The organism is Agromyces laixinhei (genome assembly GCF_006337065.1).
GTDB classification, from domain to species: domain Bacteria; phylum Actinomycetota; class Actinomycetes; order Actinomycetales; family Microbacteriaceae; genus Agromyces; species Agromyces laixinhei.
On sequence record NZ_CP040872.1, the window covers coordinates 1,699,458 to 1,757,128 of the forward strand.

50 protein-coding genes and 2 tRNA genes (2 of these 52 cut by a window edge) are annotated in these 57,671 nt (G+C 69.1%); 40 read left to right on the top strand and 12 right to left on the bottom strand.

The genetic code is table 11. The annotated features are described in order from the left end of the window. The 8 genes from FHG54_RS07990 to serA all read left to right on the top strand — a co-directional run. Window positions 1-955, top strand: the 3' portion of a protein-coding gene (locus tag FHG54_RS07990) for an acetolactate synthase large subunit (protein ID WP_139416803.1). It extends 854 nt beyond the left edge of the window; only the last 955 of its 1,809 coding nucleotides appear in the window; its start codon lies beyond the left edge, outside the window; its stop codon occupies window positions 953-955. 2 nt (window positions 956-957) lie between these two features. Next, on the top strand, window positions 958-1,467 hold the full coding sequence (gene ilvN / locus FHG54_RS07995) for an acetolactate synthase small subunit (RefSeq protein ID WP_139416804.1): 510 nt from the start codon (window positions 958-960) through the stop codon (window positions 1,465-1,467). 69 nt (window positions 1,468-1,536) lie between these two features. Then, window positions 1,537-2,565: a ketol-acid reductoisomerase gene (gene ilvC, locus FHG54_RS08000; RefSeq protein ID WP_139416805.1), complete on the top strand. Its 1,029-nt coding sequence runs from the start codon at window positions 1,537-1,539 to the stop codon at window positions 2,563-2,565. Window positions 2,566-2,753: 188 nt separating this feature from the next. Beyond that, window positions 2,754-3,494: a copper homeostasis protein CutC gene (locus tag FHG54_RS08005; RefSeq protein ID WP_139416806.1), complete on the top strand. Its 741-nt coding sequence runs from the start codon at window positions 2,754-2,756 to the stop codon at window positions 3,492-3,494. Further along, window positions 3,491-4,531, top strand: coding sequence for a hypothetical protein (locus FHG54_RS08010; protein WP_139416807.1), 1,041 nt, complete (start codon window positions 3,491-3,493; stop codon window positions 4,529-4,531). The genes FHG54_RS08005 and FHG54_RS08010 overlap by 4 nt, the downstream gene beginning before the upstream one ends. 26 nt (window positions 4,532-4,557) lie before the next feature. Beyond that, entirely contained in the window at window positions 4,558-5,034 is a 477-nt protein-coding gene (locus tag FHG54_RS08015; protein ID WP_139416808.1) for a DNA polymerase III subunit gamma/tau, read from the top strand. A gap of 1 nt (window position 5,035) precedes the next feature. After that, on the top strand, window positions 5,036-5,425 hold the full coding sequence (locus tag FHG54_RS08020; protein WP_139416809.1) for a hypothetical protein: 390 nt from the start codon (window positions 5,036-5,038) through the stop codon (window positions 5,423-5,425). Window positions 5,426-5,560: 135 nt separating this feature from the next. Beyond that, the gene (serA, locus tag FHG54_RS08025; protein ID WP_139416810.1) at window positions 5,561-7,150 is read left to right on the top strand and encodes a phosphoglycerate dehydrogenase; all 1,590 of its coding nucleotides are present in this window, start codon (window positions 5,561-5,563) and stop codon (window positions 7,148-7,150) included. A gap of 8 nt (window positions 7,151-7,158) precedes the next feature. Here serA and FHG54_RS08030 read toward each other — a convergent pair whose 3' ends face one another. Next, window positions 7,159-7,722: a TetR/AcrR family transcriptional regulator gene (locus FHG54_RS08030; protein WP_139416811.1), complete on the bottom strand. Its 564-nt coding sequence runs from the start codon at window positions 7,720-7,722 to the stop codon at window positions 7,159-7,161. A gap of 189 nt (window positions 7,723-7,911) precedes the next feature. Between FHG54_RS08030 and FHG54_RS08035 the strand changes: the two genes are divergently transcribed. Further along, window positions 7,912-9,462: an MFS transporter gene (locus FHG54_RS08035; RefSeq protein ID WP_139418358.1), complete on the top strand. Its 1,551-nt coding sequence runs from the start codon at window positions 7,912-7,914 to the stop codon at window positions 9,460-9,462. A gap of 47 nt (window positions 9,463-9,509) precedes the next feature. Here FHG54_RS08035 and FHG54_RS08040 read toward each other — a convergent pair whose 3' ends face one another. Further along, window positions 9,510-9,758, bottom strand: coding sequence for a DUF6458 family protein (locus FHG54_RS08040; protein ID WP_139416812.1), 249 nt, complete (start codon window positions 9,756-9,758; stop codon window positions 9,510-9,512). 377 nt (window positions 9,759-10,135) lie between these two features. On the opposite strand from FHG54_RS08040, the gene FHG54_RS08045 reads away from it, so the two are divergent. Then, complete coding sequence (locus tag FHG54_RS08045) at window positions 10,136-11,200, top strand: 3-isopropylmalate dehydrogenase (protein WP_139416813.1); 1,065 nt, start codon at window positions 10,136-10,138, stop codon at window positions 11,198-11,200. 25 nt (window positions 11,201-11,225) lie between these two features. Next, window positions 11,226-12,341, top strand: a complete 1,116-nt coding sequence (locus tag FHG54_RS08050) for a branched-chain amino acid aminotransferase (protein ID WP_139416814.1) — start codon at window positions 11,226-11,228, stop codon at window positions 12,339-12,341. A 183-nt stretch (window positions 12,342-12,524) separates the two neighbouring features. On the opposite strand, the gene FHG54_RS08055 is transcribed toward FHG54_RS08050, so the two are convergent. Further along, window positions 12,525-13,091 carry a dihydrofolate reductase family protein gene (locus FHG54_RS08055; protein ID WP_139416815.1) on the bottom strand — a complete coding sequence of 189 codons (567 nt, stop codon included), beginning with the start codon at window positions 13,089-13,091 and terminating at the stop codon, window positions 12,525-12,527. A gap of 241 nt (window positions 13,092-13,332) precedes the next feature. On the opposite strand from FHG54_RS08055, the gene FHG54_RS08060 reads away from it, so the two are divergent. Beyond that, entirely contained in the window at window positions 13,333-14,604 is a 1,272-nt protein-coding gene (locus FHG54_RS08060) for an HNH endonuclease signature motif containing protein (protein WP_168197146.1), read from the top strand. Here FHG54_RS08060 and FHG54_RS08065 read toward each other — a convergent pair. After that, a complete protein-coding gene (locus FHG54_RS08065; protein ID WP_139416817.1) occupies window positions 14,580-15,008 on the bottom strand; it encodes a RidA family protein in 429 nt (142 codons plus the stop codon). The two genes, FHG54_RS08060 and FHG54_RS08065, sit on opposite strands and share 25 nt — an antisense overlap. 90 nt (window positions 15,009-15,098) lie before the next feature. Here FHG54_RS08065 and FHG54_RS08070 point away from each other — a divergent pair, with 90 nt between their 5' ends. Continuing rightward, window positions 15,099-15,869: a fumarylacetoacetate hydrolase family protein gene (locus FHG54_RS08070; RefSeq protein WP_139416818.1), complete on the top strand. Its 771-nt coding sequence runs from the start codon at window positions 15,099-15,101 to the stop codon at window positions 15,867-15,869. 22 nt (window positions 15,870-15,891) lie between these two features. On the opposite strand, the gene FHG54_RS08075 is transcribed toward FHG54_RS08070, so the two are convergent. Both FHG54_RS08075 and FHG54_RS08080 read right to left on the bottom strand, forming a co-directional pair. Continuing rightward, the gene (locus FHG54_RS08075) at window positions 15,892-16,374 is read right to left on the bottom strand and encodes a hypothetical protein (protein ID WP_139416819.1); all 483 of its coding nucleotides are present in this window, start codon (window positions 16,372-16,374) and stop codon (window positions 15,892-15,894) included. Continuing rightward, on the bottom strand, window positions 16,371-16,823 hold the full coding sequence (locus FHG54_RS08080; protein WP_139416820.1) for a cupin domain-containing protein: 453 nt from the start codon (window positions 16,821-16,823) through the stop codon (window positions 16,371-16,373). The genes FHG54_RS08075 and FHG54_RS08080 overlap by 4 nt, the downstream gene beginning before the upstream one ends. A 107-nt stretch (window positions 16,824-16,930) precedes the next feature. Between FHG54_RS08080 and FHG54_RS08085 the strand changes: the two genes are divergently transcribed. Both FHG54_RS08085 and FHG54_RS08090 read left to right on the top strand, forming a co-directional pair. Beyond that, the gene (locus tag FHG54_RS08085) at window positions 16,931-17,410 is read left to right on the top strand and encodes a group III truncated hemoglobin (protein ID WP_139416821.1); all 480 of its coding nucleotides are present in this window, start codon (window positions 16,931-16,933) and stop codon (window positions 17,408-17,410) included. Beyond that, window positions 17,391-18,098 (top strand): helix-turn-helix transcriptional regulator, encoded by a 708-nt coding sequence (locus tag FHG54_RS08090; protein WP_139416822.1) that lies wholly within the window; start codon window positions 17,391-17,393, stop codon window positions 18,096-18,098. The genes FHG54_RS08085 and FHG54_RS08090 overlap by 20 nt, the downstream gene beginning before the upstream one ends. Here the strand turns inward: FHG54_RS08090 and FHG54_RS08095 are convergent. Next, window positions 18,082-19,146, bottom strand: coding sequence for an aminotransferase class V-fold PLP-dependent enzyme (locus FHG54_RS08095; protein ID WP_139416823.1), 1,065 nt, complete (start codon window positions 19,144-19,146; stop codon window positions 18,082-18,084). The genes FHG54_RS08090 and FHG54_RS08095 overlap by 17 nt on opposite strands. 81 nt (window positions 19,147-19,227) lie before the next feature. Between FHG54_RS08095 and FHG54_RS08100 the strand changes: the two genes are divergently transcribed. From FHG54_RS08100 to FHG54_RS08110, 3 genes are all read left to right on the top strand, one after another. Next, complete coding sequence (locus FHG54_RS08100) at window positions 19,228-20,187, top strand: LysR family transcriptional regulator (RefSeq protein WP_139416824.1); 960 nt, start codon at window positions 19,228-19,230, stop codon at window positions 20,185-20,187. A gap of 11 nt (window positions 20,188-20,198) precedes the next feature. Next, window positions 20,199-21,713 (top strand): glutamate--tRNA ligase, encoded by a 1,515-nt coding sequence (gltX, locus tag FHG54_RS08105; RefSeq protein WP_139416825.1) that lies wholly within the window; start codon window positions 20,199-20,201, stop codon window positions 21,711-21,713. A gap of 91 nt (window positions 21,714-21,804) precedes the next feature. Next, window positions 21,805-21,876: transfer RNA gene (locus tag FHG54_RS08110), tRNA-Gln, on the top strand. A gap of 132 nt (window positions 21,877-22,008) precedes the next feature. Here the strand turns inward: FHG54_RS08110 and FHG54_RS08115 are convergent. Further along, window positions 22,009-22,557, bottom strand: coding sequence for a DUF488 domain-containing protein (locus FHG54_RS08115; protein WP_233437730.1), 549 nt, complete (start codon window positions 22,555-22,557; stop codon window positions 22,009-22,011). A gap of 211 nt (window positions 22,558-22,768) precedes the next feature. Here FHG54_RS08115 and FHG54_RS08120 point away from each other — a divergent pair, with 211 nt between their 5' ends. Further along, on the top strand, window positions 22,769-25,066 hold the full coding sequence (locus tag FHG54_RS08120) for a transglycosylase domain-containing protein (RefSeq protein WP_168197147.1): 2,298 nt from the start codon (window positions 22,769-22,771) through the stop codon (window positions 25,064-25,066). An 18-nt stretch (window positions 25,067-25,084) separates the two neighbouring features. Here FHG54_RS08120 and FHG54_RS08125 read toward each other — a convergent pair whose 3' ends face one another. Beyond that, window positions 25,085-26,437 carry a hypothetical protein gene (locus FHG54_RS08125; protein WP_168197148.1) on the bottom strand — a complete coding sequence of 451 codons (1,353 nt, stop codon included), beginning with the start codon at window positions 26,435-26,437 and terminating at the stop codon, window positions 25,085-25,087. 370 nt (window positions 26,438-26,807) lie between these two features. Between FHG54_RS08125 and FHG54_RS08130 the strand changes: the two genes are divergently transcribed. Continuing rightward, window positions 26,808-28,274, top strand: coding sequence for a serine hydrolase domain-containing protein (locus FHG54_RS08130; protein WP_168197149.1), 1,467 nt, complete (start codon window positions 26,808-26,810; stop codon window positions 28,272-28,274). 16 nt (window positions 28,275-28,290) lie between these two features. Here the strand turns inward: FHG54_RS08130 and FHG54_RS08135 are convergent, their stop codons facing one another. After that, window positions 28,291-28,926 (bottom strand): MBL fold metallo-hydrolase, encoded by a 636-nt coding sequence (locus tag FHG54_RS08135; protein ID WP_139416829.1) that lies wholly within the window; start codon window positions 28,924-28,926, stop codon window positions 28,291-28,293. A gap of 60 nt (window positions 28,927-28,986) precedes the next feature. On the opposite strand from FHG54_RS08135, the gene FHG54_RS08140 reads away from it, so the two are divergent. The 20 genes from FHG54_RS08140 to FHG54_RS08235 all read left to right on the top strand — a co-directional run bounded on the left by FHG54_RS08140 (window position 28,987) and on the right by FHG54_RS08235 (window position 56,348). Continuing rightward, window positions 28,987-29,889: a diacylglycerol/lipid kinase family protein gene (locus tag FHG54_RS08140; RefSeq protein ID WP_139416830.1), complete on the top strand. Its 903-nt coding sequence runs from the start codon at window positions 28,987-28,989 to the stop codon at window positions 29,887-29,889. A gap of 110 nt (window positions 29,890-29,999) precedes the next feature. Next, window positions 30,000-30,072, top strand: a tRNA-Glu gene (locus FHG54_RS08145). Between the two features lie 264 nt (window positions 30,073-30,336). After that, window positions 30,337-31,371, top strand: a complete 1,035-nt coding sequence (locus FHG54_RS08150) for a TerC family protein (protein ID WP_139416831.1) — start codon at window positions 30,337-30,339, stop codon at window positions 31,369-31,371. Window positions 31,372-31,425: 54 nt separating this feature from the next. Continuing rightward, entirely contained in the window at window positions 31,426-32,685 is a 1,260-nt protein-coding gene (locus tag FHG54_RS08155; RefSeq protein ID WP_139416832.1) for an MFS transporter, read from the top strand. Further along, the gene (locus FHG54_RS08160) at window positions 32,682-34,478 is read left to right on the top strand and encodes a sulfatase (RefSeq protein WP_139416833.1); all 1,797 of its coding nucleotides are present in this window, start codon (window positions 32,682-32,684) and stop codon (window positions 34,476-34,478) included. Before FHG54_RS08155 ends, FHG54_RS08160 begins: the two co-directional genes overlap by 4 nt. A gap of 128 nt (window positions 34,479-34,606) precedes the next feature. Then, complete coding sequence (locus tag FHG54_RS08165; protein ID WP_232331270.1) at window positions 34,607-35,500, top strand: PP2C family protein-serine/threonine phosphatase; 894 nt, start codon at window positions 34,607-34,609, stop codon at window positions 35,498-35,500. Beyond that, the gene (locus FHG54_RS08170; protein WP_139416835.1) at window positions 35,481-36,626 is read left to right on the top strand and encodes an FHA domain-containing protein; all 1,146 of its coding nucleotides are present in this window, start codon (window positions 35,481-35,483) and stop codon (window positions 36,624-36,626) included. The genes FHG54_RS08165 and FHG54_RS08170 overlap by 20 nt, the downstream gene beginning before the upstream one ends. Beyond that, on the top strand, window positions 36,626-38,323 hold the full coding sequence (locus tag FHG54_RS08175) for a serine/threonine-protein kinase (protein WP_139416836.1): 1,698 nt from the start codon (window positions 36,626-36,628) through the stop codon (window positions 38,321-38,323). The genes FHG54_RS08170 and FHG54_RS08175 overlap by 1 nt, the downstream gene beginning before the upstream one ends. After that, window positions 38,320-39,063 (top strand): hypothetical protein, encoded by a 744-nt coding sequence (locus FHG54_RS08180; protein ID WP_139416837.1) that lies wholly within the window; start codon window positions 38,320-38,322, stop codon window positions 39,061-39,063. Before FHG54_RS08175 ends, FHG54_RS08180 begins: the two co-directional genes overlap by 4 nt. Before the next feature lie 139 nt (window positions 39,064-39,202). Beyond that, window positions 39,203-44,494: an Ig-like domain-containing protein gene (locus FHG54_RS08185; RefSeq protein ID WP_139416838.1), complete on the top strand. Its 5,292-nt coding sequence runs from the start codon at window positions 39,203-39,205 to the stop codon at window positions 44,492-44,494. Between the two features lie 4 nt (window positions 44,495-44,498). Next, complete coding sequence (locus FHG54_RS08190; protein WP_198169705.1) at window positions 44,499-45,467, top strand: AAA family ATPase; 969 nt, start codon at window positions 44,499-44,501, stop codon at window positions 45,465-45,467. A gap of 385 nt (window positions 45,468-45,852) precedes the next feature. Beyond that, on the top strand, window positions 45,853-46,779 hold the full coding sequence (locus FHG54_RS08195; protein ID WP_139416839.1) for a DUF58 domain-containing protein: 927 nt from the start codon (window positions 45,853-45,855) through the stop codon (window positions 46,777-46,779). Next, window positions 46,776-49,271, top strand: coding sequence for a transglutaminase TgpA family protein (locus FHG54_RS08200; protein ID WP_139416840.1), 2,496 nt, complete (start codon window positions 46,776-46,778; stop codon window positions 49,269-49,271). The genes FHG54_RS08195 and FHG54_RS08200 overlap by 4 nt, the downstream gene beginning before the upstream one ends. A 22-nt stretch (window positions 49,272-49,293) precedes the next feature. Continuing rightward, on the top strand, window positions 49,294-49,797 hold the full coding sequence (locus FHG54_RS08205) for an FHA domain-containing protein (RefSeq protein WP_139416841.1): 504 nt from the start codon (window positions 49,294-49,296) through the stop codon (window positions 49,795-49,797). A gap of 164 nt (window positions 49,798-49,961) precedes the next feature. After that, entirely contained in the window at window positions 49,962-51,440 is a 1,479-nt protein-coding gene (gene leuC, locus FHG54_RS08210) for a 3-isopropylmalate dehydratase large subunit (RefSeq protein ID WP_232333624.1), read from the top strand. A 1-nt stretch (window position 51,441) separates the two neighbouring features. Further along, complete coding sequence (gene leuD, locus FHG54_RS08215) at window positions 51,442-52,062, top strand: 3-isopropylmalate dehydratase small subunit (RefSeq protein ID WP_139416842.1); 621 nt, start codon at window positions 51,442-51,444, stop codon at window positions 52,060-52,062. Continuing rightward, complete coding sequence (murA, locus tag FHG54_RS08220) at window positions 52,059-53,429, top strand: UDP-N-acetylglucosamine 1-carboxyvinyltransferase (RefSeq protein ID WP_139416843.1); 1,371 nt, start codon at window positions 52,059-52,061, stop codon at window positions 53,427-53,429. Before leuD ends, murA begins: the two co-directional genes overlap by 4 nt. Before the next feature lie 7 nt (window positions 53,430-53,436). Continuing rightward, window positions 53,437-54,213, top strand: coding sequence for a lysophospholipid acyltransferase family protein (locus FHG54_RS08225; RefSeq protein ID WP_232331272.1), 777 nt, complete (start codon window positions 53,437-53,439; stop codon window positions 54,211-54,213). Then, the gene (locus FHG54_RS08230) at window positions 54,203-55,342 is read left to right on the top strand and encodes an NAD(P)H-dependent glycerol-3-phosphate dehydrogenase (RefSeq protein WP_232331273.1); all 1,140 of its coding nucleotides are present in this window, start codon (window positions 54,203-54,205) and stop codon (window positions 55,340-55,342) included. Before FHG54_RS08225 ends, FHG54_RS08230 begins: the two co-directional genes overlap by 11 nt. Continuing rightward, window positions 55,242-56,348: a D-alanine--D-alanine ligase family protein gene (locus FHG54_RS08235; RefSeq protein WP_139416844.1), complete on the top strand. Its 1,107-nt coding sequence runs from the start codon at window positions 55,242-55,244 to the stop codon at window positions 56,346-56,348. Before FHG54_RS08230 ends, FHG54_RS08235 begins: the two co-directional genes overlap by 101 nt. On the opposite strand, the gene FHG54_RS08240 is transcribed toward FHG54_RS08235, so the two are convergent. Both FHG54_RS08240 and FHG54_RS08245 read right to left on the bottom strand, forming a co-directional pair. After that, window positions 56,345-56,857, bottom strand: a complete 513-nt coding sequence (locus FHG54_RS08240) for a DUF3515 domain-containing protein (RefSeq protein WP_139416845.1) — start codon at window positions 56,855-56,857, stop codon at window positions 56,345-56,347. The two genes, FHG54_RS08235 and FHG54_RS08240, sit on opposite strands and share 4 nt — an antisense overlap. A 26-nt stretch (window positions 56,858-56,883) precedes the next feature. After that, window positions 56,884-57,671, bottom strand: partial view of an amidase gene (locus FHG54_RS08245; RefSeq protein WP_198169704.1) — the 3' portion only. It continues 640 nt past the right edge of the window; only the last 788 of its 1,428 coding nucleotides appear in the window; its start codon lies off the right edge, out of view; its stop codon occupies window positions 56,884-56,886.

The window sequence follows — 57,671 nt, forward strand, 5'->3', positions numbered from 1 at the left end:
GTTGCAGGAGGCCGACCTCCTCATCGCCCTCGGCGCGCGCTTCGACGACCGGGTGACCGGCAAGTCCGCGCTCTTCGCCCCGAACGCCAAGGTCGTGCACGTCGACATCGATCCGGCCGAGATCTCGAAGATCCGGGTTGCCGACGTGCCGATCGTGGGCGACGCGAAAGACGTGCTCGTCGACCTCGAGGCGGCCTACCGCGAGGTGGTCGCGGGGGAGGCGGCCGCGCCCGACCTCGAGGAATGGTGGGCGACCCTCGACGGGCTGCGCGCGGAGTTCCCGCTCGGGTTCACGACGCCGACCGACGGACTCCTCGCACCCCAGCAGGTCATCCAGCGCATCGGCGAGCTCACCGGGCCCGAGGCGGTCTACGCCGCGGGCGTCGGACAGCACCAGATGTGGGCGGCGCAGTTCATCAAGTACGAGCGCCCCAACTCCTGGCTGAACTCGGGTGGCGCCGGCACGATGGGTTACGCGGTTCCCGCCGCGATGGGCGCGAAGGTCGCCGAGCCCGATCGCGTGGTCTGGGCGATCGACGGCGACGGATGCTTCCAGATGACCAATCAGGAGCTCGCGACCTGCACGTTGAACAAGATCCCGATCAAGGTCGCGATCATCAACAACTCCTCGCTCGGCATGGTGCGCCAGTGGCAGACGCTGTTCTACGACGGCCGGTACTCGAATACCGACCTGAACACGGGACACGACACCGTGCGCATCCCCGACTTCGTGGCACTCGCCGAGGCCTACGGATGTCTCGGCATCCGTGTCACGAAAGAGGAGGAGATCGACGACGCCATCAAGCTCGCGCTCGAGACGAACGACCGCCCCGTGGTGATCGACTTCGTCGTCTCGGCCGACGCGATGGTGTGGCCGATGGTGCCGCAGGGCGTCTCGAACAGCTACGTCCAATACGCTCGCGATCACTCGCCGGCGTTCAGCGAGGAGGACTGACCATGTCGACACACGTGCTCTCACTCCTCGTCGAGGACAAGCCCGGTCTGCTCACCCGTGTCGCGGGCCTCTTCGCCCGGCGCGGCTTCAACATCGAGTCGCTCGCCGTTGGCCACTCGGAGATCGCGGGCCTCAGCCGCATCACGGTCGTCGTCGACGTCGAGACGCTCCCGCTCGAGCAGGTGACGAAGCAGCTGAACAAGCTCGTCAACGTCATCAAGATCGTCGAGCTCGACTCCGCGCAGGCGGTGGAGCGCGAACACCTGCTCATCAAGGTGCGCGTCGACAACACGACGCGCTCTCAGGTGCTCGAGGCCGTCAACCTCTTCCGCGCTCGGGTCGTCGACGTCTCGACCGACGCGCTCGTGATCGAGGTCACCGGCGACTCCGGCAAGACCACCGCGTTCCTCAAGGTGCTCGAGCCCTACGGCATCAAGGAGATCGCCCAGTCGGGCCTCCTCGCGATCGGCCGTGGCGGCAAGTCCATCACCGAGCGCGTCTTCAAGAACTGAATCACGGATGCCGCGGCACGCCCGCCGCGGCATCCGTCAACCTGAACCACACCCAAGGAGAAAAACAGCATGGCTGAGATCTACTACGACAAGGACGCCGACCTCGCGCTCATCCAGGGCAGGAAGGTCGCCGTCATCGGCTACGGCTCGCAGGGTCACGCGCACGCGCAGAACCTCCGCGACTCGGGTGTCGAGGTCGTCATCGGGCTCAAGGAGGGCTCGAAGTCGAAGGCCAAGGCCGAAGAGGCCGGCTTCGAGGTCAAGAGCGTGGCCGACGCCGCTGCGTGGGCCGACGTCATCGTCATCCTCGCGCCCGACCAGTACCAGCGCCACATCTATGCCGAGTCGATCGAGGCCAACCTGGCCGCGGGCAAGACCCTCGTGTTCGGCCACGGCTTCAACATCCGCTTCGGCTACATCGAGGCGCCCGAGGGCGTCGACGTCATCATGGTCGCCCCGAAGGGCCCGGGTCACACCGTGCGTCGCGAGTACGAGGCGGGTCGCGGCGTGCCCGTGATCGTCGCCGTCGAGAAGGATGCATCGGGCACCGCCTGGCCGCTCACCCTCTCGTACGCCAGGGCGATCGGCGGACTCCGCGCCGGCGGCATCAGGACGACCTTCACCGAAGAGACCGAGACCGACCTGTTCGGCGAGCAGGCTGTGCTCTGCGGCGGCGTCTCGCAGCTCGTGCAGTATGGTTTCGAGACGCTCACCGAGGCCGGCTACCAGCCGCAGGTCGCCTACTTCGAGGTGCTCCACGAGCTGAAGCTCATCGTCGACCTGATGTGGGAGGGCGGCATCGCCAAGCAGCGCTGGTCGGTCTCCGACACCGCCGAGTACGGCGACTACGTCTCGGGCCCGCGTGTCATCGACCCGCGCGTCAAGGAGAACATGCAGGCCGTGCTCGCCGACATCCAGTCGGGCGCGTTCGCCAAGCGCTTCATCGACGACCAGGACAATGGGCAGAAGGAGTTCCTCGAGCTCCGCGCCAAGGGCGAGTCGCACCCGATCGAGGCCACCGGCCGCGAGCTCCGCAAGCTCTTCGCCTGGAACGCCTCGAACGACGACGACTACGTCGACGGCGAGGTCGCCCGCTAGGGCGGCGTTCCGGCCCTCGCGGGGGCCTGCTGCGATAGCGAGGAGATCTGCGATTCCGAGGATGCCGGCCCGAGGCGGGCCGCCCTCGCAATCGCGGATCTCCTCGCGTCCGCGTGCCCCCACGGCGAGCGGGCCGGTTGCGGTCGGCCGAAGAGCGTCGCGGCCGCCGAGCGGGTAGCGTGTCGGGAATGTCACGAATTCTCCCGGTCGAGATCGCCGTTCAGGATGTCGCGGGGGTGCGCACAGCATTGGAACACGGCGCTGCACGCGTCGAACTCTGCCAGGCGCTCGGGCTCGGCGGACTCACTCCGTCGATCGGTCTCATCGAGGCCGCCGTCGCCGCGGCGCGAGCGGCGGCCGCAACGAGCTTCGTGCACGTGCTCGTGCGCCCGCGCGGTGGCGGCTTCGTCTACGACGCCGACGAGCTCGACACGATCGACCGCGACATCCGCGCGGCTGTCGCGGCAGGTGCCGACGGCGTCGTCGTCGGTGCGCTCACCGACGCGGGTGAGCTCGACCGTTCGCTCGTCCGGCGCTTCGTCGACTCGGCGGCCGGCGGCGACGTCACGGTCCACCGGGCCGTGGACGCGAGTTCCGACCCGATCCACGCGGTCGAGTCGCTCCGAGCACTGGGTGTGCGGCGTGTGCTGACCTCCGGTGGGGCGCCCGACTGTCGCGCGGGCCTCTCCACGCTGCGCCGGATGGCGGCCGAGTCGGGTGAACTCGAGGTCATGGCCGGCGGCGGCGTGCGCATCGCCGACATCGTCGATCTCGCTGCTGCGGGGGTCGACGCGGTGCATCTCTCGGCGCGGGGCGTCGCCGCGCGCGGCGGTGCCAGCGGTCCGGGCGGCGGCGTCGACGGCTTCGACATCACCGACGCCGACCTCGTGCAGGCGGCCGTCGCCGCCGCTGCCGTCGCCATGCGATGACGATCGCACCTCCGCCCGTTCCGGTCCTGCTTCCGCAGGAGCCGGACGACGCGGAACGGGGCGGGGGCACCGACGGGATCCTCCGCGCGGCCGTGCATCTCGCCGCGCGAAGCATCCTCATCGGGGCTGGGGTCGCGCTCGTCGGTGTGGTGCTCGGCTTCGCGTTCGACGTCGTGCGGACGACTCCGGTGCTCCCGGTGATCCCCATCGCTGCGACCGCCGGTGGTGTCGGCGGGGCCGCGCTGCTCGTCGTGTGCCGGGCGCTGCGATGGCCCGCGGCGACCGAGACGTTCGTCGTGCCGCTCGGCGGCGCGACGCTCTCGCTGCCGATGCTCGCGGTCTTCACGGCGGGCCCGTTGACGGTCGCGGCTCCCGTGGCGTGGTGCTGGGCGGCCACTGCGCTGCTCGCTCCGGCGGTGGCGCTCTGGTGGGAGCGTTCGCGCCCGCGCGGCTCTTGGTCGCGAGTGCTCGTTCAACTGCTCGTCGCGCTGGGCCTCGCGGGCGGCATGCTCGTGCTCGCGGTCGTGCTCTTCATCTCATCGACGGCATCGGCGTGGTTCCCGTTCGCCGCTGATGCTGGTGCTCCGGGCCCGCCGGTGTACACAGAGCCGCCCCGGGCGCCGGATGCCGCGCTTCCGTCGCTCGACGAGGCACGCCGTCAGTTCGCGGCCCTCGCCGACGCAACGGCCGCGGCTGCCGGCTCCACGGCGATCTGGTCGACCGCGACGCCGCTCGCGGTCGTCGAGGAAGCGTGTCCGGGAGGTACCCGGATGCGTCTCGGCGGTGAGTTCACGACCGGGGTGATCACCGACACGACGAGCGACGAACACGATCGCGAAGTGACCGACGACAACGTCGCGGCGGCCGCCCGCATCGTCGCGGCCTGGCAGGTCGTCGGGCTCGGCCCCGTCGAACGACTCCACGACGAACCGATCGTGAGCGGCGGATCGCTCGGCGGCGTGGAGTCGGCGAAGATCGACTTCGAGTTCGGCATCGTCCTGCCGAGCGCGGAAGGCACGTGCATTCCCGTTCTCTGAACCGCTGGCTCGGTAATGTGGTGGGCATGCCCCGTGACCCCGACGACGACGATGCGCTGCGCTGGGAGGGCGACGACGACCCCACGCTCGCGCCCGGTTGGAAGGCAGTGGGTGCGCCGGCCGCGGCCGCCTCGCTCGACGAGCCACGCGACGAAGCCGCGCACAACGGAGAGGGCGTGCGCGATTCCGCCGACGAGCCCGAGCCGACGGATGCCGCGTCGGCGACCTCATCGGTCGAGCTCGTCGCCCTCGGGGTTCTCGGCGGCGTCTTCTTGCTCTATGCAATCGGTTGGCTGGTCGCGGCGCTCGGCGAACAGCCGTTCTTCGACGACCCCGTCGCGCAGTTCATGTACGCGCTCGGCAGTTGGTTCGCCGTGCTCGCGGCGCCGTTGTGGTTCGGCGCGGTGCTCTGGCTCGCATCCGGCCATCGACGGGCACGCCTCATCTGGCTGATCATCGGCGCCGTGCTGCTCCTTCCCGTTCCGTTCCTGCTGCGAGGTTGAGATGACCGAGGCATCCGTACCCACCGGACCGACCGCCCCGGTCGCCGACACGCCCGCGGCCCGGCCGGCCACGCCGCTCTGGCTCGCGATCACGATCGCCGTGGCCTTCGGGGTCTTCTACGCCTACGACGTGTGGGAGGCGGTCGGCAATCTCGTCGGACTGAACATCACCGCCGCCGAACTCGGCATCGCCATGACGGGTGCCGGGTGGGCGTTGCTCATCGTGGGCGTCGCGGTGCCGTTCCTCGTGTTCGGTTCGGCGTTCTGGCTCGGCCGTCGGCGCGGGCCACTCGCGCAGGCCGTGCTCTTCCTCGCGGGGTACGCCCTCGTGCAGGTGCTCACGGCCGACGTCTCCGCGTACTTCGCGCTCGGCGGACTCGACTTCTCGTGATGCATACGGCGTCACACAACGGATGCCCCGGGCTTGCTCCGGTAGGGTGAACAGGTAGGCGCCCCGACGGCGTGTGGCGCATCCCACCGCAAGTCGCAGTGTCGTGCGCGCGCATCACCCCGAAGGAACCCGTTCGTGTCAAAGCCCGTCGTGCTGATCGCCGAAGAACTCTCGCCCGCCACCGTCGAAGCCCTCGGGCCCGACTTCGACGTCAGGTCCGTCGACGGCACCGATCGTCCGGCGCTGCTCGCGGCGCTGGCCGATGCCGATGCGATCCTCGTGCGATCGGCCACCAAGGTCGACGCCGAGGCGATCGCCGCCGCCCCGAAGCTGAAGGTCGTCGCCCGTGCCGGCGTCGGCCTCGACAACGTCGACATCAAGGCGGCCACCGCTGCGGGCGTCATGGTCGTGAACGCGCCGACCTCGAACATCATCTCGGCCGCAGAACTGACGGTGGGCCACATCCTGAGCCTCGCCCGCCACATCCCCGCAGCTCACGCGGCGCTCGCACAGGGGGAGTGGAAGCGGTCGACGTACACCGGCGTCGAGCTCTACGAGAAGACCGTCGGCATCATCGGTCTCGGCCGCATCGGTGCGCTCATCGCTGCCCGGCTGCAGGCATTCGGCACGAACGTGATCGCCTACGACCCCTACATCACCGCCGCCCGTGCGCAGCAGCTCGGCGTGCAGACCGTGAGCCTCGACGAGCTGCTCGAGCGCAGCGACTTCATCACGATCCACATGCCGAAGACCCCCGAGACCACGGGCATGATCGGCGCCGAGCAGTTCGCCCGCATGAAGCCGACCTCGTTCATCGTCAACGTCGCGCGCGGCGGGCTCATCGATGAAGACGCGCTGCACGATGCGCTCGTCGGCGGCACGATCGCCGGGGCGGCCGTCGACGTCTTCGTCTCGGAGCCGCCGCGCGACTCGCCCCTCCTCGGCCTGCCGAACATCGTCGTGACCCCGCACCTCGGTGCCTCGACCGACGAGGCGCAAGAGAAGGCGGGCGTCTCGGTCGCCAAGTCGGTGCGACTGGCCCTCGCGGGCGAACTCGTGCCAGACGCGGTCAACGTCGCGGGCGGCGTCATCGACCCCTACGTGCGGCCCGGCATCCCGCTCGTCGAGAAGCTCGGCCAGCTGTTCGCCGGCATCGCGAACGGACCGCTCACGAGCCTCGACGTCGAGGTGCGCGGCGAACTCGTCGATTTCGATGTGAGCGCCCTGAAGCTCGCCGCCCTGAAAGGCGTCTTCACCAACGTCGTCAGCGAGACGGTCTCGTACGTGAACGCGCCCCTCCTCGCGGAGCAGCGCGGCGTCGACGTGCGCCTCATCACGGCGGCCGAGTCGCCCGAGTACCGCAACGTGATCACGCTCACGGGTGCGCTTGCCGACGGCCGCCAGGTTTCGGTCTCGGGCACGCTCACTGGGCCGAAGCAGATCGAGAAGCTCGTCGGCGTCAACGGCTACGAGATCGAGGTGCCGATCGCGACGACCCACATCGTCGTCGAGTACGTCGATCGGCCCGGCATCGTCGCGGTCTACGGCCAGGAGTTCGGCGACGCCGGCATCAACATCGCGGGCATGCAGATCGCTCGGCGCGAAGCCGGCGGTCAGGCGCTCAGCGTGCTGACGGTCGACTCGCCGGTGCCGGCCGAGGTGCTCGAGCGCGTGCGCGAGGCGATCGATGCGAGCCTCTTCGTCGAGATCGACATCACCGAGTAGGTCGCCGGTCAGCGGCCCGTCTGGGCGATGCGTTCGAGCAGCGCCACGAGTTCGTCCATCTGTGCGGGGCCGATGTCGTCGTCGTCGATCTCGTCGGCATCGACCTCGGCTCGCAAGGCGGAGTGATAGTAGAGACCGTCGCCGATGAGCGTGATCGCCAAGGCGAGGGCGGGGTCGTCGACATGCCGGCTCATCTCTTCGAGCCAGCGCGCTCGCACGGCGTCGATGGCCTCGGCAGCCTGACGGTCGCCACCCTGGGCGAGACGCACGGCGGCGACGAAGCTGTGGTCGAGCGGTGACTCGAGGTCGACCGATGAGCGCACGAAGTACGAAATCGGCCCGTCGGCCGCCGAGTGGATGCGCGCCACGTCTTCGTCGACGAGCCGATGCAGGCGCTCGATCAGGCCGGCGATGAGGGCATGCCTCGAACCGAAGTGGTAGAGCAGGCCGCCCTTCGAGACGCCGGCGGCCCGGGCAGTGGCGTCGAGGGTGGCGGTTCGTTCACCGTCGGCGATGATGATGCGCTCGAAGGCGTCGAGCACTGCTTCTCGGGCGGCGGGCGGGCGACTCATGCTCCCAGTCTGGTCGATGGGGTCGGGATCGACGATGCTTCGCACATGTCTGTTACTATACCAGCTGGACGGTATAGTAACCGGCCCTTGAGATGACGAGCCGAGATGACCGACACCGACCAGACCGACACCGAGCAGACCGCCACCGACCAGACCGACACCGACCTGACCGACACCGACCCGACCGCCATGCATTCCGCCGTGACGAACACCGCTTCGCACCCCGGCGCACCGACCGCACGCGCGCCCCGTCGCGCGTGGGTCGCCCTCGCGGTACTCATGCTGCCCGTGCTGCTCGTCTCGGTCGACAACACGGTGCTGAGCTTCGCGCTGCCCGCGATCGCGCTCGACCTCGCGCCGACGGCGTCACAGCAGCTCTGGATCATCGACGCGTATCCGCTCGTGCTCGCCGGACTCCTTGTCGCGATGGGCAGCGCGGGCGACCGATTCGGCCGTCGCCGCATGCTCCTCATCGGCTCGGTCGGCTTCGCCGTGCTCTCGATCGTGGCCGCATTCGCCCCGACCGCCGAGGCGCTCATCGCCTTGCGTGCCGCGCTCGGCTTCTTCGGCGCGATGCTCATGCCGTCGACGTTGTCGCTGCTCCGGACCGTCTTCGTCGAGCGCGAGCAGCGACGCCTCGCGATCGCGATCTGGGCCTCCGGGTTCGCCGCAGGGAGCGCGCTCGGCCCGCTCGTTGGCGGAGTCCTCCTCGAGCACTTCCACTGGGGCTCGGTGTTCCTCCTCGCGGTGCCCGTGCTCGTGCCGATGCTCATCCTCGTACCGCTTCTCATCCCAGAGAGCCGTGACCCCGCCCCCGGGCGCATCGACATTCCGAGCACCCTGCTCTCGCTCGCCGCAATGGCGCCCGTTGTCTTCGGCATCAAGTCGCTCGCCACCGAGGGCGTGTCGGGCTTCGGAATCCAGACGATCGTGCTGGGCCTCGTCTTCGCGCTCTGGTTCGTGCGGCGCCAGCTCACGAGCCGCTCGCCGATGCTCGACGTGCGCCTGTTCGGTCAGGGGTCGTTCGGTGGCGCGGTGCTCGTGAACCTCTTCAGTGTCATCGCGCTCGTCGGATTCCTGTACTTCGTGTCGCAGCACCTTCAGCTCATCGCGGGGCTGACCCCGGTCGCAGCCGGGCTCGCCTTGGTGCCGGGCCTCGTCGCGATGATCATCGCCGGCCTCGCCGTCGTGCCGATCGCCCGGCGAGTGCGGCCGCGGGTGCTCGTGCCGATCGCACTGCTCCTGTCTGCGGGCGGGTACGCGGTCATCGCATCCTTCGCGACGGCGGAGTCGATCGCGCCGGTCGTGCTCGCATTCGTGATGCTCGGCGTCGGCATCGGCGCCGCCGAGACGGTCTCCAACGAACTGATTCTCTCGAGCGCGCCGCCCGAGAAGGCCGGGGCCGCCTCGGCGGTCTCCGAGACGGCGTACGAACTCGGCGCCGTGCTCGGCACGGCCGTGCTGGGCAGCATCATCGCCGCACGCTTCAGCGCGGCGATCGAACTGCCTGCATCACTCACGAGCGCACAGGCGGATGCCGCGAGCGAAACGCTTGCGGGCGCGGTCACGGTCGCCGAGCAACTGCCAGGCGCGGCCGGTGCCGAGCTCGCCGCATCCGCTGCTTTCGCGTTCGATGGAGCGGTCGTGGTGACCTCGCTGATCGGCGTCGGACTGATGGTGGCCGCTGCAGTGGTCGCCGCGATCACGCTCAGGAACCCGCGCCCGGTACCCGCGGAGTAACCCCGCACTTCGCGGAGTAGGTCAGTACTCAGCCAGACAGCTCAGCATCATTCAGGCGAGGATGTCTCGTTGCGAGTGATTTGGTCGCCCGTTGCGGGATCGATACTCGTGCGGGAGGTGCTCACGTTGCGACGACGGCGCACCATCAGGACGATGCCGAAGATGATGACGACGACACCCGCGGCCATCAGGATGTAACCGACCATCTGCAGGTCGATCCATTCGACCGTGACGTTGAGCGCGAACGTGAGGATCGCGCCGATGACGACGAGAACGATACCGAGGCCGATGCTCATAAGTCCTGCTTTCGCTCCGGCGGCCGCGCAGGCCGCGCATCTTGAGGCGGATGCCTCGTCCTGACGCCGAGTGTATCGAGCAGCCGCTCCCGTGAACAGCATGGTGGTCGTCAACTCGGATTCGGCCCGAACTGGGGAAGAGGGTCGATGCCATCCTGCGCCGACTGCCGCGCGCCGTGATCGTCTCTGCGGCACACGAAGCACTCGAGGCACTCGAGCGAGTCTCAGCAGGAGCCGCTCGCTCGCTCGATCTCTCTCCGCGAGTGTCGACCAGGTCGCGACTGCCGTCGAGTGCTGCGGCCGCGGGTCGATCCGGCGGGTCGATCCGGCGGGTCGCGGACAGTACGCTGGGAGGGCCGGCGCACGAAGGAGAATTCATGGTGGACACGGTCAGGCTCGCGGTCATTCCCGGTGACGGGATCGGACCCGAAGTCGTCGGGGAGGCCCTGAAGGCGCTGGCCGCGGCGACCGAGGGCTCAGGGATCCGGTTCGAACAGACCGAGTTCTCCTTGGGTGCGGCGCGCTACCTCGCGACCGGCGAGGTGCTGACCGACGACGACCTCGCTTCGATCACGGCACACGATGCGATCCTGCTCGGTGCCGTCGGCGGCACGCCGGGCGACCCGCGCCTCGCGGGCGCGAACATCGAGCGCGGCCTGCTGCTGAGGCTGCGTTTCGAGCTCGACCACTACGTGAACCTGCGACCGACCGTGCTGCACGATGGCGTTGCGAGCCCGCTCGTCGCGCCCGGCGAGGTCGACTTCGTCGTCGTGCGCGAGGGCACCGAGGGTCCCTACGTCGGCAACGGCGGCGCGATTCGCGTCGGCACCCCCGCAGAGGTCGCCAACGAGGTCTCGGTCAACACCGCCTACGGCGTCGAGCGCGTCGTGCGCTACGCGTTCGCGGCGGCATCCGCTCGGCCTCGCAAGAAGCTGACGCTCGTGCACAAGACGAACGTGCTCGTCTTCGCCGGTTCGCTGTGGAAGCGCACCGTCGACGCCGTCTCCGCCGAGTTCCCAGAGGTCGACGTCGACTACCTGCACGTCGACGCCGCGACGATCTTCCTCGTCACAGACCCTGCTAGATTCGATGTCATCGTCACGGACAACCTCTTCGGCGACATCCTCACCGATCTGGCCGGCGCAATCAGCGGCGGCATCGGCCTCGCGGCATCGGGCAACATCAACCCCGACGGCCGATTCCCCAGCATGTTCGAGCCGGTTCACGGCTCAGCACCCGACATCGCCGGCAAGGGCATCGCCGATCCCACGGCCGCGATCCTCTCCGTGGCACTGCTGCTCGACCATCTCGGTCAGGCGGATGCCGCAGGGCGGGTGCGGAGGGCGGTCGTCGCCGACATCGCCGAACGCGGCGACACCCGGCGCACGACCTCCGAGATCGGCGACGACATCGCCGCACGCGTGAGTCGCACTCAGCATTGATCCAGCGCACCGAAGGACACACATCATGACGATCAACCTCCCGCTCCAGGCCCCATCGGCAGCCGGGCTCATCTGGCAGGTCATCCGCAACGAGCAGGCGAAGACGACTGCCGAACGCGAGGCGGTCCTCGCCGACCCCGGCTTCGGCAATCACTTCACCGACCACATGGTCGACATCTGCTGGTCGGAGAAGGGCGGTTGGCACCGCCCGCGCGTCTCGCCGTATGGGCCCATCGCGCTCGACCCGGCCGCTGCGGTGCTGCACTACGCCCAAGAGGTCTTCGAGGGCATGAAGGCCTACCGGCACGCCGACGGTTCGATCCACACCTTCCGGCCGTACGAGAATGCCGCGCGCATGCAGCGTTCGGCGCGCCGCCTGGCGCTGCCCGAACTGCCGAGCGACATCTTCATCGAGTCGCTGAAGCAGATCATCGCGGTCGACGCCGGCTGGGTGCCGAGCGCTCCCGAGACGAGCCTGTACCTGCGGCCGTTCATGTTCGCGAAAGAGGCGTTCCTCGGCGTGCGGCCTGCGAAGAAGGTCAACTACTACGTCATCGCGAGTCCGGCCGGAGCGTATTTCCCGGGCGGGGTCGAACCCGTCAACATCTGGCTCTCCACCGACTACGCACGCGCGGGCAAGGGCGGCACCGGAGCGGCGAAGACCGGCGGCAACTATGCGTCGAGCCTGCTGCCGCAGGCCGAAGCCTACGAGAAAGGATGCCAGCAGGTCGCGTTCCTCGACGACGCAGGCAATCTCGAAGAGCTCGGCGGCATGAACATCGTGCTCGTGAAGCGCGACGGCACGCTCGTCACACCCGAGTCGCCGTCGATCCTCGAGGGCATCACGCGCGATTCCGTTCTGCAGCTCGCTGCCGACCGCGGCCACTCGGTCGAGCGTCGCGCGGTGGCGCTCGACGAGTGGCGCAGCGGCGCCGAATCGGGCGAGATCGTCGGGGCGTTCGCCTGCGGCACCGCCGCGGTCGTCGTGCCCATCGGTCGTCTGCTGGGCACCGACTTCGAGATCGTGCACTCGGGCGCCGAGGCATCAGAGCTCGCACTGTCGCTGCGCCAGGAACTCACCGACATCCAGTACGGTCGCGCCGAAGACCGCCACGGGTGGATGACGCGACTCGACGCGTGACCGACGTCCGCGACACCGAGCCGGTCGTCGCACACTGGTGCGGTCGGGCTCGTCGTGACGTGGAACGACCCGTACCTCGGGATCCGAGGACACCCTGGTGGTATCTGCTTGGGTGAAAGCTGCCTCGCGTCGGGCCGACTTCGGATGAACGCATCCGCTGATCGGTGGACGCACGAGCGGATGTCAGCTGGAGAGGCGGTATCGGAGCAGCGCAACATCGTGGATCGGTCGTTGCTCGATCAGCTGCAGGTGAGATCCCGACCATTGCTCCGGGAAGAGCCGGCGACCGCGCCCGAGCACCACCGGATAGACGAAGAAGCGGAGTTCATTGACGAGCCCCCTCATCAGCAAATCCTGCGCGAGCGTGATCGAACCGGTCAGAACGATGTCCTTCCCGGGTGCTTCGGCCAACGCGCGGACTTCTCGCTCGAGGTCGTCTCCGCCGCGAAGCACCGTGGTGCCCTCCCATTGCGGGTCATCGAGTGAACGTGAGACCACGTACTTGTCGACTCGGTTCAGATGATCAGTGACTCCCGTCGTGTCATCCTTCTGTATCGGCCAGAACCCGCGCATCTCCTCGAACGTGACTCTTCCGACGAGGAATGCGTCTGAAGCGGCCGCGTGTTCGGCAGTGACGGCGGCGAGCTCGCGACCGCGATCGGAGTCCTCGGTCGGATCGAACCACGTGCCATCGTTCTCAACTACTCCGTCGAGCGTCATGTTCTCGGTCACTACAACTCGTCGTGTCATGACTTCAGCCTCCGTCAATCAGGCGGCGATGTCTACGTGCTCGCGCAGTTGTCGCCCGCTGACGCATCCCTGCGCGCACGGCTCTGGGCGGAACGGTGCTCACTCGGTGACACGAACCGTTGCCGGCCATCCCATCTGCAAGCGCCGTCGCGCAGTACTTGCCCGATGCGCAGCGACGGGCTCCACAAGAGTAGTAGCTGAGGACATCTTCGATGTCGGTGGGTGCCTGCACTATGGATGTATGGAAGATGTCTTCGACTCGATGACGGCGACGCCCCTCGCCGTTGAGGCGATGCACGAGTTCGCCGGGGTCGATGCTCGGTTCGACGCCTTCGCAGCGCTCGAGTCCGCGCTCGACGAAGCAGAGACGGCCCGGTTCTCAGCGAACCGGGCGATGGCGGTGCACCTCGATGCCGTGCGTCTCGCGATCGAACTGTCGCGGCGTGATCCGTCGCTCTACCTCCGCCCAGCGGCGGTTGCGGCGCCCGGCGCTGAAGACCTCGCAGTGCGGGCAGCAGCGGCGGAGTTGTCGATGCGGTTGCGCATCCCCGCAGGCACGATCCGCAACCGTGCCCACGAGGCTTCGGTTCTGCAGCGCTGCCTGCCGCTCGTCTGGGAGAGGTTCTCCGCTGGCGTCGCCGACTACTCCGATGTGAGAGTCGCCGTCGATGCCACGAGTGGATTCGCGGCGGGCGACCCGCGCCTGGTCGAGCTCGATGCCGGCCTCGCCGAGGTCATCGGCACGATCACGACTGTGCAACTGCGCCAGCGAGCTCGCACGCTTCGGGCGAGGCTCGAGCGAGATGGGCTCGAGGCCCGGCACACCCGCGCGTACGCGTCGCGACGAGTCGTCATCGAACATGTCGACGACGGCATGGCGTGGGTGAGCCTGCTCACCTCATCGGTCGACGCCGCACGCATCCGGGCCCGGTTGGATGCGACGGCCCAGAGGCTCTCGGGCAGTGCAGACGAGCCGCGAAATCGCGACCAACTGCGCGCAGACACCGCTGTCGCGTGGCTCGTCGGCGACGGCACTCCGACGGCCGCTCGCGTCGAAGTCGTCGTGACAGTGCCGGTGCTCGGCCTTGCAGGAGTTTCCGACCAACCGGCCATGCTCGACGGAGTCGGGCCGATCGATCGCGCGACCGCTCGGCAGCTGTTCGCCGACGCGCCGTCGTTCCTCCGACTGGCGGTCGACCCGATCACGAGTGCCCCGCTTGACCTCGACCGTACGCGATACCGGCCCTCGAACGCGCAGCGCACGTGGCTCGCCGTCACGCACGGCCGATGCACGCGGCCCGGATGCAATCGACTCGCCGTGAGTTCCGATATCGACCACGTTCGCGACTGGCAGCACGGCGGCGCCACCGACCGTGCGAACCTCGCCCCCCTCTGTCGGGGCGATCACCGTCTCAAACACGTCGCGAAGTTCGCCACGGTGAAGCATTCAGATCAGTCCGTCGCGTGGCGAAGTCCGGTCGGGCGGAGCTACACCGGCCCGCCGCCCTTCTGATCGACGACGGCCGCGATCGCTTCGATCTCGACGAGTTGCCCGTCGTATCCGAGCACCGTGACCCCCATCAGTGTGCTCGGCACATCATGTTCGCCGAACGCGTCTCGCACCACACGCCAGACGGCGCCGAGATCCGCACGCTCCGTCGACGCGACGAGTATACGGGTGCTGATGACGTCGTCGATCGTCGCGCCGGCAGCGGCGAGGGCACCGATCATCGTCTCGATGCAGATCGTGGCTTGACCGGCGTAGTCGCCGACTGCGGCAGTCGCGCCATCACTGCTGAGCGGGCATGCGCCGGCCAGGAAGATCAACCGCGCATCCTTCGGCGCAGTCGCCGCGTACGCGTACTCGGCGACGGACGAAAGCGTCGACGCTCGGATGAGCTCCACTGATGTCGGCATACACGAATCTTGGCATCCATCTGCCCCGCTCACTGCAGTCGGGCGCCGCGCACTCGGCCCCTCTGGCCGACCCCCGGCTAGGCTGAAGGAATGAAGATCGCGCGTTTCAGCCACGACGACACCATCGCATTCGGCATCGTCGACGAAGAGGAGCACGAGCTCGTCGTGCTGAAGGCCGACCCCATGTTCGCGGGCTACGAGCCGACGGGGGAGCGGGTCAAGTTCACCGATGCGAAGTTGCTCGCACCCGTGATCCCGAGGTCGAAGGTCGTCGCCGTCGGCAAGAACTACCACGACCACGCGGCCGAGATGGGCGGCGAGGCGCCTGCGGAGCCGTTGCTCTTCCTGAAGCCGAACACGTCGGTGATCGGCCCCGACGATGCGATCGTCCTTCCGAAGCAGAGCGAGCGCGTCGAGCACGAGGGTGAACTCGCCGTCGTCATCGGCCGCATCGCGAAGAATGTCGCCGAAGACGACGCCGACGACTACATCTTCGGCTACACGATCGCCAACGACGTCACCGCACGCGACCTGCAGCATCGCGACGGCCAGTGGTCGCGCGCCAAGGGATTCGACTCCTTCTGCCCACTCGGGCCGTTGATCGAAACGCACGTCGACTTCGACGAGGCAGTGATCGAGACGACCGTCAACGGAGTGCGCAAGCAGGAGGGCCGGCTCGCCGACCTCGTGCACTCGGTGCCTGCGATCGTCGCCTACGCGTCGAGCGTGTTCACGCTGCTGCCGGGTGATGTCATCCTCACGGGAACGCCCGCAGGGGTCGGGCCGATCGTCGACGGCGACACGGTCGACGTGACGATCTCGGGCGTCGGCACGCTTTCGAATCCGGTGCGTTCCGCCTGAACCACGACGCCGCTGAGCCGGGTCAGCCCGCCGCGCGGAGGTGGGTGAGCGCGAGACCGACCGGCACGCCGATGAGCACCACGAAGAGCGGCAGCGCCATGAGTGCACGCGCGACACGCCCCGAACCGGCGGACGGCGTCGCGAAGACCGTTCGCAACGCCACGACGAGGGGCGCGACGATCATCAGCCCGCCGAGGTCTGCGATGAGCGGCACCCGGGTCAGCGCCCCGACGATGACTAGCAGGTTGCCGACATTCCAGGCGGCGATGGTCGCCCAGCCACCGCGACCGGCCGCCCACGCGGCGGACTCGAGCACGCGGGAGATGAGGCACTGGGCGACTCCGCCCACGAGCACGAGGTAGGCCGCAAGCCAACTGCCGCGTTCCAACTGCAGCGGTCCGGTCACTGCGGCGACGAGTCCGCCGATGACGATGAGCGCGACGCCGAGAGCGTTGCCGAAGACCACAGGGCTGAGGCGCGGAGCGGGAGCGGGAAGGGCGGTCACCGTGCATCCGCCGGCGCGGTGGATGCCTCTGTGGCGGGTGCCTCGGCGACAGATGCCTCTGCGTCGGATGCTTCGGCGTCGCCGTGCTCGCGCCCGACCTCACGGGTGTGCGCTCGCGCAGAGCCGAGCACCGTGAGCAGCAGTTGCGCCGGCCCGATCGCCTCGACCGCGTGCGGCACGCCGGCGTCGAGTTGCACCAACGCCCCGACGGCGAGATCGACGCGCTCGTCGCCGATCGTGACGACCGACCGGCCCGAGACGCCGCGGATGAGAATGGGTGCTCTGGCCGTGTGGTCGCGCATCACCGCGCCGCGTCCGAGGCTGATGAGCACGAGCGAGACGCCGTCGAGTGCGAAGACCCGGCGGCTGCGCACTTCGCCGTCTTCGCATGGCATCACCTCGCGAAGGTGCGCTTCGTCAGTGGCGATGATCTGAAACCGCGAGCTCATTCCCGATCCCTTCGACGGCGATTCGATCGGACTTCCGCATGAGCGAGACCCGATGAATTGACCGTATCAGATTGCGGTTTAATCGGCACGAAGGCTACCGTGGAGGCATGGCCGATCTACCGAGCGGACTCGTAGAGCTCCGAGACATCCGCGACCGCGACGATGTCGCACAGCTCGTCGAGTCCTTCTACCGTCGCGCCTTCACCGACCCGCTCATCGGGCCGATCTTCACCGATGTCGCCCACATGGATCTCGACCACCACCTTCCGATCATGTGCGACTTCTGGGAGACGGTGCTCTTCCGTGCCGGCAGTTATCGTCGGAACGCGTTCGCCATGCACGTCGCGCTGCACGCGAAGTCTCCGCTCGGCGCGGCGCACTTCGACCGATGGCTCGAACTCTGGGTCGCGAACGTCGACGCGCAGTTCGCCGGCGACGCGGCGGAGCGCGCGAAGATCCAGGCGCGTCGCATCGCCGCCTCGATCAGTCGGCGGTTGTCGGGGCGTTCGGGCAGCGCGCTCGAGACGATCTCGACGCGGGCACGGCTCGAGGCGGAGGAGGCGATCGATGCGATCGACGGAGGATGAGCCTGCCGCACTCGCGTCATCGGCCGCACTCGCGTCGCCGGCCAGACGGCGGGTGCTGGGCGCACTGGAGCGGTCGGGCGAGCCCGTCGAGGCTGCCGAGCTCGCCGAGTCGATCGGCGTGCATGTCACGACCGCGCGCTTCCACCTCGACCAGCTCGTCGATGCCGGGGTCGTCGAGACGACGACTCGCCATCGGGGGCGTCGCGGTCGCCCGCGACTGCAATACGCGCTGGTCGACGCGGTTGCGGCACGCGCGCGAGACGAACGCTCCCGCGACCGGCTGATCGACGCGCTCGCGGCCGCACTCGAAGGGCAGGGAAGCGAGACGCGGGCGAGACTCTCGAGTGAAGCGGGGCAGAACTGGGCTGCGAGCCTGTCCGTTCCGTCGGGCGGTGAGGCGCCGACCGAGCGGCTCGTCCGGGTGCTCGATGAACTCGGCTTCGCACCCGAACGGGTCCCTGAGGGGCTCTCGCTCCACGCCTGCCCGTTCCGCGATTCGGCGCGCCGTCACCGAGGCGTCATCTGCGCGGTGCACGAGAGCCTCATCCGCGAAGTGCTCGCCGGCGATGCACCCGATGAACCCGATGATCCCGACGCACCCGCGGCATCCGATTCGCGCGTCGAGGCCCGGCTCCTGCCGTTCGCCGCACCCGACCGGTGTCTCGTCGCGCTCAGTGCGGCGCGCTGACCGTCGCGCGGCGGCGGCCGAGGCCGAGGGCACCGGCGGTGAGTTCGACGTCTTCTTCGTCATTCCAGACGTGGAATGCCACCCGGGCCCGGCCTGCACGCCCTGATGCCGTGATGCCCGCCGCGCCGAGCGACGCGAGCGCGCTGCCGTCGGCGTCGGGCCAGGCGACGATCGCACTGTCGGATGCGCCGAGCCCGAGTCGTTCGCGGAACGCGTTCGCGAGCCCCACGTCGTGGCTCCGCACCTCCGTCATGTCGAGCGAGGCGGCGAGTTCGAGCGCTGCCGCTGCCCCGACCCACGCGTGCCAGGCGGGGGAGACGCCGAAGCGCTGCGCGTCCGCCGCGAGGTGCAGCGCGGGCCCGTAGCACGATGCCCACGGATCGGTGCCCGAGTACCACCCCGCCGCATGCGGGGTCAGCTCGTCGATCGCCCGGGGAGAGAATGCCGCGAAGGCGGCACCCCGGGGCGCGGAGAGCCACTTGTAGGCGTGGCAGATCACGACATCGGCGTCGAGCGAGTCGGTCGGCATCCACCCTGTGGCCTGGGTCGTGTCGACGAGCACGAGGGCGCCGGCGGCGCGAGCAGCAGTGGCGATGGATGCCGCGTCGGCCACCTCGCCCGTCGCCGACTGTACGAGCGAGTACGAGACGAGCCAGGTGCGATCGGTGACGGCGCCGGCGAGCTCGGCCAGCGGCACGTGGCGTACGCGAAGGTCGCCGCGGGCCAGGAACGGCCCGACCACCGAGGAGAAGTCGCCGTCGACGCAGACGATCTCCGCGCCGGTCGGCGCCGATGCCGCGACCAGTCCGGCGAAGACCGAGACCTGGGAACCGGTGGCGATCTCGCTCGGATGCCGGCCGAGCAGGGTCGCGGCGTGGCCGCGGGCGCGGTCGTGGATGACGCTGTAGTCGACGCCGGACGCCGCGCCGATCGACCATGATTCGAGGTCGCGCCGCACTGCGGCGCGGGTGACGTCGGCCGGCAGGCCCATGGTGCAGGCGGCGAGGTAGCCGCGTCCGGCAGCGTATCGCTCGCGAGTGGGATGCATGGAACCAGTCTCGGCCCGGCTCATTCATTCGACAAGGCCCGGTGACTGATCATATTCATGCGCCGGGATTATGATTCAGTCATGTCGGATGCCTCGATCGACGCCCTTGCTGCGGCCCTCGACCTGCAGACGGTTCGCGTCGTGCACGAGATCGCCGAGCACGGTTCGCTCACGGCCGCGGCCGAGCAACTCGGGTACAGCCAACCCGCGGTGAGCCAGCAGTTGCGACGGTTCGAGGAGCGCACCGGCATCGCCCTCGTCGAACGGGTCGGGCGCGGCATCCGTCTGACCGAATCGGGTCGGGTGCTCGCGCGGCGCGCGCGAGACGTCGCGGCGACCCTCGACGCCGCCGCCGGCGAGCTCGCCGAGATCCGCGGGCTTCGGGCGGGGCGGGTGCGGATCGTGGCGTTTCCCTCTGCCTCGGCGACGCTCGTGCCGAGACTCATCGCCGCGCTCACCGTTGCGCACCCCGGCATGGACGTCTCGTACGTCGAAGCCGAACCGCCCGAGGCGGTACGTGCCGTGCGCACGGATCGGGCCGACCTCGCGATCACCTTCAGCTACCCGGGCGACCGCGACGACCCGCACCAGGCGAGTGCGAGGGGGCTCGATGTGCGCAGCTTCGGCGACGAGCCGATGCGACTCGTGCTGCCCGCGGGGCATGCCGCCGCGGCATCCGACCTCGTCGATCTCGGCACCTTGCGCGACGAGCCCTGGATCGCGGGCTGCCCGCGCTGCCGCGGGCACCTGCTCGAACTCGCCGGTGCTGCGGGATTCGTGCCGCGCATCGCCTTCGAGACCGACAACTTCGTCGCCGTCGAGGGCATGGTCGCCCAGGGGCTCGGTGTCGCGCTGCTGCCGGCTCTCGCCCTCGCCGCCTCACCGCGGCACGACGACGTGGTCGCGCGGCCCACCGCTCGCGCCGACGTGCGATCGCTCCACCTCGTGACTGCGCGCGGGGCCGAGCGCGTGCCCGCCGTTGCCGCGGCGCTCGCCGCGCTCGAATCGCTCGCCGATCGAGAGCACCGCGCCGATCGGTAGCATTGGAGCGTATGTCTGAGACAGCTCACCCCACGACCACGGCGACCGGCGGCGACATCCGCGTGCGCTTCTGCCCATCGCCGACCGGCACGCCGCACGTCGGCCTCGTACGCACCGCCCTGTTCAACTGGGCCTACGCGCGTCACACCGGCGGCACCTTCGTGTTCCGCATCGAAGACACCGACGCCGCTCGCGACAGTGAAGAGAGCTACGCACAGCTTCTCGACGCGCTCAACTGGCTCGGCCTCACCTGGGATGAGGGCATCGACGTCGGCGGGCCGCACGGGCCGTACCGGCAGTCGCAGCGCGGTGAGACCTACCTCGAGATCATCGAGCGGCTGAAGGCCTCGGGTCACCTCTACGAGTCGTATTCGACCGCTGAAGAGATCGACGCTCGCAATGCGGCGAACGGCCGGCCGAAGCAACTCGGCTACGACAACTTCGACCGCGATCTCACTGAAGAGCAGAAGGCGGCATTCCGCGCAGAGGGGCGCGAGCCTGCACTGCGCCTGCGCGTGCCCGAGACCGACCTCGGCTTCGACGACCTCGTGCGCGGGCGCATCGACTTCCCGATCGGGTCGACGATCGACTTCGTCGTGGTCCGGCCGAACGGGGCGCCGCTCTACACCTTCGTGAACCCGGTCGACGATGCGCTCATGGGCATCACCGACGTGCTGCGCGGTGAAGACCTGCTCTCGTCGACGCCGCGTCAGATCGCGCTGTACCACGCGCTCATCGACATCGGCGTGACCTCGTTCGTGCCGCGCTTCGGCCACCTGCCCTACGTCATGGGCGAGGGCAACAAGAAGCTCTCCAAGCGCGACCCCGAGTCGAACCTGTTCCACCACCGCGACCGCGGGTTCATCCCCGAGGGGCTCGTCAATTACCTCGCGCTGCTCGGCTGGGGCTTCTCGGCCGATCGCGACGTCTTCTCGCGCGACGAGCTGGTTGCCGCGTTCGACGTCGCGAACGTCAATCCGAACCCGGCGCGTTTCGACCTGAAGAAGGCCGAGTCGATCAACGGCGACCACATCCGCCAGCTGGATGTCACCGACTTCGCGGCGCGAACCGTCCCGTATCTGCAGGCGGCCGGTGCCGTGTCGACCCCGATCACTCCGGGCGAGCAGGCGGTGCTCGCCGAGGGTGCGCCGCTCATCCAGGAGCGCATCGCCATGCTCGGCGAGGCGCCCGCAATGCTGGGCTTCCTGTTCACGGATGCCGCGGGACTCGAGTTCGACGAGGCGGCCGTCGCCGCCCTGACCGCTGATGCTCCGGCGGTGCTGGCGGCGGCGCGAGAGGCGCTCGACCGCCTGCCGGCCGGGGAGTGGACGCACGATCAGATCGAGGAGGCACTGCGCGCGGCGCTCATCGACGGTCTGGCGCTGAAGCCGCGAGTGGCCTTCGGCGCGGTGCGCACGGCGATCTCGGGGCGGCGAATCTCGCCCCCGCTCTTCGAATCCATGCAGATTCTCGGCAAGGTCGACTCGATCGAGCGCATCGATCGCCTGGCGGCGCTGATCGCGTGACCCGCGGGCGACCCGCGCCGCTCGCCGGTTTGGCGGGGGTCACGCCGTAGGCTAGAGTTACATGTCGGCCGGGAACTTCGGTTTCGGCCATTGGGGTATGGTGTAATTGGCAACACGGCGGTTTCTGGTACCGTTGTTCTTGGTTCGAGTCCAGGTACCCCAGCAGTGAAACTGGCGGAAGTCCGCGGCGAAGTCATGCTTCGCCGATCCGTTCTCAACCGGAAGACCGTTGCGGTCGGCGGCCGTTATCCGTGAGCACCGCGTAGCCGACCGGCCGGGCTTGGAGGCGAGCCGTCTACGGATACTCCACCGTGCCGTCTCGGATGACGGCTCCCGGCGTGAGCTCCGCCGGCCGGGTCTTCCCGCCAGGCATGACGTGTCGAACGGTGGCGCCGTGAGCAAGCAGGTGGTCGGCGATGATGCGCCGATGGCATCGCCACCACACCGCCTCCGAGCACATGACGGCGAGGTGCTCGTGCTGCGCCATGGCGAGCAGCTCGTCGAGTCCCTGTCGGAACGCGCCGGTCGACGCGTAGTCGGCGTAGTTGTGGAAACTCCGGTTCTGCCAGAAGGCGTTCTCTTCGGCGGGCACGTCGGCTTGCCGCCCTCGGCGACCGCCGAGTGCGGCGATGCGGTGGTAGGCGATCGCTCGCTCGGGAAGCTCCGCCGCGAGCGCATCCTCGTTGAACTGCGGAAATCGGCTGGACCCGGGCAGCCGGCGCACATCCACGATCGCGGTCACACCGGCGCCCCGCAGCAGATCGACGAAGTCATCGAACGTATGCGTTGAATGCCCGATCGTGAAGATGTCGTTCGTGCTCGAGGGTTCGGCCACGATCGTCACGGGCCGCTCCTCTCGTCGGGCGGATGAGCCTTTCCGTCGAGGCTAACAGCGCCCTCGGGCGGGGCTCATCACGACGAGACGCGCGTCGGCTGGACATCCGAGGGGTGCTGATGTTCCATTGAAGGTGTCCGCACTGCTCGAGCCTCCCTACCGGCTCGGCCGCGATCGCGAGACGCCGACGGGGATTGGGTGAGCCATGGGTTCTGGGAACATGCGGAATCGTGACTTTCAGGAGACGCGTACGCCGGTCGGTGTCGTCGGCGGGCTCGTGGGCCTCGTTGCAGCGAGCGTCGGCGTCGCCATGCTCGTCGTCGCCGGGGTGACGCCGGCCCTCGCGACCGTCGGCATCGCGGCATCCGGAACCATCGGCATGTTCGAGAACCTTCCGGGCTACCTCGAGATCGACGAGCTCTCGGAGAAGAGCAACATCTACGCCACCGCGAGCGACGGATCGCCGGTGCTCCTCGCCTCGTTCTACGACCAGAACCGTGTCGAGGTCGGCTGGGATTCCGTCAATCAGTATGTGAAGGATGCCGCGATCGCCGCTGAAGACCCGCGGTACTACGACCACGGCGGCGTGGATCTGCAGGGCACCATTCGCGCGGCCGTGACGACCGCGGCCGGTGGCAACACGCAGGGCGGATCCTCGATCGCGCAGCAGTACGTGAAGAACGTGCGCGTGCAGGAGTGCGAAGCGGAGGCACACGTCGCTGCCGTCGCCGATCTCACCGAGGAGGAAGCCGAGGCACTGACCTTCGACGAACGGCTCGTTCTCGTCGAGGCCGAGAAGGTCGAATGCTACGAGCAGGCCACCGAATCCGCCGGCAGCGCCGGCATCGAGCGCAAGCTGAAGGAGATGCGACTCGCGATCGGTGTCGAGAAGCGGTATTCGAAGAGCGAGATCCTGCTCGGCTACCTGAACATCGCGGGCTTCGGCGGCACCGTCTACGGCATCGAGGCGGCGGCCAACTACTACTACTCGACGACCGCGGCGGCTCTCACGCTCGCTCAAGCCGCGTCGCTCCTCGCGATCGTCAACAACCCCGCCGAGTTCCAGCTCGACCGACCCGAGAACGAAGCGAACGGTGCGGCGAACGGCTATGCGAGGAACAAGGAGCGTCGCGACTACATCCTCTTCCACATGCTCGACGAGAAGAAGATCACGCAGGAGGAGTACGACGCCGCGATCGCGACGCCGATCACGCCCGCCATCCAGGAGCCGAGCACCGGCTGTCAGACCGCGGCGGACTCCGCGTACTTCTGCGATTACGTGAAGAACATCCTGCTCACGGATCCGACGTTCGGCGAAGACGATGAGACTCGCATGCGCAACTTCCGCCGCGGTGGATACGACGTCTACACGACGCTCGATCCCGATCTGCAGGCAGCCGCGGTGGGTGCGATCGCTCAGCACGTGCCGCAGACCTACCCCGGGTGGGACGTCGGCGGTGTGATCTCGAGTGTGGAGGTGGGCACCGGCCGGGTGCTCGCCATGGCGCAGAACAAGGTGTACAGCCAGGATCCGAAAGTGCTCGAGACCGGGCCGCAATACACGAGCGTCAACTACAACACTGATTTCACGCAGGGCGGGTCGAGCGGGTTCCAGCCGGGGTCGACCTACAAGGTGTTCACGCTGGCACAGTGGCTGAACGAGGGGCATGCGCTGAACGAGCGCGTCGATTCCAAGCCGAAGGCGAACTGGGGTGTCTTCAACGACAGCTGCAACGGCCCCATCAACACCAACTCAGAGAACTGGAACCCGAAGAACGACGCCAACGAGGCGGGCGCCAACTACTCGGCGCTCGAGTCGACCATCGGATCGATCAACACCGGCTTCATCGGCATGGCGAAGCTGCTCGACCTCTGCGGCATCCGCAAGACGGCTGAGGCGTTCGGCATGCACCGGGCGGATGGCGATCCGCTTCAGCAGGGGCCGTCGTCGGTGCTGGGTACCAACGAGGTCGCGCCGCTCAGCCTCGCGATTGCGTTCGCCGGCATCGCGAACAACGGTGTCGCGTGCAGCCCGATCGCGATCGACCGCATCGTCGATCGCGAAGGCAACGAGGTCGCGGTGCCGACGTCGACCTGCTCGCCTGCGGTCTCGCCAGAGGTGGCCGCCGCCATGCACTACGCGATGCAGGCCGTGATGGCCAGCGGCACGGGGTCCTCGTCGAACAGCGGCGTGCGGCCGTACGTGCCGCTGATCGGCAAGACCGGTACGACCGACGGCAACAAGGACACCTGGATGGCGGGCGCCAGCTCGAAGGTGGCGACGGTGGCGGGTGTCGTGAGTCTCATCGGCGACGCGAACCAACGCGGCATCTCCTTCGACAGCGGCACTGCCGCGACTGCCCGCCACCGCATGTGGCCGATGGTCATGTCGGTGGCGGCCGCGAAGTACGGCGGAGATGCGTTCTCGGTCATCGGCCCGACCCAGCCTGTGGCGGCGAGGGCCCCGGTGCCCGGGGTGGCGCCTTCGGCGCCGGACCCGAACACCGGGGGCGAGTGACGCGGCGATCCGGCGTGGTCAGGCGGTGACCGACTCCCGTCGGGCGAAGCGCACGCGGTGCGTGATCCAGCCGGCGATCGCGGCCGCACCGAGACCGAGGGCGACGAGAAGCCACGGCACCATCGTCGCGGGGGAGACCCCGGCGGCGCCGTTCGCGAGCGTCTCACTGCCCTCGGCGACGAGTGCGTTCCCCTCGCTCAGCTCGCTTGAGCCGGTCGCGAGCTCGGAGGCTCCGCTCGCGAGCGTCGCGGACCCGTCTTCGAGCTCGCCGGTGCCGTCTGCCAGCGCGGAGGCGCCGGTGGACAGCTCCTTCGCTCCGGTCGCGAGGTCCGTTGCGCCGGTGCTCAGCGTGTTCGCTCCGACCGCCAGCTCATCGGCGCCGCCGGCGAGTTCGAACGCGCCGTCGAGGAGCGAACCTGCGCCGGAGGAGATCTCCGCCGCGCCGGTGCTCAGCTCGCCGGTCTTGCTTGCCAGGTAGGCCGCCCCGCCGGCGAGTTCGTTCGTCTTCGCGGCCAGCACGGAGGTGGCGGTCGTGTCGAACTCGACGAGACCGGCGTCGACCTGGCCGATTCCCGCGTGCAGTTGCATGAAGCCACCGTCGAGCAGAGCGGGGCCGTCGGTCTGGAGCGCGGAAACGCCCTTCGTGAGCTCTGCTGAGGTATGTGCAAGCGTGCCGTATTTCGTCGCGGTCTCGGGGTTCGTCAGGTCGAGATCGGCCTGCAGGCTCGCGAGCGTTGCGTCGAGCATTTGGAGCCCGCCCAGCATGTTCGCGGTCTCGTTCGCGATGTAGGCGTCGGTCTGCGCGTCGAAGGCGTCGACGCCGGTCGCAAGGTCGCCGAGGCCGCCCCGCAGCAGTGGGATGCTCGAGTCCGCCTGAGCCGCGCCCTGCGCGATCTGCTGGGCACCGGTTGCGAGCTCCCCGGCGCCGGTGGCGAGTTCGGCAGCGCCGGCCGCGGCTTCATTGGCGCCTGCGCTCAGTTCGGCAGCCCCGGTCGCCGCCTCGGCCGCACCGGTGGCGAGGGACACTGCACCGGTCGCTGCCTCGCTCGCGCCTGCTCGCACCTGTTCGGCGCCGAGCGACGCCGAAGCTGCCCCGGTCTCGAGCGAGATCGCGCCGGCCGCGGCATCCGCGGCGCCGTCGTTCAACTGCTTGCTGCCGGCCGAGAGCTCGCCTGCTCCCTTGGCCACCGCGAGCGAGCCGTCGCTCGTCTGGGAGGCTCCCGCGGCAAGCTGCTCGGAACCGCTCGCGAGCTGGCTCGTCGTGAGCAGGAAGAGGGCCGTCATCGTTGCGAGCGCGAGCGCGAGCACGGCGACGGCGATCTTGAGTCCGACGCCGTGCTCGTGCTCGGAGGCGGGTTCGATTCTCGTCATTGAGACTCCAGATGTGCGGGCGCGCGAGTGAGCGCGCCGAAACGGGGGTGCAGGATTCGCGACCGGGTGCTGTGGTCGCAGCCCCTGATACGGCGTGGGTGGGCCGAACGGCGGGGCACGGGGCGCGGATCGACCCCGGAGTGACATGAACGTATCAGCGCGTGAGATTTCGTCAATGCACTCCGATGAAGATGTGTGCGAATCGCCAACGGAGACGGCCGCTGTGCGGGTGACGTTGTCGGAGTGCCACAGGCAGCGGGCGCGTTCTCGTGCGAAACCTCCGACTTGTACGCTGGGTGCGGGCCGGCGCCGACGGGCCCATCACGAAGACGGGCCCATCACGCAGACGGGCCCACAACGAAGGAGCGCCATGACCATCGCCGCCGACGCACTGCGTGCCGTCGAGGCGGTCTTCACCGAGCGGATCGCCGCGAACACTGCTCCGGGCTCGAGCTGGGCCGTCTTCGATCGTGGCGGCGTCGTCGCGAGCGGCGGTGCCGGCGTGACCTCGCTCGACCCGTCGCACCCGGCACGCGGCCCGGAACCGGGCCCCGACACGCTGTTCCGCATCGCGAGCTGCACGAAGAGTTTCACGGCGGCCGCCCTGCTCCTGCTCCGCGAGCGGGGCCTCCTCGACCTCGACACCCCGGCGCGCTCCTTCGTGCCCGAGTTCTCGCCCGAGGTTCCGGGCGGGGGCGCCGTCGGTCCGACCGTGCGCATGCTCATGACGATGTCGGGCGGGCTCCCGACCGATGATCCGTGGGCCGATCGCGAGGAGTCCATGACCCGCGACGAGTTCGACGCCATGCTCGCCGCCGGTATTCGATGCTCTGCGGTGCCCGGCACCGGATTCGAGTACTCGAATCTCGGCTATGCCGTGCTCGGCCAGGTCGTCGAACGCGTCTCGGGATCGACCTTCACCGACTTCGTGACGCGCGAACTCATCGAGCCGCTCGGGCTCGACGTGCGCTTCGATCGGCCGGCCGACGCCGCGGTGCCGCTCGCGACGGGCCATCGTCGGGTCGGCGATGACGGATGGCTCCCGCTCCCGTTCACCGGACCCGGTGTGTTCTCCGCGATCGGGGGACTCTTCGCCTCGGCGAGAAGCCTCGCCGAATGGGCCGTGTGGCTCGCCTCGGCGAGGGCCGGCGACGACAGCGGTCCGCTCAGCGCCGCCAGTCGGCGCGAGATGCAGCAGCTCGCGCGAGTCGCCGCCAAGCGGCAGGACCCGGCCGCCGCCACCGCGCCGCAGAAGGTGTTCGGCTACGGGTTCGGCCTCTTCGTCGAATACGACGATCGCTTCGGTGCGATCGCCTCCCACTCCGGGGGCTATCCCGGATTCAGCGCGCACATGCGTTGGCACGAGGCATCCGGCCTGGGCGTCGTCGCGTTCGAGAACGCGACGACGGCACGAGTCTCGCAGGGGGCCGAACGGGCGCTGAAGCTCGTGCTCGAAGCGGCCGAGGCGACGCGCCCGCTGTCGCCGGCAGCGGCGCCGTGGCCCGAGACTCTCGACGCGTCCGTCGCCGTCAGCGCACTCGTGAACGAGTGGTCGGATGCCGCCGCGTCGGCCGTGCTCGCGACGAATGTCGCCCTCGACGTGCCGTACGACGAGCGCCGGGCCGCGATCGAGACGGCGTGGGCTGCCATCGGCGGACGGATCGGGGCGAGCACGCAGGCCGTCGACGCGGCCGGCGATTCGCCCGACCACCTCGTCTGGTTCCTGCCCGGTGCGACCGGACGGCTTCGCGTCGAGTTGCGGATGACCCCGCTCGTCTCGCCGCGAGCGCAGACGTTCCTCGTGAGCGTCGAGAGCCCCGAGGCATCCGGCGCCTGAGGCAGGCGGAGCGCGTTCAGACCTCGATCGCGTCGCCCGGCTCGAGTGGCAGATACTCGCCGCCGCCCTGCTCGGTCGCCCAGGCGAGCCGCACGTTCGAGAGCGCCATCCCCGCCGGGGAGAGCACCATCTCGTGGGTCGGGAACGCCCGACGGGGTGCGACCTCGACGACGTAGTCCATCGATTCGCTGATCTTCATCCAGGGCGCGGCCGCCGGTGCGGCGAGCACCTCGACCGGAACGCCGGGCACCGTGAACGAGTCGCCGCCGTAGTAGATCGCATCGTTCACGAGCACGCCGAGGTTGTCGATCACGGGGATCGAGGGGTGGATCACGGCGTGCCGGCCGCCGAAGAATCGCAACCGGAACGGGCCGACCTCCACGGTGTCGCCCGCTTCGACCGTCTCGACCGCGAACCCCGTCGCCGCGGCCGCGACGCCCGCCGGACCGAAGATGCGCGCCTCGGGGTTGGCCGCGACGATGCGGGTGAGCTGCTCGGGGGTCCAGTGGTCGTCGTGCCGGTGGGTGATGACGACGGCGACGGCGCCGGCCGATGCCGGCACGGGTCTCGTGAACTTGCCCGGGTCGACGTACAGCTCGCCGCCGGACTCCTCGATGACGAGGGCGGCGTGTTCGAGTTTGGTGAGGCGCATGGTTCGAGCCAACACCTGGTCGCATCCCCGCGCAAGGCGCCTGCCTGCCAGAATCGCACCATGGCCAGCGCTCCACGGCGACTCCTCGTCGCGATCAATCCCGCCGCGTCCTTCGGCAGGAACCGCGCCGTCGGCCCGGCGGTGGCCGAGCGGCTGATGCGCGAGGGGTACGAGGTCTCCGTGCTCCGCGAGGCCAATTTCGAACTGCTGCGACGCGAGACCGAATCGGCCTTCGCGCTCGGCACCGACGGTCTGGTCGTCGTGGGCGGCGACGGCATGGTCTCGCTCGGGGTGAACCTCGTCGCGGGTACGGGCGTGCCGCTGGGCATCGTCGCCGCGGGCACGGGAAACGATCTCGCGCGCGGGCTCGGGCTGCCGCACGAGGACCCGGGCGCCGCGACGGAGGCGCTCGTCGGGGCGCTCGCCCGGCCGCCTCGCGCGATCGACGCCGGCGTGATCCGGCACGGAAATCTGCGGACCTGGTTCGCGTGCATCGTCTCGGCGGGATTCGACGCCGTCGTCAACGAGCGGGCGAACCTGATGGTCCGCCCGAGGGGGCCGAGCAGGTACACGCTCGCGATGGTGCGCGAGCTCGTCACGTTCCGCCCCCGTCGCTACACGATCACGATCGACGGCGTGCGACGCGAGCAGCGGGCGATGCTCGTCTCGGTGGCCAACAACTCCTCGCTCGGCGGCGGCATGCGCATCGTGCCGCACGCCGATCTCTCCGACGGGCTGCTCGACGTCTTCATCGTGCATCCGCTCTCGCGGGCACGGTTCATCGCTGTCTTCCCGAAGGTGTTCGCGGGGCGCCACACCGATCACCCCGCGGTCGAATTCCTCTCCGGGCGCGAGGTGCGCATCGAGGCCGAGGGCATCGTCGCCTATGCCGACGGGGAGCGCATCGGGCAGCTTCCGATCGACGTCGAGATCGTGCCGGGAGCGCTCTCGGTCCACGTCTGAGCGGCGGTGGTTCGCGACGCGTTCGAGCACCGTCACGCGAGCGGATGCCGCGGCCGCCTCGATTTTGCGGCGCCCCCGGAGCTGTGTCATAATCTTCAAGTTGTCGATTCGGCCCCATCGTTTAGCGGCCTAGGACACCGCCCTCTCACGGCGGCAGCGCGGGTTCAAATCCCGCTGGGGTCACGTCTGTGACACATCGCGACAACGCCGCAGAAAGCCCTCGCATGAGCGAGGGCTTTCTGCGTTGCGTCGCAATCCTCGGCCCGAGCTCACGGCGGGGTCGAGTAGACTCGCCGGAGCGAAGGGGAGTATCCCGCGAGGCTCGGCCTCAACCCACGATCGTCAGTACGAGTGTCGTCGCCGACGCTCCGGTCGTGGGCCTGCGAATCAGCAGGGGGAGAGACTTTCGGATTCCGTCGTCCCCGCCAACTCCGAAAGGCACCCACGTTGCTCGACCTCCCCGTCTGGTTCGAAGTCGGATCCCTCGTCGTCCTGACGCTGATCCTCGTCGCTGATCTCCTGCTCGTACTGAAGCGCCCCCACGTGCCGTCGATGAAGGAGTCCACGCTGTGGGTGACCTTCTACGTCGTGCTCGCCCTCGTCTTCGCGGGGCTCATGTACCTCTTCGCGGGCGGCGAGTTCGCCGGCCAGTTCCTCGCCGGATGGCTCACGGAGTACAGCCTCTCGATCGACAATCTCTTCGTGTTCGTCATCATCATGGCGAGGTTCGCGGTGCCGCGAAAACTGCAACAGGAGGTGCTGATGGTGGGCATCATCATCGCACTCGTGCTGCGCGGCATCTTCATCCTGCTCGGCGCCTCGCTCATCGAGAACTTCTCGTGGATCTTCTACATCTTCGGCGCCTGGCTCGTGTGGACCGCGATCCAGCAGGTGCGCGGCCACGACGACGACGACAACGACACCTTCGTCGTGCGGATCATCCGACGTCGTGTCGCGCTCACCGACGAGTACGACGGGGTCAAGCTCCGCACGGTCATCGACGGCAAGCGCTTCTTCACCCCGATGCTCATCGTCTTCGTCGCGATCGGCACGACGGACCTGCTGTTCGCCCTCGATTCGATTCCGGCGATCTTCGGCATCACCCAGAGCGCGTTCATCGTGTTCACGGCGAACGTGTTCGCGCTCATGGGCCTGCGCCAGTTGTACTTCCTGCTCGGCGGCCTCCTCGAACGACTCGAGTACCTCAAGTACGGCATCGCCTTCATCCTCGCCTTCATCGGCGTCAAGCTGGTGCTGCACGCGATGCACGTCAACGAATTGCCCTTCATCAACGGCGGCGAGCACATCGAGTGGGCGCCCGAGATCTCCACATGGGTGTCGCTCGGCGTCATCCTCGCGGCGATGGCGGTCGCGACCGTCGCGAGCCTCGTGAAGGCCCGACTCGACGCGAAGTCGCGCGGGCACAAGCTCATGGACGAGGTACCGCACTTCACCGAGGACTCGCACGCCGACGGGCGGTGACCGCGAAAGTGGGACGGTTGACTTAGTCGGTCGCCCCACTTCATACTTCCCTACATGGTCGACGTCGACCGGGCGCCCGAGCCCGACTCCCTGAGCAACCGCGCCGAACGCGCCGATCCGGTGCCGCCCCGCGTCTCGATCGGATGGCTCATCCGCTTCGGGCTCGCGTGGTTCGGCCTCTGGCTCCTCGTCATGTTGCCGGGGCAGTTCATGACGGCGAAGCTCGCGGCAGTCGTCGCCCCCGATGACAAGGTCGCCCTGACCTCCTTCCTCATCGGCGAGGCATCCGTCGTGATCCTCGTGTCCGTGCCGCTGTTCGGCGTCTTGAGCGACCGCACCCGGCTCAGCGGCTGGCGTCGCCGTGCCTGGGTCCTCGGCGGGTTCCTCCTGTCGGGGACCGCGTTCGCGCTCGTCGGCATCCAGCAGGAACCGGTGGCGATCGCCGTGCTCATGGCGCTCGTCTCGCTCGGTCAGGCCGCCGTGCTCGTGGCGCTCTCGGCCGTGATCGCCGATCAGGTGCCGCGCTTCCAACGCGGCCGTGCCTCCGCCGCGATGGGCGTTCCGCAGGTGCTCGCGTTGGCGATCGGCATGGTGGTCGTCACGATGCTCGTACCCGACGTGGGCGGCAGCTGGGCGATCATCGGGCTGCTCGCCCTCGGGTGCGCGGTGCCGTTCCTGCTGGGTTCCCGCGACCCCGAACCGCCGGCCGATGCTGCGCCGAAGCGATTCTCGGCCGCGCTGCGCGTTCCGCCGCTCGGGCCGAATCACGACTACTACTGGGCGATGGCGTCGCGCGTGCTCGTGAACGCCGGCAACCTCGTCGGCACGACCTACCTGCTCTATTTCCTCTCCGACGTGCTCCGCGTCGACGATCCCGACACCGGCATGCTGATGCTGATCCTCGTCTACCTCGTGGCCTGCGGATTCAGCGGATGGATCGGCGGCATGCTCTCCGATCGGCTCCGCGCGCGCCGCGTGTTCGTGCTCGTCGCGGCGGCCCTGCAGGGTGCGGCCGCACTCACGCTCGCAGCTGTGCCGACCTGGGACGCGTCGATCGTCGCCGCAGTGCTGCTCGGCCTCGGCTACGGCGTGTTCCTGTCCGTCGACCAGGCCCTCGTCACCGATGTGCTGCCCGACCGCACCAACCGTGCTCGCGACCTCGGCCTCATCAACGCCGCCCAGCACCTGCCGATCGCGCCACTCGTGGCGTGGCTCGTGCTGAGCGTCGCCGGCTACCGGGAGCTCTACGCGGTCGCCGCCCTGATCATGCTGCTCGGCGGCATCCTGATCTTCCGCGTGAGGAGCGTGCGATGAAGCTCGTGGTCGTGATGTTCGACACCCTGAATCGGCAGTTCCTGCCTCCCTACGGAGCCCGCGACGTGCACGCGCCCCAGTTCGAGCGCCTCGCGAAGCACGCGGTCACGTTCGACCGGTCGTACGGCGGCAGCATGCCCTGCATGCCCACCCGCCGCGAGATGCACACCGGGCGCCTGAACTTCCTGCACCGTGGGTGGGGGCCGCTCGAGCCGTTCGACGACTCGGTGCCCGAGATGCTCGGCGAGCACGGGGTGACCACGCACCTCGTGACCGACCACCAGCACTACTGGCTCGACGGCGGGGCCACGTACCATCCGCGGTTCGATACCTTCGAGTTCTTCCGCGGCCAGGAGGGCGACGAATGGAAGGGGCAGGTCGCCGACCCCGACCTCTCCGGCATCCGGCCGTTCGCGTCGAACCACGCCCTGCGGCGGCAGGACCAGGTGAACCGGCAGCATCTGCGCGACGAGGCCGATCACCCGCAGCGGCGCACCTTCGACGCCGGACTCGAGTTCATCGAGACGAATGCGAACGACGACGACTGGTTCCTGCAGATCGAGACATTCGACCCGCACGAGCCGTTCTTCAGCGGCGAGCGCTTCCACCGGCTCTATGACACCGCGTACGAGGGGCCGGAGTACGACTGGCCCGACTACGCGCCGCGGAGCGAGAGCGACGAGGAGCTCGCGCACCTGCGTGCCCGCTACAGCGCGCTGCTCTCGATGTGCGACGAATCGCTCGGCCGCGTGCTCGACGCGTTCGACCGGCACGATCTCTGGCGCGACACGATGCTCGTCGTCTGCACCGACCATGGGCTGCTGCTCGGCGAGCACGACTGGCTCGGCAAGAACGTGCCGCCCTACTACGAGGAGACCATTCACACGCCCCTCTTCATCTGGGATCCACGCTCGGGCGTGCAGGGCGAGCGCCGCGATGCGCTCGTGCAGATGATCGACCTCGGTCCGACGATGCTCGAGTACTTCGGCGTCGAGCCGCGCGCCGACATGCAGGGCGTGCCGCTCGTCGACGCGATCGCGAACGATACCGAGCACCGCGACGGCGCCCTGTTCGGCATCTTCGGCGGGCACGTGAACGTCACCGATGGCAGGTACGCCTACCTGCGCGCACCGGTTCAGGCAGGCAACGCCCCGCTCGCCGAGTACACCCTCATGCCCACGTTCATGCGCGGGCGCATGCCGGCCGAGGTGCTGCGCGAGGCCGAGCTCGTCGAACCCCTTCCCTTCACGAAGGGCATGCCCGTGCTGCGCGTGCCCGGCTACGCCTACGCGGACCCGCACGCGTTCGGCACGATGCTCTTCGACCTGTCGACGGACCCTGCGCAGGAGCATCCATTGCGCGATGCCGAACTCGAACTCCGGATGGCGCGGCTCATGACTCGACTCATGCGTGCAGCGGATGCCCCGCCGGAGCAGTTCGACCGTCTCGGTCTGCCTGCCGCCGGGGAGGTGGAGGCACGGCATCTCCTCGTCGAAGCGCACTGGCCCCAGTTGATGTCTGCGCGCTCCGGCCCGATCGTCGCCGACGAGTTCGCGGGTTCCTGCTACTCCGTGAACACGCCCATCGCGGAGTTGCTCGCGCATCCGCCGGCCAAGCGGGTCGTTCGCGGCGTGCTCGGGCCCATGGTCGACGGGCCGCTGCCGCCCGAGGCGCTCGAGCTCAGCCTCGTGCAGGTCGCGAACCTCGCGTTCGGGCTCGTGAGCCGGCCCGCGCTCGACGAGATCGCGAAGGGGCTCACGGAGCTCGATTCCGAGGAATCAGCGGCTGGGTGAGACGGCGCCCGAAGGGAGCAACGCCACGCCGAGGTCATCGGCACCCCCCGAGAGTTGCTACCGTTGAGGCTCGGCGCCGGATGCATCGCTGCGGTCGCCACCCTTCCCACTCGATCCCGAGGAGTACCGTGTCAGGTGATGGCGAGGGCGTCGTCGCCCTGACGCGAGGCGATGCGCTCATCGCGCACAGTGCGCGAACCGATGTCGGCCGAGTACGCAGTGTCAACGAGGACTCGTTCCTCGCCGAAGCCCCCATCTATCTCGTCGCCGACGGCATGGGCGGGCACGCCCGCGGCGATGCCGCGAGTCGCGCCGTGATCGAGACGTTCTCACGGCATCTCGAATTCGGGGTGCCCTCCACGCCCGAGCAGGTGCTCGACGCGATCCACAGTTCGAACGAAGCCGTGCGTGCCCTCAGCGAGGCCGGAGAAGAGGGCACCGCGGTCGCGGGAACAACCCTGTCGGGAGTCGCCCTCGTCGATGCGGGCGACGGCGCCGGATTCCACTGGATGGTCTTCAACATCGGCGACTCGCGCGTCTATTCGTGGGACGGCCGCACGCTCGAGCAGTTGAGCGTCGATCACTCCGCAGTGCAAGAACTCGTCGACGCCGGGCTGATTCGGCCCGAAGACGCCGAACGCCACCCCGAACGCAACGTCATCACCCGCGCGCTCGGGGCCGACGAGTTCGTCGATCCCGATGTGTGGCTGATTCCGGCGGCCGGTCGGCAGGTGTTCCTCGTCTGCAGCGACGGCCTCTCGAAAGAGGTCGACGACCGCGCGATCGCGCAGATGCTTGCCGGCGACGCCGGCCATGCCGCCGGACTCGCCGGTGAGCTCGTCGATGCAGCACTCGACCACGGCGGTCGGGACAACGTGACGGCGGTCGTCGTCGAATCCGTGCTCGGTGCCGACGACGACGATGACGAGACGACGCGCGATCGGCGCGGGAGACTGTCGAGAGCGGTCGAAGAGACGCGCCCTCGCACTGAGGGAGGCGGAGATGGCGACGTATCGGCATGACCCCGAGGCCGCATGGTTCGCGGCGGTTCGCGGGGGCGTGATCCTGGTCGTGCCGAGCGAAGCGGTCGATCGCCTCGCTGAACTCTGGTCCGAGCTCGGTGCGGGGGACCCGACATCGCTCGTGCTCGATCGTCTCACCGCACAGGGGCTCGCCGCGACACCGTCGTTCGCCCTCGTGGTGCGGGGCGACTCGCCCGTATCGGCGCGCGTCGTGGTGCGCGGCCCCATCACCGTGCGGTCCGCGTCCGACGAGATCCACGACGCCGGCGTCTCGTCCTGGGTCGAGCGCGTGCTCGACGGGTCCTTTTCGATCGAGGTGGTCGTCGATGGCGGTGCGGATGACGCTGCCGTACCGCTCCCCGTCGTCGAGGCCGTCGTGCCGCTGCGCTCCATCGTCTCCGACGGCGTCGAGCCGATCGTGCCCGAGCAGTCGGCGCCACGGGCCGCTGCGGCATCCGTCACCCCGCCGGCAGAGACGAAGGCCGACCCGCCGGTCGCGCCGCCGGCTCCGGTGGCGCTGCCTGCTCCGCCCGCACCGCCGGCACCGCCAGCGCAGCCCGCGCGCGTCACGGCGCCGGTCGAACTCACGATGGTGCCTGACGAGGAGACGATCGCGGTGCCGTCGGCCACGCCCTCGGCTCCTCCGGCCCTCGATGCGTCCGTCGACGGCGACCACGACGGCATGACGGTCGCGAGCGTCGACATCCGTCGGCTCCGCGAGGCACGGGCCGCGCGAGGCCCCGTCGCAACGCCCGACGGGGGAGCGCCTGCTGCGCCGGTGACCACAGCGCAGGCGAGCATCAGGATGCCGGACGGCGCACTCGAGGCGATCGGCCACGAGGTCGTGCTCGGCCGCGCGCCGAGCGTCAGCAAGGTGTCGGGCGGGCGCATCCCGAGACTCATCACGATCGGACTCGGCGACCCCGACATCTCGCGCAGCCACGTGCGGCTCGCCCTCGAGGGCGACACCGTCGTGATCACCGACCTGCACTCGCGAAACGGCACGCACGTCGTGGCTCCGGGCAAGACCCCCGTCAAGCTTCGCTCGGGCGAACCGACCCCGGTGCTGACCGGCACCGTGGTCGACCTCGGCGGCGGGTGGACCATCCAGGTGGTGGACGGCTGATGCGACGCGCCCCGTCCACGCCGCCAGAGCTCCCCGGTTACGCCCCGCACGGTCTGCTCGGCTCGGGCGGGTTCGCCGACGTCTTCCTCTACGAGCAGAAGCTGCCGCGCCGCAAGGTCGCCGTGAAGGTGCTGCTCGCCGAAGGGCTCGGCCGCGACACCAAGGCGCAGTTCGTCGCAGAGGCGAACCTGATGGCGCAACTGTCGGCGCATCCGTTCATCGTCACGATCTTCCACGCCGACGTCTCGGCCGACGGCCGCCCGTACTTCGTCATGGAGTACTGTCCGGGGCCGAGCCTTGCCGAACGGTACAAGCGTCAACCGCTCTCGATCGAAGACACGCTGCGCACGGGGGTGCGGCTCGCCGGCGCGATCGCGACGGCGCACTCCGCGGACATCCTGCACCGTGACATCAAGCCGGCGAACGTGCTCACGAACGCCTACGGCTGGCCGGCGCTGACCGACTTCGGCATCTCCTCGAACCTCGAGGGCGAGCTGCCCGTGCACACCGTGACGGCCGACGAACTCTCGTCGAACACCGCATCCGGCCAGTCGGCGGTGGGCATGAGCGTGCCCTGGTCGCCCCCCGAGATGTTCGAAGACGATCCCCGGCCCGACACGCGCAGTGACGTGTTCTCGCTTGCGGCCACGGTGCACACCCTCATCGCCGGCCGCACGCCCTTCGAGATCCCCGGCCGGCCGAACGGCTCGCTCGACCTCATCGGCCGCATCGAGCGCGGGGCGATCACGCCGATGGACCGGCCCGAGGTTCCCCGCAGCCTCGTCGCGGTGCTCGCCAAGGGCATGGCGGCCCGGCGTGATGATCGGTATCCGAGCGCCGTCGAGTTCGCTCGCGCACTGCAGCGCGTCGAGCTCGAACTCGGGTACGCCGCCACCAGCATCGAGGTGCCCAACCTCGCGAGCGCGCGCGAGGAGGCCGAGCCCGACGACGACGACGCCACCCGGGCTCGCTCGGTGCGCACGGTCGAGGCGCAGGCGCCGAGTGCAGCGGCCGTCGTGCCGAACGACGACGCCACCCGGGCCAGGTCACCGCAGCAGATCCAGGCGCAGGTGCCGTCGGCCTCCGCCGCCGCGGGGATCGTCGACGACGGGACGGTCGTGCGCCGGCAGGCGGGCTCGGATGCGGATGCGGATGCCGATGCCGTCGGTGACGCGACGATCGTGCGCCCGGCACGAGCAGTGCCCGCACCGGCGCCGGTCGCTGCGCCCGAATCGATGTTCGTACCCGCCCCCGGCCCCGCAGCGCCCGCGCAGGTGGCCGCGCAGCGGCCCGCCAGGCTTCGGCTGGTCATCGGCATCGTTGCCGGCGTCGTCATCGCGGCGGTGATCGGTATCGCGATCGCGATGTCGGGCTCGCTGTCGGCGCCGCCGGAGGCCGCACCGGCGAAACCGAGTGGAGAGGACGCGATCGTCGCCCAGGGCGTTCCCGCTCCCGTCGTCTCGACCGGCGTCGCGAGCCCCGACGGCACGAGCGTCACGTTCGAGGTGTCCCACGCCGACGCAGAAGACGGCGACCGCTATCGGTGGACGCTCGCCGACGGCTCCGGCGACCCGCAGATCTCAGAGGGCTCGACGATCACGGTCGAGGGCACTTCCTCCGGCATCCGAACCTGTATCGACGTTCAAGTGCAGCGTGGCAGCAAGGTGTCCGAGCCGAGAACGGGGTGCACGCCGTGAGGCCGCTCCGCGTCGAGTACTGCGGCGAGTCGTACACGGTCGATGTGGGGGAGCCGTTCACGATCGGGCGCGAGTCGAACCTCACGATCGACGACAACCCCTACCTGCACCGCACCTTCCTGACCCTGTCGTCGGAGTTCGGGCTCTGGTGGCTCTCGAACGTCGGGCAGATCCTGTCGGCGACGATCTCCGATGCGACCGGCAGCGTGCAGGCCTGGCTCGCACCCGGAGCGAAGATTCCGCTCGTCTTCCAGACCGTGCACGTGATGTTCAGCGCCGGTGCGACGACCTACGACTTCACGGTGCACGCCGAAGAGGACTTCTACAACACCTCGCTCACTGCAGCGCCCACCGACGGCGGCACCACGATCCTCCCCGTGACGCTCACCTCGAGTCAGCGGCTGCTCGTGGTCTCGCTCGCCGAGAACGTGCTGGCGCAGCCGGCCGGAGGGCGGGCGATCGTGCCGAGCTCGGCCGAGGCGGCCGCCCGCCTCGGCTGGAACATGACGACCTTCAACCGCAAGCTCGACAACGTCTGCGAGAAGCTCGACCGCATCGGCGTCGACGGTCTGCGCGGCGGTCGCGGCAAGCTCGCGACGAACCGGCGAGCGCGACTCGTGGAGTACGCCGTCGCGACACGGCTCGTGAGCATCGACGACCTCGCGCTGCTCGACGCCGCCAGGGAGCCGGATCGAACGACCGAGGATCGAGCGGGCAAGGACCGAGCGGCCGAGGACTGACCGCCCGACGGCAGATGTTCACGTCGTGGGGAGTCCTCCCCATACGGAGGCGCGACACGCTCGTGTTAGCGTGTACCCCGGTGTGGGGGTCTGGCTTCGGCGCCACGTCGAGCTGAACGATATTCGAGGGAGTAGACGGTTGGGTACCTTCACGTCGTGGGTGCGCACGCGCAAGGCCGCCGCATCCACCGTGGCGATCTCGCTGCTCGCCGGAGTTCCGCTCACCTTCGCCGTGCTCCATCAGGGTTTTCCCGTCACCGATGTCGACCTCTCGGTGCGAGACGTCTGGGTCACGAACGGCAAGGAACTGCTCGCCGGCCGCCTCAACCGGCAGATCGAGGAGCTCGACGCCGCAGTGAACACCGCGTCGAACGCCTTCGACGTGCTCCAAGACGGCGAAGACGTCTTCCTCTACGACGAGAGCCTCGGCTCGATCGAGCGAATCGACCCCGCGTTCACGACCCTCGGGCAGGGCGTCGCGGCTCCTCCCGGGTCCGAGGTCGCCCACGGCGGCGAGACGCTCGCGATCCTCTCGCCGAAGGGCGAGCTCTGGATCACCGGCGCCGCCGGCGAACTGCAGTTGAACCCGGCCGACACGAAGCCCAAGGCGAGGCTCGGCAAGGGGTCCCACGTCGCGGTGTCGAAAGACGGCGTGGTCTACGCGAGCTCGTCGGAGGACGACGAACTCGTTCGTGTGGCATCGCCGGGTGCCGAGCCCGAAGTGAGCGAACTTCCCTCGATCGACGAGCACCAGCTGTCGATCGTCGGCGACGAACCCGTCGTGCTCGACACCGAGAACAACGCCGTCGTCATCGACGGCGCTGCGCGCGAGCTCACCGAGACCGCACTCAAGATCCAGCAGGTCGGCGCCGAGACGGGCTCGGTGCTGCTCGCCACGGGCGACGCCCTCGTGCAGGTGCCACTGGGCGGTGGCGACGAAGTGGTCCTCCCCGCCGATCTCCGCACGCCTGCAGCCGCCGACGAGGTCGCGAGCCCGGTGTGGCTCGACGGCTGCGCCCACGGCGCCTGGGCCGGCATCGGCCGGTATCTCAACGCCTGCGACGGCGAGGAGCAGTCACTCCAGACGATCGAACAGCCGACGAAGGGCTCGCGGCTCGAGTTCCGGGTGAATCGCAGCGTCATCGCGCTCAACAACCTGTCGAACGGCAACGTGTGGCTGGTCGACTCGAACATGCGTCTCGTCGACAACTGGGACGAAGTGACGCCGCCCGACGAGACCGACGCAGAAGAGGGCGACGAGAAGGCCTCGCAGCAGACCTTCGAAGACACGCTCGCCGAACGCAGCGAGGTGAACCGTCCGCCGACCGCGCGCGACGACAGCCTCGGTGTCCGGCCAGGGCGCACCACACTCCTCGAAGTGCTCGAGAACGACACCGACCCCGACGGCGACGTGCTCACGGTGGCAAAGGTCAGCGAGATCGCCGAGCAGTCCGGCCGGCTCGAGGTCATCGACGGCGGTCGCGCGCTGCAGTTCACGCCCGCGCCCGGCGCGACCGGCACAGTGTCGTTCCAGTACACCGCCGATGACGGCCGCCTCGGCGTCGCGCAGGCCAACGTCGACGTGACGATTCGCCCGATGGCGGAGAACAACCCGCCGGTCGCGATGCGCGCGGGCGCCATCAGCGTCGAGCAGGGCAAGTCCATGAGCTACAACGTGCTCGCCGACTGGGTCGACCCCGACGGCGATGACGTCTTCCTCGTGACGGCATCGCCGACGAGCGGCGACTCGGTGCGGTTCGCTCCCGACGGCTTCGTCACGTTCGAACACAAGACCGGCGAACTCGGCACGAAAGAGGTGCAGTTCGTCGTCTCCGACGGCAAGGCCACGTCTGCAGGCGTGCTCTCCGTCGACGTCAAGGAGCCCGGCGCGCTGAACCCCGTCGGCACTCCCGACTTCGCCGAGGTCTTCGTCGGCGAGACCACGATGATCGAGCCGCTCGTCAACGACCTCAGCCCGTCGGGCGAGCCATTGACGCTCCTCGGCGTCGAGGACACGCCGAGCAGCGCATCGGTCGTGCCCAACCTCGAGCGCGGCGCGATCGCCTTCTCCTCCGATCAGGTCGGCACGCACATCTTCCTGTACAACCTCGGCGCCGGCGCCGCGACGAGCGTCGGGCTCATCCGGGTCGACGTCAAGGAGGTGCCGGGCGAGTCCCCGCCGCCGATCGCCGTGAAAGACACGGCCTACCTGCGCCCGGGTGAGCCGACGACGCTCTCGGTGCTCACCAACGACGTGTCGGCGAGCGGGCGCGTGCTCGCCGTGCAGACGGTCGACACCGAGGCATCCGGCGACCTGCTCTCGGTCGAGGTACTGAACAACACGGTGACCCGCATCACCGCCTCGCAGGCGCTGACGGAACAACTGCAGTTCGCCTACACCGTCTCCGACGGCATCGCGACCTCGACGAGCACGGTCACCGTCGTTCCGGTGCCGCCGCTCGTGAAGCACCAGCCGCCCGTCGCGGTCGACGACGCGGTCACGGTGCGCGCCGGTGACATCTCGACGGTGTCGGTGCTCGAGAACGACTACCACCCCGATTCCGCGCCGCTCACGCTCGACCGGGAGCTCGCCGACGCCTCGGGCGCAGGCGGCCTCGTCTTCGTCGCCGGCGATACGGTGCGGTACCAGGCCCCGACGGAGCCCGGCGTGTACACGGTCGCCTACCGCGTGCTCGACGACTACGAGCAGACGGCGACCGCCTCGGTTCGCTTCACGGTCGTCGGCCCCGACGCCAAGTCGAACCGGCCGCCGTTGCCGATGCCGCTCACCTCGCGCACCTTCGAGGGCACCGCGGTCAAGATCGACGTGCCCCTCAACGGCATCGATCCCGACGGCGACTCCGTCACGCTCGTCGGCATCACGACACCGCCATCGCTCGGCCGCGTGGTCGAGACCGGCAGCACGCACATCAGCTACGAGGCACATGCCGGGTCAGCGGGCACCGAGTCGTTCACGTACGAGGTTGCCGATACCGGCGGGGAGACCGCGACGGGCACGATCCGCATCGGGGTCATCCCGCGGCCGGCCGAGGCGCTGCCGCCGAATGCCGTCGACGATGTCGTCGAACTGCGACCGGGGCGCCGTGCGGCGATCGACGTGCTCGCGAACGACTCCGATCCGAGCGGCTACCCGATCAAGGTGCAGAAGAAGCTCCCCGAGGTCGGCGAGGGTCTCACCGCGAGCGTGAAGAACAATCGCGTGCTCGTGGAGGCTCCCGAGGCCGAGGGCGGCAACTCGGTGCGATACGAGATCACCAACGGGCACGGCGGCGCCGACGGCGCCTTCATCCAGGTGCTCGTCGCGAAAGACGCGAAGATCGAGCCGCCGACCGCGCACGACCAGGTCATCGAGCCGAAGCAGGTCGTCGACAAGAACTCGGTCACGGTCGAGCCGCTGAACGACGCCCAGAATCCGGGCGGTCTCGTCGAAGACCTCGTCGTGACGCTCGAGGGACCGAACGCCGACAACGCCGAGGTGATGACCGACGGCACCGTCAAGGTCAAGCCGACGTCGAAGCGGCAGGCGATCGCCTATCGGCTCACCAATGACATCGACGAGCTCTCGGCGATGGCGTTCATCATCGTTCCGCCGAAGGTCGACCCCGAGGCCGAGAAGAAGGAAGACGACGCGTTCCCGCCGCCGTACCTCGCTGCACTCGGCCCGCAGATCGTGCGAATGAACGGCACGATCTCGTGGAACGTCGGCGACATCGTCATCGTTCCGTCGGGCAAGCCGGCGCGCATCCTGTCGGCGACCGCGTCCAACAGCAACGGCACGTCGCCGATGACGGATGCCTCGACGCTCACGTACACGCCCGCGAAGGACTACCGCGGTCAGGCGACCGTCACGTTCGAGGTCACCGATGGCGAGAGCGCGACCGATCCGAAGGGCAAGAAGGCCTTCCTCACGATTCCCGTCACCGTCGGCGACCCGAACTTCGAAGACGTTCCGCCGACCTTCACGCCGCGCTCGATCAAGGTCGAGGCCGGTGAGAAACCGCAGGAGATCAACCTGCGCGAGTCGAGCGGGCACCCGAGCGACAAGGTGCTGCAGGAGCTGACGTACAACAGCCTGCAGGGCGGCAACGCGGACTTCAACGCCGGCATCAATGGATCGACGCTCACCGTCGGCTCACCGCTCGGCGTGCAGCCCGGCACGAAGACGACGCTGACGTTCACGGTGAACTACAAGGAGTTCTCGGTGCCCGGCTCGATCGAGGTCGAGGTCGTGACCTCGTCGCGCCCCAAGCCGGTGCCGCGCCCCGACGGTCCGGTCGAGATGGAGCCGGCGCAGTCGGAGCGGATCGACGTGCTCTCCAACGACATCAATCCGTTCGCGGCAGAAGGCACCCCCCTGCGGGTCATCGGCGCCGAGATCGATCAGGAGTCGGTCGGCTCGTCGGCGAGCGTGAGTTTCACGGCGACCGACATCACGGTCAAGACCGGCCCCTCGTTCACCGGCGAACTGAGCGTCGTCTACACCGTGCAAGACGGCACGAAGGATCCGAGTCGCGAGGTGACGGGCCGGGCCACGGTGATCGTCCGCGACAAGCCCGACCCCCCGACGATCACGGGCATCGAGAGCGGCGACGCCAAGGTGAAGCTGACGTGGAAGGCCAACGCCACCAACAACTCGCCGATCACGGGGTACATCGTCACCGCATCACCCGGCGGCGGCGAATGGAACTTCGACGCGAACGATGCGGGCAGAGCTCAGACCCTCGGCAGCCTCAACAACGGCACCGCGTACACCTTCACGGTGCGGGCGGTCAACGCCATCGGCACGTCCGAGCCCTCGGGTTCGAAGAGCGCGACCCCGTACGGTACGCCGACCGCACCGCGAAGCGTCGGGCACGGGTCGATCGGCTACGCGCCCGCCGACGTCAACGTCACCTGGAACGCGCCCGCAGACACCGGCGGCGGTGCGGTGCAGTACCAGACGCGCATCGACGGGGGCGGCTGGTCGGGGTGGCAGAGCGGCGAATCGCAGCGCTTCAACAACCTCGGCGCTGGCACCCACACGGTGGAAGTGCGTGCGAAGAACATGGGCAGCAACGCAGAGGGCCCGATCGGCAAGACGACGTTCGGCGTCGAGAACAAGCCGGCGCCCCCGCCTTCGGTCTCGCTGAGCCGAGGCACCTCGACCACGTGCGAGTCGAGCGGCCGCCCGGGTTGCTCGTACTACAACGTCGACGTCTCGAACTTCCCGCCGGGCGGCCCGTATACACTCCGCACGTACTGCGGTGGATCGTACTTCCGCACGGCGTCGATCTCGGTCGGCGGCAACGGGAGCGGCTCGTTCCGCGGTGGATGGTCCGAAGGCGGCGGCCACTGCGGCCAGCCCTCGGTCTGGGTCGAGATCGACGCGGGCGGCAAGACGTACAGCAGCGGCAGACAGGATTGGAACTGACCACATGACCGTGACACAGGAACAGGCGGACTGGTTCTCCGACGCCTTCGCGAAACTCGTCGACAACGTCGACCAGGCGATCCTCGGCAAGCGCGAGGTGATCCGGCTCGTCGTGACGGCGCTGCTCAGCGACGGCCACGTGCTGCTCGAGGATGTGCCGGGCACGGGCAAGACGGTGCTCGCGAAGGCGCTCGCCAACACGCTCGACGGCTCCAACTCGCGCATCCAGTTCACCCCCGACCTGCTGCCGTCCGACGTCACGGGCGTGACGATCTACGACCAGGGCAAGGGCGTCTTCGAGTTCCACAAGGGGCCGATCTTCGCCTCGATCGTGCTCGCCGACGAGATCAACCGGGCGAGCCCGAAGACCCAGTCGGCGCTTCTCGAGGTCATGGAGGAGGGCCGGGTGACCGTCGACGGCGTGAGCCACGAGGTCGGTCGTCCGTTCATGGTGATCGCGACGCAGAACCCCGTCGAGCAGGCGGGCACGTACACGCTGCCCGAGGCGCAGCTCGACCGCTTCCTGATCAAGACATCGCTCGGCTACCCCGACCACAAGACGGCGGTCGCCCTGCTGCTCGACTCGTCCAATCGCGCGCGCGCGTCGAAGGTGTCGCCGATCATCGCCCCCGGCTCGATCTCGGCGATGGCCCAGCTCGCGTCCGAGGTGTTCGTCGAGGCATCCGTGCTCGAATACCTGAACCACATCGTGAGCGCGACCCGCAGTCACAAGGACTCGACCCTCGGCGTCAGCATGCGCGGCGCGCTCGCGCTCGCGCGCGCCGTCAAGACCTGGGCGCTGTCGCAGGGGCGCACCTACGTCACGCCCGACGACGTGCGCGAACTCGCCGTGCCGGTGCTCGCGCACCGCATCATCGTCGACCCGGAGTCGGACTTCGCCGGAGTCTCCGCCGAAGACATCGTGAGCCGAGTGCTGGTCGACATCGAACCGCCCGCGTACCGCGCGGCATGACGAGTACCGCCACGCCCGAACGCGCCGACGCTCCACCGCGCGTGCCCTCGCAGGCTGCCATCGCGCTGCGGGGTCTCTGGCGCGCCGTCGCGGGCGGAGTGCGCAACGCACTCCGGCTCTCTGGCCAAGCGCTGGGGCGCGTCTTCGGGTTCGCGGCCCCGGTCACGAGCGTCGTCTCCGATCGGCTGGATCGTCGCCGCCGGGGCAGTGGTGGCGTTCGCGCTCAGCCGCACCTTCGGCTGGATCGAGTTCGCCTACGTCGGCGCGACCCTCGCTGCGGCGCTCATCGTCGCCGTCGCGTTCGTGTTCGGTCGCGCCAACTTCGGAGTGCACATCGAGTTGAACCCGCACCGCGTCGTCGCGGGGGAGCGGGCGCTCGGGGCGCATGGTCGTCACCAACGTCGCGGCGAGCGCCTCGATCCCCTCTCGCATGGAACTGCCCGTCGGCGGCGGCGTGGCGGAGTTCATGATTCCCGTGCTCGCCCCGGGCGCCGAGCACGACGAGCTCTTCGCCGTGCCGACGCACCGTCGTGCGGTCATCGTCGCCGGCCCGGCGATCACCGTTCGCGGCGACCAGCTCGGATTGCTCCGCCGCACCGTGCGCTGGACCGACGAGGTCGAGCTCTTCGTGCATCCCGTGACCGCCCGGCTCGCGCCGAGCGCGTCGGGCCTCGTGCGCGACCTCGAGGGCGAGGTCACCAAGACGATCACGAACGACGACATCTCCTTCCACGCGCTGCGCTCCTACGAGCCCGGCGACGCGCTGCGGAACGTGCACTGGCGCACCTCGGCCCGCACCGGCCAGCTCATGGTGCGTCAGTTCGAGGAGACCCGGCGCTCGCAGCTCACGATCGTGCACACGACCGATCGGGCCGCCTACGCCTCCGACGACGAATTCGAGCTCGCGATCTCGATCACCGCATCGATCGGCGTGCAGGTCGTTCGAGACGGCACCAGAATGAGCATCGTGAGCGAGCGGATGCCGCTCTCCACCGCCACCCCGACGTCACTGCTCGATGACACCTCGCGCCTGGTCGAGACCTCCGGTGACCACGCGAACCTGCGCGACTTCACGCGCGACGCCACGAAGCGGCTGCCGGCGCCGAGCGTCGTCATGCTCGTCGGAGGCTCCCAAGTTCCGCTCGCCGATTTCCGCGCGGCAGAGACCGTGTTCGGACTCGACACGCAGACCATCGGATTCCGCGCCGAGCTCGGGGCGCCGTCGCGCATCGCGAAGGTGTCGGGCCTCACGGTCGTCACGATCGGCCAGATCACCGACCTTCCCCGGGTGATGCGGCGGGTGCGGCCGTGACCGAGACCCTCGCTCCCGTTCAGCCCGCCGCGCCGGCGGCGCAGGCCGCCACCAGGGCTTTCCCATCGCAGGTGTGGCCCGACATCGCGATCCTCTCCATCCTGTCGCTCCTCGGCGTCATCGGCTACGAGACGTCGTTCGGCGACCACAACTTCCTGATCGCGGGCGTCGGCGGCCTTGTCGTGGGCACCGCATTCGGCGTGCTCGGCTACATGCTGCGGCTCGGGATCGTCACGAACGTGCTCGCGGCGCTGCTCGGCTACTTCCTCTTCGGCAGTGTGCTCACGATGCCCGCCCAGTCGCTGCTCGGCTTCGTGCCGAGCCTCGAGACGCTCGCCGGGCTCGCGCTCGGCGCCGTGTGGGGCTGGGCCGACATCGTGACGCTGCAGACGCCCGTCGAGGCCCCGTACTACATCCCGGTCGTGCCGTACTTCGCGACGTGGCTGGTCGCACTCGTCGGCACGATGCTCGCAAGCCGGTGGCTCGCGGTCAGGCGCTCGCCGGCCCGCGCGAGCGTGCTGCTCATCGGCCCGGCGCTGCTCTTCCTCTCCGGCATCCTGCTCGGCACCGACGAGACCTACTTCGCCGGCGTGCGCGGCGTCGCGTTCGCCGTGATCGCCCTCATCTGGCTCGGATGGCGCCGGAGCGCAGCTCCCTCGGCCAGCGATTCGGGCGCGAGGCGGCTGCGCCGCCGCAAGCTCACCGGAACGGGCATGCTCGTCATCGGTGCCGTGCTCGTCGGCGCCCTCGCGGGCACGGCGCTCGCCCCGACCCAGCCCGACCGTTTCGTGCTCCGTGAAGAGATCACGCCGCCGTTCGACCCGCTCGCCTTCCCGAGCCCGCTCGCCGGGTTCCGTTCGTACACGAAAGACCTTGCGGACACCCCGATCTTCACGGCGACCGGGCTCGAACCGGGCGACGTCATCCGGCTCGCGAGCATGGATTCGTACGACGGCCGGCTCTGGAACGTCGCCGGTCCCGACGAGATGACCTCGTCGGACGGCGGGTTCTCGCTCGTCGGCGAGACGCTCAAGCTGCCCTCGCTCATGCGGGCCGGCGGCGAGCGTACGGCCGAGATCGAGATCTCGGGCTACGACGACGTGTGGCTGCCGGGGGTCGGGTACCCGACACGGCTCACGTTCGAGAACTCGGCGAGCGCCGACAACGCGGGTGACCTGCGGTACAACTCCGCGACGGGCACTGCCGTGCTCACGAGCGGTGCGTCCGAGGGATACCGCTACTCGATCGACTCGACCCTGCAGAAGGGCGTCGACGACGACGACCTCATCGAAACGCCGACGGCGCAGGTCGACCTCGCGCCGGTCGAGAACACCCCTGACGTCGTCGTCGCCAAGGCGCAGGAGTTCGCCGGCACCGCCGAGACGCCGATCGAGCAGTTGCGCGCGATCGAGACGGCCCTGAAGACTCAGGGCTTCCTGAGCCACGGGCTCGCCTCCGACGCGGTGCCCTCGCGCGCCGGACACGGCGCCGACCGCATGATCGAGCTCTTCACACGGAGCCAGATGATCGGCGATGAAGAGCAATATGCCTCGGCGATGGCATTGATGGCGCGCCATCTGGGCTACCCCTCGCGTGTGGTGATGGGGTTCGCGCCGGAGATCGGCGACGACGACGACTCGGTCGAGGTCGTCGGAGACGACGTCACCGCCTGGGTCGAGGTCGCCTTCGACGGTGTGGGTTGGGTTCCGTTCCACCCGACCCCCGACGAGACCGACATCCCGCAGGACCAGACCCCGAAGCCGAAGACCGAGCCGCAGCCGCAGGTGCGCCAGCCTCCGCGCAGCGACAACGAGGATGAGGACCTGCTCACCGCCGTCGAGATCGACGACAGCGACGACGAGAAGAAGGAACAGCCGTTCGTCATCCCGCTCTGGGCATGGATCACGGCCGGAGTGGTCGGGATTCCGCTGCTGCTGTTCTTCGGCGCAATGCTCGTGTTCGCTCTGCTGAAGGCCCGGCGTCGCAGCCGGCGACGGAACCGCGGATCCGGTGACCGCCGGGTCGCCGGAGCATGGGACGAGATGACCGACGAATTCGCCGAGCTCGGCTTCGACGTGCCCCGCATCGGCAGCCGCCGTCAGGTGGCAGCGGCGATCGAGCAGCAGTTGCACGAGCAGGGACTCGGCGACGTTCGGGCGGTGCACAGCGACACCGGACCGGTGCGCGTCGTGCGAACCGATGCGCCCGCGAGCGGGATCCGGGTGATGCCGCTGGCCGATGCGACCGACCGCGCCGTGTTCGACGGCCAGGAGGTCGACGAGGCCGTCGTCGAGCAGAGCTGGGCCGAGGCGCTCGAATCGGTCGGACTGGCGCGCGCGGCATCCGGTCGTCTTCGCCGTCTCTTCAGTCGATTCCGCATCCGTTCGAAGCGGGACTGGGCGAAGGTCGACATCTCGGGGGCGAAGCCCGCGAAGTCGGCGAAGTCGGCGACGCGTGTGCAACCGGGCGAGGCGGGGGCGGCGACCTCGTAGCACTCTCGCTTAGAGTGGAGCCGTGGAGCACGAGGGGTTCATCGTTCCGCCTCCCGGGTTGATTCCCGATACGGTCGAGGCGCCGCCGAGGCCTGCGCCCGCCGTGGCGCCGGCCTCCTTCCCGACGTTCGCGCCGGTGAGCGCTCCGGCGCCGCCGCCCGATCCGGTCGTGCCGGCCGACGAAGCGGCCCCGCACGGGCCGTGGGTGCTCGCGCTCGACGACGGCCAGCGCTTCCAGGTCGGCGGATCGCTCGTGCTCGGCCGCGACCCGGCACCGGTGCCGGTGCGTCAGCACGCGACGCTCGTGCCGGTCGCCGACCCGGCGAAATCGGTGTCGAAGACCCATGCGATCGTCGACCTCGAGGGTGCCGAGCTCTCGATCACCGACCTGCACTCGACGAACGGCGTGCTCGTCACCGACGCGCACGGCGCCGAGCACGACCTCGACCCCGGCGAGCGCGTCGTGCTCTCACCGGGCGACAAGGTCGAGCTCGGCACCTTCGCGGTGCGCGTCGAGCGCGCGTGACCGCGGGCGACGGGGCCGGGGCGATGCCTGCGAGGTGTTAGCCTGATGTGGTGCGCGAACGACGACCTCTGCTCCTTCGTTGCCGCGGCGGGGCTTCCTTCTGAGGCCTTCCCCGCCGCGGAGTCTGTCGTCGGCTGACCCCTGGACCTGAGGAAGACGAACGCATGAACGCAGCACCAACGAACGCCGCGCCCACCACAGAAGATGTCGCGGCGGGCGAACACCCCCGCACCCTGGCCGAGAAGGTGTGGAACGCCCACCTGGTCAAACAGGGCGAAGACGGCACCCCCGACCTGATCTACATCGACCTGCACCTCGTGCACGAGGTCACCAGCCCGCAGGCCTTCGACGGCCTGCGCATGGCCGGTCGCCCGGTGCGCCGGCCCGACCTGACGATCGCCACAGAGGACCACAACACACCCACGCTCGACATCGACAAGCCGATCGCCGACCTCACGAGCCGCACTCAGATCGAGACGCTGCGTCGCAACGCCGCCGAGTTCGGCATCCGCCTGCACTCGCTCGGCGACAAGGAGCAGGGCATCGTGCACGTCGTCGGCCCGCAACTCGGCCTGACGCAGCCCGGCATCACGGTGGTCTGCGGCGACTCGCACACCTCGACGCACGGCGCGTTCGGTGCGATGGCGTTCGGCATCGGCACGAGCGAGGTCGAGCACGTGCTCGCCACGCAGACCCTGCCGCTGAAGCCCTTCAAGACCATGGCGATCAACGTCGAGGGCACCCTGCGACCCGGGGTCACCGCGAAAGACATCATCCTCGCGGTCATCGCGAAGATCGGCACCGGCGGCGGGCAGGGCTACGTGCTCGAATACCGTGGCAGCGCGATCCGTGCGCTCTCGATGGACGGTCGCATGACGATCTGCAACATGTCGATCGAGGCGGGTGCGCGGGCCGGCATGGTGGCACCGGATGCCACGACGTACGCGTATCTCGAGGGTCGCGACCACGCGCCGTCGGGTGCCGAGTGGGATGCCGCCGTCGCGTATTGGCAGACGCTCGCGACCGACGAGGGTGCGCAGTTCGACGCCGAGGTGTTCATCGACGCCGACGCGCTCGAGCCGTTCGTCACGTGGGGCACGAACCCCGGCCAGGGGGTCTCGCTCTCCGACACGGTGCCCGACCCCGCGTCGATCGACGACCAGCACGAACGCGCCGCCGCCGAGCGCGCGCTCGAGTACATGGCGCTCGAGCCCGGCACGCCGCTGAAGGAGATCGCGGTCGACGCGGTCTTCATGGGCTCGTGCACCAACAGCCGCATCGAAGACCTGCGGGCCTTCGCCTCGATCATCAAGGGCAAGCAGAAGGCCGAGGGCGTGCGCGTCATGGTCGTGCCCGGTTCGGCTCGTGTGCGGCTCGAGGCCGAAGCCGAGGGCCTCGACAAGGTCTTCACCGACTTCGGTGCCGAGTGGCGCTTCGCCGGGTGCTCGATGTGCCTCGGCATGAATCCCGATCAGCTCGCCCCCGGCGAGCGCTGCGCCTCGACCTCGAACCGCAACTTCGAGGGTCGCCAGGGCAAGGGCGGCCGCACGCACCTCGTGTCGCCGCTCGTCGCCGCCGCCACCGCCGTGCGCGGCACACTGTCGAGTCCCTGGGATCTGGAGACCGCGGGAGAGGAGCACTGACATGGAGAAGATCACGACCGTCACCGGCACCGCAGCCCCGCTGCGCCGTTCGAACGTCGACACCGACCAGATCATCCCCGCGGTGTTCCTGAAGCGCGTCACGAAGACCGGATTCGACGACGCCCTCTTCCACGCCTGGCGACAGGACCCCGAGTTCGTGCTGAACCGCCCTGAGTACCAGGGCGTCAAGGTGCTCATCGCCGGCCCCGACTTCGGCACGGGTTCGAGCCGAGAGCACGCCGTCTGGGCGCTGCGCGACTTCGGCTTCGACGTCGTCATCAGTTCACGATTCGGCGACATCTTCCGCGGCAACTCGGGCAAGCAGGGACTCGTCGCTGCCCAGGTCGCCTACGAAGACGTCGAACGGCTCTGGGCGGTCGTCGAGGCCGACCCGGGAATAGCCGTGACCGTCGATCTGGTTGAGCGAACAGTGACCGTCGGGTCACTGAACGTACCGTTCGAGATCGACGACTACACTCGGTGGAGGCTGCTCGAGGGGCTCGACGACATCGGGCTCACCCTCAGAGATGAAGCAGCCATCGCCGAGTTCGAGTCTCATCGAGAGTCGTGGCGGCCGAAGACGCTCCCCATCCGGGAGCCGGCGGAATCAGGGAGTCTGTGAACACACTCGGGCAGGATGCCAAGAACCACGCGACCGCAGTCGGGCTGGACGTCGACAAGATCACGATCAACGGTGGCAAGCCGCTGGTCGGGCGCATCGAGCTGAAGGGCGCGAAGAACCTCGTCACGAAGGCGATGGTCGCGGCCATCCTCGGCGATACCCCGAGCGTGCTGAAAGACGTTCCGAACATCAGCGACGTGCGCATCGTCCGCGGCCTCCTCGAGGTGCACGGCGTGAGCGTGACGGCGGGCGCCGACGAGGGCGAGCTCATCCTCGACCCTTCGGCGGTCGAGACCGCCCACATGGCCGACATCGACGCGCACGCGGGTTCCAGCCGCATCCCGATCCTGTTCTGCGGGCCCCTGCTGCACCGCCTCGGCGAGGCGTTCATCCCCGACCTCGGCGGCTGCCGCATCGGCGACCGGCCGATCGACTACCACCTCGAGGTGCTGCGCAACTTCGGCGCCATCGTCGAGAAGCTGCCGAGCGGCATCCGCATGTCGGCGCCGGGCGGCCTGCACGGCGCCAAGGTGTCGCTGCCCTACCCGAGCGTGGGGGCCACCGAGCAGGTGCTGCTCACCGCGGTGCTCGCCGACGGCATCACCGAGCTCTCGGGCGCGGCGATCGAGCCCGAGATCATGGATCTCATCAACATCCTGCAGAAGATGGGCGCGATCATCACGGTCGACACCGACCGGGTCATCCGCATCGAGGGCGTCGAGAAGCTCGACGGCTACACGCACCGCGCGCTCTTCGATCGCAACGAGGCGGCGAGCTGGGCTGCTGCGGCCCTCGCGACCGACGGCGACATCTTCGTCGGCGGCGCACGCCAGGCCGAGATGCTCACCTTCCTCAACGTCTTCCGCAAGGTCGGCGGCGACTTCGAGATCGAAGATGACGGCATCCGCTTCTTCCACCCCGGGGGCGAGCTCTCACCGGTCATCATCGAGACCGACGTGCATCCCGGCTTCATGACCGACTGGCAGCAACCGCTCGTCGTCGCCCTCGCGAAGGCGAAGGGCGTGTCGATCGTGCACGAGACCGTCTACGAGCAGCGTTTCGGCTTCGTCGATGCGCTGGTCGAGATGGGAGCGTCGATCGAGGTGCACAAGGAGTGCCTGGGCTCAGCGCCCTGCCGCTTCGGGCAGCGCAACTTCAAGCACTCCGCCGTCATCTCGGGGCCCACGAAGCTCACCGGCGCCGACATCGAGGTGCCCGACCTGCGCGGCGGATTCAGCCACCTCATCGCGGCGCTCACGGCAGACGGCCGCTCGACCGTGTCGAACGTCGGCATCATCGCACGAGGCTACGAGAACTTCATCACGAAGCTGGAGCTCCTCGGGGCGGACTTCGAACTCGAAGGATAATAGGGGAGTGCCTCACGACGACACACCCCCGAAGAGCTCGGTGAAGCCGCGTTCGGAGACCCGCCGACCGTCGTTCTTCTGGCTGCTCGCAGCCATCGCGCTCCCGCCCCTGAGCCTCGCGGTGCGCTACCGGTTCCATCACCGCGAGCGGATGCCGCAGTCGGGCGCATTCGTGCTCGCGCCGAACCACTACAGCGAGATCGATCCGCTCGTGATCGGTGCCGCCGTGTGGAAGCTCGGCAGGGCTCCGCGGTTCCTCGCCAAGGCCTCGCTCTTCAAGAACCCGATGCTCGGCTGGCTCCTCCGAACGTCGGGGCAGATCCCGGTCGAGCGTGCGGGCAGCCAGAGCCACCGTGCGCTCCGCGCCGCGGAGGAGCTGGTCGAGAAGGGCCGCATGGTCGTCGTCTACCCCGAAGGCTCGCTCACACGCGACCCCGACCTGTGGCCGATGCGCGGCAAGACGGGTGCCATGCGCATCGCGCTCGAGCGCGACATCCCCGTCATTCCTGCGGCGCACTGGGGCACTCAAGAGCTCATGCCGCGCTACGGCAGGAAGCTCCATCCCTTCCCCCGCAAGACGATCGACGTCATCGTCGGCGAACCGCTCGACCTGAGCGCCTACCGCGGCGGCCCGCTCGACCAGCGCACGCTGCTCGCCGCGACGGGCGAGCTCATGGACGCGATCGCCGAACTGCTCTCGGAGGTGCGCGGCGAACCGGCGCCGGCCGAACGCTGGGATCCGACGCAGCACGGTCAGAAGGAGACGGGTCGTCTTGAAGACTAGAGCTCCCGCCAGGAAGTCGGCAGGCAAGCGGGTCGCCGTGCTCGGCGCAGGCAGCTGGGGCACGACGTTCGCGAAGATCCTCGCCGACGGCGGCGCCGATGTCGTGCTGTGGGCCCGGCGCCCGGAACTCGCACGAGAGATCCAGGAGGCCAAGCGCAACAGCGACTACCTCCAGGGCGTGAACCTTCCGCTCGGCCTCAGGGCCACGAACCGTCTCGATCTCGCGCTCGCGGGCGCCGAGCAGGTCTTCATCTCGGTGCCGAGCCAATCGCTGCGCGAGAACCTCGCGCTCGTCGCGCCGCACCTGCACGCACAGGCATCCGTGGTCTCGCTCATGAAGGGCGTCGAGAAGTCGACCGGCATGCGCATGAGCGAGGTCATCGCCGAGGTGCTGCGCATCGACCCGGCGCAGATCGCGGTCATCTCGGGGCCGAACCTCGCGCTCGAGATCGCGAAGGAGCAGCCGACGGCCGCCGTCGTGTCGTCGGCGAGCCTCGAGACGGCGCAGGCCGTGGCATCCGTCGCCCGCAACCGCTACTTCCGCTCGTTCGTGAACACCGACGTGATCGGCACCGAGTTCGGCGGTGTGCTGAAGAACCTCATCGCCGTCGCGATCGGCATCGTCGACGGCGTCGGCTACGGCGAGAACACGAAGGCGTCGATCATCACGCGCGGCCTCGTCGAGATGACGGACTTCGCGGTCGCCTACGGCGCGCACCCCGAGACCCTCGCGGGTCTCGCCGGGCTCGGCGACCTCATCGCGACGAGCCAGTCGCCGCTCTCGCGCAACAACACCGCGGGCCGGCTGCTCGGCCAGGGCTACCACCTGAACGACGTCGTCCATCAGATGCAGCAGACCACCGAGGGGCTCGCATCGGTCGGGCCGATCCTCGAACTGGCGCGCGCGAAGGGCGTCGACATGCCCATCGTCGAACAGGTTCGGCAGGTGCTCGCGGGCACGCTCGACCCGAGAGACATCGCGCCGCACCTCACGACCGATGACGAGCCGCAGGGCGAAAGGACGATCGATGGACAAGCTCAGGGTGGTTCTGCTGTTCGGAGGGCGTTCCAGCGAGCATTCGATCAGCTGCGCCACGGCGGGCGGAGTGCTTCGGGCGATCGACCGTAGCCGATACGAGGTGATCCCCGTCGGGATCACCCGTGACGGCGCGTTCGTGCTCGAGTCCGACGATCCCGATCGCTTCGCCCTCGACCCGGCGCACCTGCCCGAGATCGTCGATGACGGCAGCCGGGTGCGCCTGCCGGAGAGCGCGTCGTCGAGAGAGCTCCGCGTGACGACGGCGTCCGCTGAAACAGGCGGCTCGGGCGAACGCTCGCTCGGCGACGTCGACGTCGTCTTCCCGATCCTGCACGGGCGGTTCGGCGAAGACGGCACGATCCAGGGGATGCTCGAACTCCTCGGCCTGCCGTACGTCGGCAACGGGGTGCTCGCCTCGTCGATCGGCATGGACAAGCACTTCACGAAGACCGTGCTCGAGGGCGCGGGCATCGCCGTGGCGCCGTGGGTGACGCTGACGCGCTCGGCACTCGACGAGGATCGTGAGTTGTGGGGGCGCCGCACGAGGGCGCTCGGACTCCCCGTGTTCGTCAAGCCCGCGCGGGCCGGATCCTCGGTCGGGGTCACGAAGGTGACCGACTGGTCCGAGCTCGATGCGGCGCTCGAGACCGCGTTCGCCGAAGACGACTCAGTGCTGGTCGAAGCGGCCGTGGTCGGCCGCGAGATCGAGTGCGGCGTGCTCGGCGGTGCCGGGGCACCCGTTCGCGTGAGCACCGCGGGGGAGGTCGTCGTCACCGGACGCGACTTCTACGATTTCGAGGCGAAGTACCTCGATGCGCCCGGGGTCGACCTGATCTGCCCGGCCGGGCTGGGTGACGGCGAGCTCTTCGAACTGCAGCGCATCGCGCGGCGGGCCTTCGAGGCGATCGGGTGCGAGGGGCTCGCTCGGGTCGACGTGTTCCTGACCGACGAGGGATTCGTCGTCAACGAGATCAACACGATGCCGGGCTTCACCCCGATCTCCATGTTCCCGACGTGCTGGCAGCAGTCAGGGCTCGCCTACCCCGAACTCATCGCCGAACTCATCGATGCGGGTCACGCGCGCGGCAGCCGTTAGCCGGCGTCGAGGTTCGTGCAGCCGCCTTCGGCCGGGATCACCGAGACCGCGGCGGCGAGTTCGGTGATGACGGTCGTGCCCGAGACGACGTCGTTGTCGACGAGCACCTCGACGGCGGGCGAGCGTCCGTACGTGGTGAACAGGTAGTCCGGGGCCTCGGACTCGTCGATGATCCAGTCGACGCCGTTGACGCTCACGCATCGCTCGGTCGTCGGGCCGGGGGCCTCGGCGCCGCAGCGCAGCACGACGGATGCCGGTTCGCCCCATGCACCCGTGCCCTGCGCGTTCGTCTCGCGCTGCTGCTGTTCGGCCTCCGTGTCCCTGGCGAGTGCGTCTGGGAGCCGCACGACGACGGCGGCGCACTCGGGGTCGCTCGCGAGCGGTGCGGTCTCGATGGGCACGGCCTGGCTGCAACCGGCGAACACGAGCACCGAGGCGAGTGCGACGGTCGCGGAGGTGAAGGGGCGGGCCCCCGTGCGAGGCCGGGCGGGGGCGGATGAATCGGACATCCTGATCAGGTTATCGCGAGCGGAGATCAGCCGGCGGTCGCTCCTGGCCGGCCGGCGTCGTCACCCATCGGCGGCACGCCGAACGGCGCAGCAGCGGCGTAGGCGGCGGCCGCCCGCAGCACGAGCGCGTCGGAGTGTCGCGGGCCGACCAGTTGCAGGCCGATCGGCATGCCGTCTCGGGTGAGTCCGCACGGCACGCTGATGGCCGGTTGCTGAGTCAGATTGAACGGGTAGGTGAACGGCGTCCACTCGGTCCAGCGAGTCAGCCCTCGACCGGCCGGTGTCTCCGCAGCGACCTCGAACGCCCCGATCGGCACGGTCGGGGTGATCAGCAGATCGTAGGTCTCGTGGAACGCACCCATCCGCCGACCGAGGTCGGCCCTCACCTGGTTGGCGGCGAGTACGTCCATCGCGCTCATCTGCCTGCCGGCGTCCGCGACATCGAGCAGGGCAGGGTCGACCTCCGACCAGCGCTCAGGGTCGTACCCGTCGAGCACCTTTGCCGCGCCGGCGAACCACAGTACGTGGTACGCCCCGCGCGGGTCATCGAATCCGGGGTCGACCTCGTCGATGCGCGCGCCGAGCCCGGCGAGAACGCGCGCTGCCTGCTCGACGGATGCCGCGACATCCGGATCGACCTCTGCGTAGCCGAAATCGCGACTGTAGCCGATTCGCAGTCCGTCGATTCCGTCGTTCAGCCGTGCCCGATACGACTCGGTCGGCGGCCGTAACGCCGACCAGTCCCGAGCGTCGAATCCGCACAGTACATCCATCATCAGTGCGGCGTCCTCGACCGTCCTGGTCATCGGTCCGG

Bases quoted from the DNA above. Each gene is read 5' to 3' on its own strand.
- ilvN (WP_139416804.1), top strand. From the start codon at position 958: ATGTCGACACACGTGCTCTCACTCCTCGTCGAGGACAAGCCCGGTCTG.
- ilvC (WP_139416805.1), top strand. From the start codon at position 1,537: ATGGCTGAGATCTACTACGACAAGGACGCCGACCTCGCGCTCATCCAG.
- FHG54_RS08005 (WP_139416806.1), top strand. From the start codon at position 2,754: ATGTCACGAATTCTCCCGGTCGAGATCGCCGTTCAGGATGTCGCGGGG.
- FHG54_RS08010 (WP_139416807.1), top strand. From the start codon at position 3,491: ATGACGATCGCACCTCCGCCCGTTCCGGTCCTGCTTCCGCAGGAGCCG.
- FHG54_RS08015 (WP_139416808.1), top strand. From the start codon at position 4,558: ATGCCCCGTGACCCCGACGACGACGATGCGCTGCGCTGGGAGGGCGAC.
- FHG54_RS08020 (WP_139416809.1), top strand. From the start codon at position 5,036: ATGACCGAGGCATCCGTACCCACCGGACCGACCGCCCCGGTCGCCGAC.
- FHG54_RS08030 (WP_139416811.1), bottom strand. From the start codon at position 7,722: ATGAGTCGCCCGCCCGCCGCCCGAGAAGCAGTGCTCGACGCCTTCGAG.
- FHG54_RS08035 (WP_139418358.1), top strand. From the start codon at position 7,912: ATGCATTCCGCCGTGACGAACACCGCTTCGCACCCCGGCGCACCGACC.
- FHG54_RS08040 (WP_139416812.1), bottom strand. From the start codon at position 9,758: ATGAGCATCGGCCTCGGTATCGTTCTCGTCGTCATCGGCGCGATCCTC.
- FHG54_RS08045 (WP_139416813.1), top strand. From the start codon at position 10,136: ATGGTGGACACGGTCAGGCTCGCGGTCATTCCCGGTGACGGGATCGGA.
- FHG54_RS08050 (WP_139416814.1), top strand. From the start codon at position 11,226: ATGACGATCAACCTCCCGCTCCAGGCCCCATCGGCAGCCGGGCTCATC.
- FHG54_RS08055 (WP_139416815.1), bottom strand. From the start codon at position 13,091: ATGACACGACGAGTTGTAGTGACCGAGAACATGACGCTCGACGGAGTA.
- FHG54_RS08060 (WP_168197146.1), top strand. From the start codon at position 13,333: ATGGAAGATGTCTTCGACTCGATGACGGCGACGCCCCTCGCCGTTGAG.
- FHG54_RS08065 (WP_139416817.1), bottom strand. From the start codon at position 15,008: ATGCCGACATCAGTGGAGCTCATCCGAGCGTCGACGCTTTCGTCCGTC.
- FHG54_RS08070 (WP_139416818.1), top strand. From the start codon at position 15,099: ATGAAGATCGCGCGTTTCAGCCACGACGACACCATCGCATTCGGCATC.
- FHG54_RS08080 (WP_139416820.1), bottom strand. From the start codon at position 16,823: ATGAGCTCGCGGTTTCAGATCATCGCCACTGACGAAGCGCACCTTCGC.
- FHG54_RS08085 (WP_139416821.1), top strand. From the start codon at position 16,931: ATGGCCGATCTACCGAGCGGACTCGTAGAGCTCCGAGACATCCGCGAC.
- FHG54_RS08090 (WP_139416822.1), top strand. From the start codon at position 17,391: ATGCGATCGACGGAGGATGAGCCTGCCGCACTCGCGTCATCGGCCGCA.
- FHG54_RS08095 (WP_139416823.1), bottom strand. From the start codon at position 19,146: ATGCATCCCACTCGCGAGCGATACGCTGCCGGACGCGGCTACCTCGCC.
- FHG54_RS08100 (WP_139416824.1), top strand. From the start codon at position 19,228: ATGTCGGATGCCTCGATCGACGCCCTTGCTGCGGCCCTCGACCTGCAG.
- gltX (WP_139416825.1), top strand. From the start codon at position 20,199: ATGTCTGAGACAGCTCACCCCACGACCACGGCGACCGGCGGCGACATC.
- FHG54_RS08120 (WP_168197147.1), top strand. From the start codon at position 22,769: ATGCGGAATCGTGACTTTCAGGAGACGCGTACGCCGGTCGGTGTCGTC.
- FHG54_RS08125 (WP_168197148.1), bottom strand. From the start codon at position 26,437: ATGACGAGAATCGAACCCGCCTCCGAGCACGAGCACGGCGTCGGACTC.
- FHG54_RS08130 (WP_168197149.1), top strand. From the start codon at position 26,808: ATGACCATCGCCGCCGACGCACTGCGTGCCGTCGAGGCGGTCTTCACC.
- FHG54_RS08135 (WP_139416829.1), bottom strand. From the start codon at position 28,926: ATGCGCCTCACCAAACTCGAACACGCCGCCCTCGTCATCGAGGAGTCC.
- FHG54_RS08140 (WP_139416830.1), top strand. From the start codon at position 28,987: ATGGCCAGCGCTCCACGGCGACTCCTCGTCGCGATCAATCCCGCCGCG.
- FHG54_RS08155 (WP_139416832.1), top strand. From the start codon at position 31,426: ATGGTCGACGTCGACCGGGCGCCCGAGCCCGACTCCCTGAGCAACCGC.
- FHG54_RS08160 (WP_139416833.1), top strand. From the start codon at position 32,682: ATGAAGCTCGTGGTCGTGATGTTCGACACCCTGAATCGGCAGTTCCTG.
- FHG54_RS08170 (WP_139416835.1), top strand. From the start codon at position 35,481: ATGGCGACGTATCGGCATGACCCCGAGGCCGCATGGTTCGCGGCGGTT.
- FHG54_RS08175 (WP_139416836.1), top strand. From the start codon at position 36,626: ATGCGACGCGCCCCGTCCACGCCGCCAGAGCTCCCCGGTTACGCCCCG.
- FHG54_RS08190 (WP_198169705.1), top strand. From the start codon at position 44,499: ATGACCGTGACACAGGAACAGGCGGACTGGTTCTCCGACGCCTTCGCG.
- FHG54_RS08195 (WP_139416839.1), top strand. From the start codon at position 45,853: ATGGTCGTCACCAACGTCGCGGCGAGCGCCTCGATCCCCTCTCGCATG.
- leuC (WP_232333624.1), top strand. From the start codon at position 49,962: ATGAACGCAGCACCAACGAACGCCGCGCCCACCACAGAAGATGTCGCG.
- leuD (WP_139416842.1), top strand. From the start codon at position 51,442: ATGGAGAAGATCACGACCGTCACCGGCACCGCAGCCCCGCTGCGCCGT.
- FHG54_RS08235 (WP_139416844.1), top strand. From the start codon at position 55,242: ATGGACAAGCTCAGGGTGGTTCTGCTGTTCGGAGGGCGTTCCAGCGAG.
- FHG54_RS08240 (WP_139416845.1), bottom strand. From the start codon at position 56,857: ATGTCCGATTCATCCGCCCCCGCCCGGCCTCGCACGGGGGCCCGCCCC.